Origin of the sequence: Stenotrophomonas sp. 1337 (assembly GCF_031455455.1) — a bacterium.
Classification (GTDB): Bacteria; Pseudomonadota; Gammaproteobacteria; order Xanthomonadales; family Xanthomonadaceae; genus Stenotrophomonas; species Stenotrophomonas indicatrix.
Map to the genome: position 1 here is coordinate 229,609 of NZ_JAVDSR010000002.1, position 54,951 is coordinate 284,559.

Sequence of the window (54,951 nt, forward strand, 5' to 3'; positions counted from 1 at the left end):
CCGGCATAGCCGCCGGCGCCCAGCACCGCCAGCACGGCGAGCGGCAGCAGCCAGCGCATGGGGCGATGGGGCGATGGAGCGGGCGGCAGAGTGTCGTTCATCGGGCTTCCTTGTCGGCGGCAATGCCGGAACAGATCCGGCAGGCAGCGTTGTGCACAGCATCACTGTTGCCGACGACACCGGCAAGCCGCTGCCGGGCGCCTGTTCAGGTCGCTGCCGGGCCGGTGAGCGCAGTGTGTGCAGCGGCCATCAACTGAACGCTGGTAGGGCCCTCGCTGCGCACCACCCGGGTCAGCCCCAGGGCCTGCGCCTGCGCGCCCAGCCGGTCGCTGGCCACCAGCGCGATCGCGTTCGCCCGCAGCCGCTGCTGCCAGTGCGCAGGCAGCTGCTGCCAGAAACGCTGCAATGCCTCGCCACTGCTGATGGCCAGCAGCCAAGGCGTCGGAGAACGGGCCAAACGCGCCAGCATGCGCCGTGACAAGCGCAGTGGCAGCCGTCGGTAGACATCAGCGCGGGTGATCTGCGCGCCCGCGGCCTGCAACTCAGCGGCAATCAGGCCCCGGCCTCCCGGTGCGGTCACCAGCCCGATCTGCATGCCCCGCACATCGCCCAGCACCGGCATCGCCAGCAGGCCCTCGCTGTCCATCCGCTGGGGCGCATGGACGTCAGCGACGCCATGGGCCAGCAGGGCACGCGCGGTGCCTTCGCCCACCGTCAGCCACGGGCTGCGCTGCGCCGTCGCCAGCGGTAGCAGGCTGGCCGCTGCGGCCACGGCTGCCGGGCTGGTGAACACCACCCGATCGCTGGTCAGCGCCCGTTGCAGTTGCTGGCGCGCGGCGCTGCCCTGCACACGCTGCAGCCGCCAGGGCGAAAGCGCGACGGTACGGCCTCCCAGCCCTGCTGCGGCATGGCGCAGCGCCGCCTGCTGGCCCTGCGGGCGCAGCGAGATCAGGGTCCAGCCAGTGGGTATCGTATGGTTGGCCATTACCGTCATTATGCGGGCCCTTCGTTGTCGTGGTTGCTGCTGATGGCTGTTGATGCCCTGACCTCTTCGCTGGCTGCCCTGCAGGACGTGCTGGACTGCATGCCGGCGGTCCGCGCGATGCAGATCCGCCTGGATGGCTATGCCGACGGCGTGCTGCGCATCACCGCGCCGCTGGTGGCCAACGTCAATGACAAGGGCAATGCGTTCGGTGGCAGCCTGGCCTCGGTGCTGACCCTGTCCGGCTGGGCGCTGGTCAGCCTGCGCCTGCGCCTGGCCGGCCACGACGCCGAGGTCTACGTGGCCGACAGCAACCTGCGCTACCTGGCACCGGTCTATGAAGACCTGCATGCCCATGCCGAAGCGGCCGGAAGCGGCGCCTGGGAGACCTTCCTGGCCACCTTCCGCCAGCGCGGCAAGGCCCGCATCAGCATTGTCGCCACCCAGCCCGGTGCCGACGGCAAGGCCGCGGCCGAATTCAGCGGTCGCTTCGTTGCCTTCGCCAAAGGGTAGGATGGCAGGCTGACGCCCTGCGGAACCCACCGATGCGCCGCCTCATCCAGATCCTCCTGTGTTCCCTGCTGCTGCTCAGCGCCGCCGCCGGCGCTGCCGCCGACGACCTCAGCCGCAAGCAGCGCAAGCTGCTGGAAGAGACCCAGATCGCCTACGGTGCCACCATCCGCTGGGGCAGCATGGACGACGCCATTGCCTATCTGGACCCGCAGCTGCGCAAGTCCAAGCCGCCGACCGAGTTCGAACTCAACCGCTATGCGCAGCTGCGCGTGTCGTCCTACCGCGAGCGCAGCAGCGCATCGCTGGACGGCGGCCAGGTCGAGCGCCGGGTCGAAATCGGGGTGATCAACCAGAACACCCAGGCCGAGCGCACCGTGGTGGTGACCGAGCGCTGGCGCTGGGATCCGGAAGCCAAGCGCTGGTGGCAAAGCGCGGGCCTGCCGGACCTCTGGCAGGGGCAGTGACGGGTCGCGTCCGGCTTGTGCGACAATCGGCGCCCGCTTAATCGACCCGTGACCTGAGTGAATTACGAAGAGTTGCTGGCCTTCGCAGGCCGAAACCCGATGCTGTCCGCGGCCCTGGTCGGCCTGACCGTGGCCCTCATCGTCACCGAAATCCGCCGCCTGTTCCGGGGCTTCAAGGGCATCAAGCCCGCCGAACTGACCCAGCTGATCAACGCGGGCGGCACGGTGGTGGTTGATCTGTCGCCCAGCGCTGATTTCGAAAAGGGCCACATCGCCGGCAGCCGCAGTGCCCAGGCCAGCGCGTTCGGCCCCGAGCACAAGCTGGTGGCCAACGCCAAGCAGGCCCCGGTGGTACTGGTGTGCCGCAGCGGCAACGCGTCCGAGACCGCCGCCAAGGCGCTGAAGAAGGCCGGCTTCGAGAAGGTCTTCGTGCTCGACGGCGGCATCCCCGCGTGGCAGCAGGCAGAACTGCCGCTGGTCAAGGGCCGCAACTGATAGCAGGCGGTGGCGGATGTGGCCTTGTTTGCGCCCTCCGCCGCCCCCATCGCAGTAATTCGACCATCGTTTTCATTGCATTCACTGGAGTTACTGGAAATGTCCGAAGAGACCACCAACGGCGCTGTCGCGCCGGTCGATGCCGCCACCGGCCCCGCGTTCACCGTCGAGAAGATCTACGTCAAGGACGTTTCCTTCGAGTCGCCGAATGCCCCGTCGATCTTCAACGACCAGGTGCAGCCGGAACTGCAGCTCAACCTGAACCAGCAGGTCCAGCGTCTGGGCGAGAATGCCTTTGAAGTCGTGCTGGCCGTGACCCTGACCTGCCAGGCCGGCGAGCGCACCGCGTACGTGGCCGAAGTGAAGCAGGCTGGCGTGTTCGGCCTGGTCGGCCTGGACCCGCAGTCGATCGACGTGCTGCTCGGCACCCAGTGCCCGAACATCCTGTTCCCGTACGTGCGCCAGCTGGTCAGCGACCTGATCCAGGCCGGCGGCTTCCCGCCGTTCTTCCTGCAGCCGATCAACTTCGAAGGCCTGTACGCAGAAACCCTGCGCCAGCGCCAGGAGCAGGGCGACGCACCGTCGCTGGCTGACTCCGAGCCGGCCGGCAACGCCTGATCCCGGCCGCGACGTCACGGATGAGCACTACCGCTGACAAGATTGCCGTACTCGGCGCCGGTTCCTGGGGAACCGCGCTGGCGACGCTGCTCGCCCGCCACGGTCGCCAGACCGTGCTGTGGGGGCGCGATGCCGCCGTGGTCGAGGCCATCGACCAGCGCCACGAGAATCCGCGTTACCTGCCGGGCATTCCGTTGCCGGAATCGCTGCGCGCCACCACCGACCTCGCGTCGGCGGTGGAAGGTGCCGCCTGGATCCTGGTGGTGACCCCGTCGCATGCATTCGGTGAAACCGTGCGCGCGCTGGCGCCGCTGCGTCCGGCCGGTGCCGGTGTGGCTTGGGCCACCAAGGGCTTCGAGCCCGGCTCTGGCCGCTTCCTGCATGAAGTAGCGCGCGAAGTGCTGGGCGAGGACGTGCCGCTGGCCGTTGTCACCGGGCCGTCGTTCGCCAAGGAAGTCACCCTGGGCCTGCCGACCGCGATCACCGTGCACGGCGACGTGCCCGAGTTCGCGCAGACGGTGGCCGAGGCGATGCACGGTCCGGCGTTCCGCGCCTACACCGGCGACGACATGGTCGGTGCCGAGCTGGGCGGTGCGATGAAGAACGTGTTGGCCGTGGCCACCGGCGTGGCCGATGGCATGCAGCTGGGCCTGAATGCCCGTGCCGGCCTGATCACCCGTGGCCTCAACGAGATGCTGCGCCTGGCGGCAGCGATCGGCGCCAAGCCGGAAACGCTGATGGGCCTGGCGGGGCTGGGCGACCTGGTGCTGACCTGCACCGGCGACCTGTCGCGCAACCGCCGCCTGGGCCTGGCCCTGGGCCGCGGGCAGACGCTGCAGGACGCCATCCGCGAAATCGGCCAGGTGGTCGAGTCGGTGCAGACCGCCGACGAAGTGATGCGACAGGCGCGCCGTCATGGCATCGACCTGCCCATCTCCGACCGCGTGCGCGCCGTGCTGCATGGCGAGCAGACCCCGGAAGAAGGATTGCGTGCGCTGTTGGCACGCGAACAGAAACCGGAATATCCGGACACGCTGTTCAAGTGAATCGAAAAACCCCGGCCCAGCGCCGGGGTTTTTTTGCGCGTGCGCGAAAGCCATCCACGCATGGCGTGGATCTACTGTGGAACCTGTAGCGCCCATCACCGCGACCGCGGCGGCGCGTTGGTGTTGTCCATGTCCGAAAAAATCATCCATGGCCCACCCGCCACGCGCTTCAACGTCAGCGTGAACTTCCCGGTATCGCCTGCGTTGTTGCCGTAGGTGTAGGCACCAATGATGTAACCGGTGGATTCCTCTGCGGCATAGGCCAGCGCACGCAGCCGCAACGGGCTGCTTCCCTGGCCGGCATACGCCGCCTCGATCGCCGCGCGCCCGCGCACGGGCGGCTGGTTGCTCTGCAGGATGAAACCATCCTCGGTAAACAACCTCGCCAACGCCTTCGCATCACCGGTGCGCCACGCCTGTTCGTAATCGCGCAGCACGCGATCCAGCGTGGCGGGCAGGGGGACATCGGCAAGACGTGCGGCGGGCGAGGATGCGGTGGGCTCCTGCGCAACAACAGGCCCGGCCAGCAACAGGCCACTGATGAGAAACACGGCAAGTCTTGAATGGCACATACGTCTGCATCCTGGCGGTGATGGAAGGCGTGATTGCCAGAGTATCCACCTTGGCTGGCGGGTAGAATCACGCGGTCGCCGGCTGGGCGAATGGACACAGGACAGGGAATGACGTCTCGAATGATGGGAATGGCAGGGCTGGTCGCGTTGCTGGCTGCGTGCACGCAGGCAGCGACACCGGAAGCAGGCACCGCAGCTGCACCCGCCGCTACTGCTGCGCCGACGGAAGCCCCCGCCGCCACGACCACGGTGGTCGAGCACGCACCTTCCGTCGAAGACGGCGTGGACCCGTCGGTGTGGGACAACGAAGGCGAGCCGGAAGGTGAGACCCCCGGCGCCGAACTCACCTGCGCGGACAATCCGCTGGCGACTTATTTCTTCACCCTGGTCGGCGGCAACACCGTGGACGACTGCGGCCGCAAGGACCCGAAGGTGCTGGCCGCGTTCGACGCCCTGATGAAGAACACTGCGGCGGCCGAATCGCCCGACAAGAACGTCCCCTCGCTGCGCGAACGCCTGCTGAGCGGTCCCAGCGGTCCTGGCGAACTGATGGTGCTGCAGGGCGAGCCGTGGTGGCTTTACACCGCCTGTCAGGCACACCAGTGCTCGACCACCGCGCTGGCGATGCTGTATTCGCCGACGCACTCGAAGATGGTCGGCCGCCTTACCGCCCGCTGCAACGTGTGGTGGCTGGGCGAGCCGAACGCGGAGCAGCGCGCCCTCATCGAGCGCGAGCGGCCGGTGGACGAGGCGATGTTGAAGGAAGAAGGCGATTCCTGCGAATGACCGGCGGTAACGCCGGAAGATTCTCCGGCGTTACGCCTCAGGCCGCATCCGCGCGCTGACCTGCGCGGTCAGCGCCAGGCACGCCATCATCAAACCCTCCATCACCCGATCGCCCACGTATTCGTCGTCCGGTCCGTTCTGGCGGACGCGCTCGGCCGCCAGCAGCATTTCCAGCGCGATGCGCAGGCCCGCCAGTGCGCAGTCCGCATCGGCCAGCGCCATGCGGCGGCCGGGCATCTGATGACGCTCCGGCCACGGCTGGCCGTCGGCGGCTGCGCCTTTTCCAATCCGCGTCAGCGTGGCGATGAAAGCTCTGGGATCGATCGCAGATGCTTGTTCTGATGACGCATCGCCAGCTGCGCGATAGGGATGGGGGCGGGGGAATTCCGGTGCAGTCATGGCTGGGGCTCCGTGCAGGACAGACGGTAGCCGCCACACAATGGTGGCGGGCGGAGACGTGGCTCGAAAACCGGGACAATGAACCGGCAGGCACAAGGCCTCCACGCTCCGCCCGCCGCAGCCGGCAGACGGATTGCCGACCGACGCCACGCGAGGTGGCGTCGGCCGGCAAGCGCAATCACTTCATTGTCGATACGGGTTTTCGAGGCCCGGCCACCCCAGATGAGGCGGCTCGTCATCTGTACCTGTGCCGACGCTCAGTGCCAATCAGAAGAGTTGCATTCAACGCTTGATGCAAGACGCTTTCGGCATTCTCCCACGCTGTTAAGCCGCACCAGACGCCGATGGCGCAAGGGCCCTCAGCGATAGAGGAATATGCGACATGGGTCGTGATTGCCGGCGTAGTTGGCTGACACCTCAGCGAGGCAATAGCGACAGAACTCCGCGATGCGGCGATACAGCGTGGGGCTAGTCGAGCTCTATGAGAAAGCGCGTGGCCATGGCAGATGGCACCACAGACGCCCCGACCCGCTTCAGTTCAACCAGCCCATAGCCTTCCATCATCCGAAGGGTACGAGAAAGGCTTGGAACCTTGCGCCCGCAGTGCTCGGACAGTTCGGTGAGCGACCTGGGTTGAAGTTCGCGCAGCAGTCGCAACAGCCGGCGGTTCTCATCGCTCAATACTGCGGCCAGGGAAGACAGGGTGGAGAAGGCTATCGCCCCCTCCGTAACCTGCGGTGGTGCCGATCTGTCCTTTCGTTCTCCACCGATGACACAACGTCGGAAGGTACTTTGGACTGGCGAACGGCACGTATCGGAATCTGTCATCGGTGCGGGATTGCATTGGGACCGATAGATCATGTCTGGCCGAGCACGCGTTGGATTGAACAAACGGCGCATGGATGGCGCAACCGAAGTCTGTGTCAGCTTCCGGCCAGCCGCAGAAGCACGAGGCTCACGATCACGCTTGCCTCACCCGTTCGGGGCAGGCGGGGACCCGAGCCTGCCGGCAGACTGGCGACCTTATCCTTGGAAGGACAACGCAATGAGTACCTCCAACCGCAAGACGGCCAGCTTCGGCGTACCGTGGGAATCGGCCTATGGGTATGTACAGGCCGTGCGCGTGAACAATTCGATCTTCGTGTCGGGCCAGCTCTCGCACACGCCGGAGGGACAGCTGGTGGCGCCGGCCGCTCTGGGCGCTGATGGAAAGCCTGTCAACTTCGACACCATGGAAGCGCAGATGAAGCGCACCTACGAGAACGCGCAGGTGTTGTTGGCCGAGCTGGGTGGATCGTTGGCGGATGTGGTTGAGGAAACCCTGTTTGTCATTGATGTGCCTGCGGCGTTCGCCGCCAGCAGCAAGGTCAGGCCTGCCGTCTATGGCCAGCCTGTTCCCCAGGTGGCCAGCAACCTCATCGGGGTTTCCGCGCTCGCCTTCCCCGAACAGTTGATCGAGATCGCGTTCCGCGCTGAAGTGCAGCCGTAGCCGGACCCTGAAGCGAAGGAGCACCGCGCGCTGACATGGAAAGCCCGCGGGCGCATTCACGCCCGCAGGCCTTCCTCACGTTGGCTCCGCAACTTACATGCCCAGGTCGGACAGCCCCGGGTGATCATCCGGGCGGCGCCCCAGTGGCCAGTGGAACTTGCGTTCGCTGTCCTTGATGGGCATGTCGTTGATGCACGAGAAGCGGCGCTCCATCAGACCATCCGCGCCGAACTCCCAGTTCTCGTTTCCATAGGAGCGGAACCAGTTTCCAGAGTCGTCGCGCCATTCATAGGCGTAGCGCACGGCGATGCGGTTGCCGGTGAATGCCCACAATTCCTTGATCAGGCGGTACTCAAGCTCCTTCTTCCACTTTCGGGCAAGGAACTGCCGGGCTTCCTCGCGGCCGTTGGTGAACTCGGCGCGGTTTCGCCACTGGGTGTCGAGCGAATAGGCAAGCGCCACTTTGTCGGCATCGCGGGAATTCCAGCCATCTTCTGCCAAGCGAACCTTCTGGATCGCCGATTCGAGAGTGAACGGGGGAAGGGGGGGACGGGGTGCTTCTGCGGACACGGTGGGGCCTCCAGTGGAAATGGATGAACGGGGTACTGCGGCGGGATTTCGGTTACTGCGGCGTTAGCGCGTGGCTTGCTTCAACAACAACTGCGCAACGTCCCTTGCGGTGTCTGCGGCGTCGTAGTCACCCATCACGCGCGATACGGTGATGGCGCCTTCCATCAGAAGCAGCAGCTGCTGCGCCAGAACGGCCGGCTGCGCGATGTTCAGTTGCCCGGTGAGCTCCAGCGTGTAATCGAGCAGTTTCTGCTTGTGATGCTTGGCGATCCTGCGGATCGGGTCGTGCGAATCGCCGACCTCACCTGCCGTGTTGATGAAGGCACAGCCGCGATAGCCCTCGGACTTGAACCAACCTTTGAGCACCGTGAACATGCCCAGGATGCGCGCTTCCGGGCTGCCGGCCTTGTCGCATTCCTGCCTGAACCAGTTGAGCCAGCGCACGTCCCGCGCGTTCAATGCGGCTGCGGCAACCTGGTCCTTGTTTTCAAAGTGTCGGTAAATGCTCTTGCGCGCAACGCCAGAGGTCTTCACCAGCAGATCCATGCCGGTCGCATGTATCCCGTTCTGGTAAATCAGCGCCTCCGCCGTGTCCAGGATCTTCAGTCGGGTGTCGGTCGTTGTCTTATCCATGGCGCCAAGGTAGAACGATCGTTCTACCTTGTCAACCAGCGATTACACATCAGCTCGGCGGCACAGTTGCCGAAGGCGACCTGCCAGGTAATCCGGACATTTCCACAACCTGTAGCGCCCGGCCGGGTTGACCAATATCTGACTCGGATGGCATGCACACGCCAGCTTCCGCTTCCGGCCAGAAGCGGACAGCATCAACGCTTGAGGAATTTAGGTGAAGCGGCTGTTATTGCGTGCCACCAGGAAAGAGCGGGCGCTCGGCAACCACCTGCTTCATCACCAGGGTGGAGGTGAGTCTCTGCACACCGGGCAGCGACGACAGCTCGGCATCGTAAAGACGCTGAAACGCTGATAGGTCTTTGACCAGTACCTGCAGCAGATAATCGGGATCGCCGAAGAGTCGCTGAGCCTGGACGACTTGATGCAACGCCACAACAGCTTTTTCGAATGCCTCCACCGCTCGCTTGTCGCCCTCCTTGAGAGTGACGAAGACGATGGTTGAGAACCCGAGTCCGAGTGCCGCAGGATCCAGCTCGGCTCGATAGCCTCGGATGACCCCGCTCTGCTCCAACGCCCGAAGACGACGGTGGCAAGGGGAAAGACTCAGGCCGACCCTCGCGGCCAGATCGGTAACTGAAATTCGGCCGTCTCGCTGCAGCTCGGCAAGAATCTTTCGGTCATATGCGTCCATGGGGAATATTTTGCCCCTGCCGGGCGATGGGCCGCAACAATCAGGCGCCAATTTCAGCCTTCATGGGAATACCATCCCTGAACCAGTGTGCTCCCCGAGAATCCGCCTTGCCCACAAGCCGGAACATCGGACTGGCGCGGCATGCTGACCAGTGCGGCAGTGCCTATGCCCCCCTTCCCACGTACTGAAATCCCCATGAGCGAACAGATCTCCCCCTACGGCACTTCACCATCGGCTGCATCGACTCACCAGCCGAGAGTCCGCATCCACCATCTCAAGCAGATGAAGGAGCGAGGAGAGCGATGGGCAATGCTTACCACCTACGACATGTACACCGCAGCAGTCTTCGAAGAGGCCGGAATTCCGGTTCTACTGATAGGAGATTCGGCCGCCAACAACGTATTTGGCTACGAGACTTCGCTGCCCGTAACGGTTGATGAGCTTTTGCCCCTGGTACGCGCCGTGTCCCGCACAGCAAAACGGTCCTTGGTGCTGGCCGACCTCCCTTTCGACTCGTATCAGGGCTCTACAGAGCAATGCTTCCATACCGCCGTGCGTTTCATGAAGGAGGGCGGCGCACACGCGGTCAAACTGGAAGGTGGTTCGGAAATGGTGCCTCAGGTGACGAAGCTCACCAGCAGCGGCATCCCCGTCATGGCGCATATCGGATTCACCCCCCAAGCCGAACACCAGCTCGGCGGATATCGCGTACAGGGCAGGGGGGAAGCGGCAGATGCACTGGTTGAACTTGCCCAGGAAATGGAGCAAGCAGGAGCGTTCGCATTACTGCTGGAGATGATTCCAGGAGAAGTGGCTCAACGCATCACGTCATCGGTAAAAATCCCGACCGTCGGTATCGGCGCCGGAAGTGAGTGCGACGCGCAGGTACTTGTATGGCAGGACATGGCTGGACTGCGCACTGGGAAGCTTCCCCGCTTTGTGAAGCAGTACGCTGACATGCGCACGGTGCTGCTTGAAGCGGCCAGTGCATACATGGACGATGTCCGCAGTGGTCAATTCCCAGGTCCAGAGCACACGTTCTAGTTCATCGGTAGGCCGGAATACAGAGGGCACAGGCACATCACATGCGGCTCGTCGCTGCGTGTACCCCGCTCCATGGAGCAGTGTCGTGGATGTCCGCTTTCGGCCAAAAGCGCGCATGCGAGCAATTAAGTGACTAGTATCCGCAGTGCGTCACACGTTGATGGTTCATGGAAGCTTGGTTAAGCTCCGCAGATGAACACTGCAACTGCCCCAGCTGGTCCCGGCCGTGGGCCGGCCACTCACGATATCCGCAACCAGATTGTTGTTGCGGCTACTGAACACTTCAGTCACTACGGGTACGAGAAAACCACCGTTTCTGACTTGGCCAAGGCGATCGGCTTTTCAAAGGCGTACGTCTATAAATTCTTCGAATCGAAGCAGGCCATTGGCGAGGCGATCTGCTCCAACTGTCTGGCACAACTTGAACAGGAAATCGGTCAGGCGCTCGAGGGTGTAGAGCAGCCTGCAGAGCGGATGAGGAAGCTTTTCAAGGCATCAACCGAGGCTCACCAGCGGCTCCTCTCCCAGGACCGGAAGCTCTATGAGATCGCGCAGTCGGCTGCCGCAGAGCATTGGCCTTCCGTGCTGGCATACGAAGACAGACTGCGCGCTCTGCTTCAGCAGCTTCTGCTGCAAGGTCGGGATTCAGGTGATTTTGAGCGCAAGACGCCTCTTGATGAAACGACCGACGCCATCTATCTCGTGCTGCGCCCTTACCTGAACCCTCTCCTATTGCCGCATAGTCTTGACCACAACGATCAGGCCCCCACGCTGCTTTGCAGCCTCGTTCTGCGGAGCTTGTCTCCCTGAAGAGGCCGCCCAGTGACTATTGACTAGTTTGGTCACCCGTAGCAAAGTTCCGTCCAGGTCGGATCGACGGAACTCCCATGCGGCAGATTGTTAAAAATTCATTATTCATTGCACTTGCCGTTGCCCTGGTCGGCTGCGGTACTGAAGCGCCGCCAGACCCTAGAACAAAGGCGCCCTTGGTCCGCACGGCGACTGTGGGGGGGGACGGCGCTGCGTCTCGCACATTCACAGGAACGGTAGCGGCGCGGGTCCAGAGCGATCTCGGATTCCGCGTTTCAGGGAAGGTATCGCAGCGCTTGGTGGATGCTGGACAGAAGGTCCGGCGCGGGCAGGTCCTGATGCGAATCGACCCGGCCGACCTTCAGCTGTCGGCGCAGGCACAGCAGCAGGCCGTCGTAGCCGCACAAGCCCAAGCCCGGCAGGCTATTGCCGATGAGGCGAGGTATCGCACCCTGCTCGGTACGGGCGCCATCTCGGCCTCGTCATACGACCAGAGCAAGGCCGCAGCTGATGCAGCACGCGCCCAGCTCAGTGCCGCCAAAGCCCAAGCGCAGGTGGCAAGCAATGCCAATCGCTACGCAGAGTTGCTAGCCGATGCTGACGGAGTCGTCATGGAGACGCTGGCCGAGCCGGGCCAGGTAGTTAGCGCCGGCCAACCCGTCGTCCGACTGGCCAGAGCAGGAGAGCGCGAAGCCATCGTGCAGCTCCCCGAGACACTGCGCCCCGCCTTGGGCACGGTCGGGCAGGCCACACTCTACGGGGATCGCGGAAGTCCAGTACCTGCCAGACTTAGGCAGCTCTCTGACGCGGCTGACCCGCTGACACGCACCTATGAGGCCCGCTACGTCCTGGACGGCTCGCTGGCAGAGGCTCCTCTGGGCGCCACGGTGACGGTGGAAATCGCAGTTAACGCCTCAGCGACTGCTCCACTTCTGGTGCCGATTGGCGCCCTGTTTGATCCCGGGAAAGGGAACGGGGTCTGGGTACTGGAGGGCAAGCCCGTCAAGGCCGTCTGGCGCCCCGTTCAAGTGGTGGGACTCTCGGATGACATGGCGCAGGTCAAGGGCGATCTGCAATCCGGGCAGAAGGTCATCTCGCTTGGCGCTCATCTCATAAGGAATGGCCAGGTGGTCACGCCCTTGGATGAGGGCAAGGACGCACGCAATGGAGCTCAGCCATGAGCGAAGGCCGCTTCAATCTTTCCTCACTGGCAGTTCGCGAGCGCCCCATAACCGTCTTTCTACTGTTCCTGATCACGGTGGCGGGGGTCCTGGCCTTCTTCCAGCTTGGCCGTGCCGAGGATCCCCCGTTCACGATCAAGCAGATGACCGTCGTCACTGCGTGGCCAGGGGCAACGGCGCAGGAAATGCAGGACCTGGTAGCCGAGCCGCTGGAGAAGCGTTTGCAGGAACTGCGTTGGTACGACCGTTCCGAAACCTACACGCGGCCAGGATTGGCCTTCACGATGCTGTCCCTGCGCGATGCGACGCCGCCCTCGCAGGTGCAGGAGGAGTTTTACCAAGCGCGTAAGAAGCTAGGAGACGAGGCAGCGAGACTACCGGCAGGTGTTATCGGGCCGATTCTCAATGACGAATATGCAGACGTGACGTTCGCGCTTTTCGCACTGAAAGCCAAAGGCGAGCCACAGCGGCTTCTGGTACGCGATGCAGAGGTGCTGCGACAGCAGCTGCTGCACGTGCCTGGTGTCAAGAAGGTCAACATCATTGGCGAGCAGCCCGAGCGCATCTTCGTATCCTTCTCGCATGATCGGTTGGCTACCGTAGGCGTCACCCCCCAGGACATATTCACGGCCCTCAACAGCCAGAACCTGCTGACGCCTGCCGGTTCGATCGACACCCGCGGACCGCAGGTCTTCGTTCGGGTGGACGGCGCCTTCGATAGCCTGGAGAAGATCCGTCAGACGCCGATCGTAGCGCGGGGGCACACTCTGAAGCTATCCGATGTCGCCACAGTTGAGCGCGGCTATGAAGACCCCGCGACGTTCTTCGTTCGCAACAACGGGGAACCTGCGCTGCTGCTGGGCGTCGTCATGCGTGACGACTGGAACGGACTGGATCTTGGCAAGGCACTGGAGTCCGAGGTTGGCAAGATCAACGACCAATTGCCTCTTGGCATCTCGCTCACCAAAGTAACCGATCAGGCCGTGAACATCAGTTCGGCGGTCGACGAGTTCATGGTCAAGTTCTTTGTCGCGCTGCTTGTTGTGATGCTGGTCTGCTTCATCAGCATGGGCTGGCGCGTCGGCATCGTCGTCGCAGCGGCCGTGCCCCTGACGCTTGCAGCAGTCTTCGTCATCATGGCCGCCACGGGCAAGAACTTTGACCGCATCACGCTAGGCTCGCTCATCCTGGCCCTGGGGCTGCTTGTGGACGACGCCATCATCGCCATTGAGATGATGGTCGTGAAGATGGAGGAGGGTTACAGTCGTGTGGCCGCCTCGGCCTACGCGTGGAGCCACACTGCTGCCCCGATGCTGTCCGGCACGTTGGTCACCGCCATCGGGTTCATGCCCAACGGTTTCGCCCGATCCACCGCAGGCGAATACACCGGCAACATGTTCTGGATTGTTGGCATAGCGCTCATCGTGTCCTGGGTGGTGGCCGTGGTGTTCACGCCCTATCTTGGCGTGAAGCTGCTGCCCGACATCAAGACCGTGGAGGGCGGGCATCAGGCCATCTACAACACTCGCAACTACAACCGCTTCCGCGCATTTCTGACGCGCGTAATCGCGCGCAAATGGCTGGTCGCCGGCGCGGTGGTCGGCCTGTTCGCGCTGGCCGTCATCGGCATGGGCGTGGTCAAGAAGCAGTTCTTTCCTACCTCGGATCGGCCCGAAGTACTGGTCGAGGTGCAGATGCCTTATGGCACCTCCATCCAGCAGACCAGTGCCGCAACGTCGAAAGTCGAGGCCTGGCTGGCAAAGCAGGAAGAGGCGCGCATTGTCACCGCCTACATCGGTCAGGGGGCTCCACGCTTCTTCCTGGCGATGGCGCCGGAACTGCCGGACCCGTCGTTTGCCAAAATCGTGGTGCTCGCTGGTGATGACAAGGAGCGCGAAGTTCTGAAGTTCCGGTTGCGCGAAGCAATCGCCAGCGGTCTGGTACCCGAAGCGCAGGTACGGGTCACCCAGATCGTGTTTGGTCCGCCATCCCCGTTCCCGGTCGCCTACCGGGTCATGGGGCCGGACCCGGACAGGTTGCGCGAGCTCGCTGATCAAGTGGGCCTGATCATGCGCAGCAACCCGATGATGCGCACGGTAAATACGGACTGGGGTCCGCGCACCCCGACATTGCACTTTGCGCTGAATCAGGATCGCCTCAATGCCGTGGGCCTGACCTCAAACTCGGTGGCCTCGCAACTACAGTTTCTGCTCAGTGGTGCACCGCTCACCGACGTGCGCGAGGACATTCGCTCCGTGCAGGTGGTAGGCCGCGCAGCGGGCGATGCGCGCCTGGATCCCGAGAAGATTGCAGACTTCACGTTGGTCGGCAGTGCCGGTCAACGCGTCCCACTCTCGCAGGTGGGAACCGTAGAAGTACGCATGGAGGATCCTATCCTGCGTCGACGTGATCGCACACCCACCATCACGGTCCGCGGCGACATTGCCGAGGGCCTCCAGCCGCCTGATGTCTCGACGGCAGTCCTGAAGGATTTGCAGCCGCTGATCGAGCGGCTCCCGGCCGGCTACCGCATCGAACAGGCCGGTGCGATCGAGGAGTCCGGCAAAGCTACGACGGCGATGCTCCCACTGTTTCCCATCATGATCGCCCTTACGCTACTCATCATCATTCTTCAGGTGCGATCAATCGCCGCAATGATCATGGTGTTCGCCACCAGTCCGCTAGGCCTCATCGGCGTGGTGCCTACGCTGCTCCTCTTCCAGCAGCCCTTTGGCATCAACGCGCTAGTTGGATTGATCGCGCTGTCGGGCATTCTGATGCGCAACACCCTGATCCTCATCGGGCAGATCCATCAGAACGAGCAGGAAGGGCTGGGTGCATTTGATGCGGTCGTCGAGGCGACTGTGCAGCGGGCGCGCCCAGTCATCCTGACGGCGCTGGCTGCGATTCTGGCCTTCATTCCCCTGACGCATTCGGTGTTCTGGGGAACGCTGGCGTACACGTTGATCGGCGGAACATTGGCAGGAACCGTCCTCACGCTGGTCTTCCTGCCAGCGATGTACGCGATCTGGTTCAAGATCAAGCCGTCCCTACCCGATGCAGTCGAGCCGGCACTCGGGCCTGCGCACTGAGGAGTACTCCATCACATGAACGCGCATCCAATCCAGAAGGCAGCCATGGAAAAGAAGATTGTTCTGGTCACCGGCGTCTCTTCCGGAATCGGGCAAGCCAGCGCAAGGGCGCTGGCCCACGCAGGTTGTGTGGTATATGGCAGCGTTCGCCAGCTTGAACATGCGCAGCCGATCAAGGGCGTGACGCTGGTGCAGCTTGATGTCTGCGAGAAGGCAAGCATTGATCGTGCAGTGGCCACCATCATTGCGAGGGAGGGGCGCATTGACGCTCTGGTGAACAACGCGGGTCACAACCTGATCGGTGCAGTGGAGGAGACCGAAGTAGTTGAAGTCGAGTCGTTGTTCGACACGAATGTCCTAGGCGTGATCAGGGCCATTCGGGCCGTACTGCCCTCCATGCGAGCGCAGCGCGCCGGTCGGATCATCAACGTGAGTTCCGTGCTCGGATTTCTCCCTGGGCCTTACATGGGCGTTTATGCGGCCAGCAAGCATGCCTTGGAAGGGCTGTCGGAGAGCCTGGATCACGAGGTTCGTCAGTTTGGGATACGGGTCACTCTGGTGCAGCCCTCCTTTACCAACACTGGATTCAAGATGAATACACAGCGAGCCAGTACATCCATCGCCGACTACGACTTCGAGCGCGAACTCGCACTGGATGCGATCGCTCGCGCATCCGATGAGGGCACGGACGCAGCGCTCGTGGCCGGTACCATCGTCGAGGCGGCTCTCGGCAAGTGGAAAATGCGTCGCACACCCGCGGGCCAGGCGTCGCTGTTGGCGAAGTTGCGGCGCTTCATGCCTGCCGCGCCAGTGGATGCCAGCCTGCGAAGGGCCTTTGGGCTGACCAAGGCCAAGGCGCATAGCGGGCGCTCCTGAGATGAATGGATCTGCGAAGCGTTGGGAGCGCGCGCGCGCGCATACCCGGGCGTGCATTCTTGAAGCCGCCGCCGAAGCGTTCCAGTCCTCCGGCTACGACGATACGTGCATGCAGCAGATCGCGGATCTCGCGGGGTACACCAAGGCGACTGTTTATGCACACTATCGCGACAAGGCGCACCTCTTCACGGCCGTCATGAATCTTCACGCGTCGAGCCTTCCCGAGCCCGTCGTACGTGCTCATCCTGGAGCGGACCTTAAAGAGGAGTTGGACTATGTCTCTCTGGAGATCCAGAAGCTGGCTCAGCTGGATGTGTGTCGACGCTTCTGCGGGGCGCTCCGCCATTCCGTAACTGGAACAACCCCTTACGCCGAACTCTGGAGCGCTTACCTTGCCCCCTTTAGGGCATACATTTGCTCGGCATTGGTTCGCAACGGAGTGGAGAGGGCAGAAGAGCACGCCAGTCTGTACCTTCAGTTGCTGCTGCAGGCAAATTCCCTGCAGGTGGCGCCGCAGCCGGCGATCAATGCCGGCGCAATGCTGAGCGTGTTTCATCGGGCCTTTCAGCAGTAAAGTTCACCTGGATAGATCATCGCAACCGGGTTGCATCCTCTGGCACGTTTTGCGTGCATCGTTGGACGGTATGAGCCAGAGCACCTGCTGCCCTTCCACTGCCAACACGGAGCTATCAGTATGAATGACGTCATTATTATCGGCGGCAGCTTTGCCGGCCTCGCAGCCGCACTTCAGCTTGGCCGCGCCCGTCGGAAAGTCACCGTTCTCGATACCGACCTGCCGCGCAATCGATTCGCCGGCCATTCGCATGGACTGCTTGGTCACGATCACAAGCCGCCACTGGATATTCTGGCGGAGTCACGGTTGCAGCTGGCCCGTTATCCGGCGATCAGCCTGGTCAAGGCACGTGCCGAAGGCATTCTCGGCACGATCGATGACTTCTCAGTCCTGACGGCGGATGGCATCCGTCTTGACGCCCGCCGCTTGATCCTAAGCTATGGTGTGGTTGACCAAGTCCCCGATGTTCCAGGTTTTGCAGAATGCTGGGGCAAATCCGTCGTCCCTTGCCCCTACTGTGACGGTTTTGAGGTTGCGGGACAACATTGGGGACTCGTCTGGTCCGGTCCGCAGTCGCACAATCAGGCCAGGCTGTTCCTCGACTGGACCGACAGATTGACGGTCATCGCTGATGGTCACCACATTCCGTCCGACATTCGGGTCGACCTTGAGCATCGAAACATATCCGTCGTCGATGGCCGGATGGTCGAGATCGCACATCATGGAGGTCATATCACTACCGTCAATCTTGATACGGGCAGCAAGGTGGCCGTCGACATCCTGTTTGCGCATCCGCGGAATAGACCTTCGGCAAATCTGCACGAGTCACTGGGCCTCACCACGGTCGAGACGCCCGCCGGCATCACCCTTAAGGTTGACGAGCGCGGCCAGACCAGCAGGCCCGGTGTCTACGCCGCGGGCGATCTCACCACGCCCTTCTTGCCCTCGGTAACCCAGGCAACGTCGCAGGGCGCAATGGCGGGAATCTTTGCCCAGCAGTCGATGCTGGCCTGAGAACATTGATTGGAGATAAGCGCGTGTGCCGCCAGAATTCAACTGTCTGGTACAACCGTTCCACCCTCGATAAGAACCGGAATCCCGTACTTCGTCCGATGTCTGCTTACGGCCAGAATCGGACATCGTCCGGTCACCTCATCGCCTACAGAAGCATTCCCCCCGAGGCCTCAATGCGCTGGCCGGTGATCCAACGACTGCTTCCCGCCAGCAGGTTTGCCACGGCCATGCCGATGTCGTCGGGGCGACCCGTACGTCCCATCGCCGTGTGCTGTGCCACGTAGTGGTTCACGGCGGCATCGTCGCGCACTGCACCGCCGAAGAAGTCGGTCTCGGTGGCGCCAGGGGCTACGGCGTTGACCGCGATGCCCCTCGGTCCCAGCTCGAGCGCGAGATAGCGGGTGGCGGTTTCCAGTGCGCTCTTCATTGCTGCGTACACCAGGCTGCCCGCAGCCACGTGGCGGGTCAGGCTGGTGGAGATGTTGATGATGGCGCCGCCATCGGCCAGCTGCGGCGCCAGCAACTGGGTCAGCAGCAGTGGCGCTTTGAAATGCACGCGGTACAGCAGGTCGATGTCATCGCCGCGGATCTCACCGAACGCCGATGGTGCGTGCAGCCCTGCATTGTTCACCAGCTGTTGGAAGTGCGATGCACCCCAGCGCTGCAATTGTGCCCGCACAGCCGATGCGAAGGTCTCCAGTGATCCAATCGCATCCAGATCCAGCGGCAGCATCGCGGCGCGTACGCCATAGGCTTCGATCTGGCGCAGGGTTTCGGCGGCCTGAACCTGCTGATGCTGGTAGGTAATCATCACGTCGCTACCCTGCCTGGCCAAGTGGAGGGCAATGCTGCGGCCAATGCCGCGGCTGCCGCCGGTAACCAGGGCGATGGTGCGCGGGGTGTGTACGCTGTTCATGGTGGCTTTGTCTCGTGAAACGGAGCGTGACATGCTGCGCCGAGGGTGCCGTCCGCACTTGCCCAATTGCACACGATCCTTGCCCGATTTCCCTGCTACCTGTGATCGCCAAGCCCCGCTGCGTGCATTAGCGCTGCAGGCGCAGGCGGTGCTGCGCGCACGCAGCCTGGACGCGGAGCCGCTGCTGGAACTTCTGCCCGGCGCTTGGCTGGCGCGTACAGGATCAACGCGCGCTCCGGCCCCGGCTCTGTACCGTCCCGCGGTGGCGGCGGTGCTACAGGGGGCCAAACAGGTATGGGTGGGCGATGCGGTGCTGGAATATCGCGCCGGCGATGCACTACTCACCCGTCAGCCCGTTCCCGCTCGCGGGATGGTGGCCCGGGGCAACCACCAGACGCATTTTCTGGGGCTGGTGGTGGAGTTGGACACCGTCTTGTTGCGACAGTTGCTGAGCCAGTTGGGCAACCCACCTACAGGCCAAGCGCCTCATCCTGCGCCATTCAGTGTGGTAGCGCTGGATTCACCCGTACTGAGCTGTCTGCTGCGTCTGCTGGAGCTGGCCCTCGACACGCCCGACGCCCAGCGGCTGCTGTGGCCTGCCCTGCAGCGTGAGCTGCTGTTTCGTCTGTTGCAGGGTGAAGCAGGGCCAGCACTGCTGGCGATGGCCCAGCCATCTCCCTTGGCACGGCGGATGGCGGGCGCGATTCGCACCCTGCAACGCAGCTTCCGGCAACCGCTTGATGCGGCCGCGCTGGCCAGCCGTGCAGGCATGGGCAGCGCGCTGTTCTATCGGCATTTCCGTGCGGCAACGGGCCTGTCACCGCTGCAGTACCAGAAGCAGCTGCGCCTGATCGAGGCACGTCGCCTGCTGCAGCGGGGCGGCACCAGCATCTCCGCCACCGCGTTCGCCGTGGGCTACGAGAGCCCTTCTCAGTTCAGCCGCGAGTTCAGTCGGCTGTTCGGCCACGCACCGCGCGAGGCTCTCCCGCCGATCGCTCGATGAGTATCAGCCTTGCTCGGCCACTTGGCGCTGCAGCATCGCGATTCCGGCTTCCAGCGTAACCGCCGGCCGATAGCGAAGCTCGCTGCGTGCACGGCTGTCATCCAGTGTGACCTCCACCGCTGAAGATGCGAACTCCTGGCGGGTCATTGGCGCACGCAGAGGCAGCCGCAGTCTGCGGAACAGGTCATCCAGTCCGATGAAAACACGCAGCAGCGCACGCGGCACCTGTTTTTCAGGCGGTTGTACGCCATAAGCCAGCAACTGAGCGCCAATCAGACGGCGGAACGGCACGGGCGCACCATCGCAGATGTGGTAGACACGGCCGCCCGCACCGCGCGTCAAGGCGCAGCAGACCGCTTCAGCCAGGTTGTCCACGTGGGTGGACGAGGTGAGGTAGTGCCCGCCGTCGATCCAGGCGAAGCGGCCGCTGCGTACGGCCTGCAGCAAGTAGGGCATAGCGGTCGTGTTGTCGCGGCCCCAGACAAATCTTGGTCGCAGCACCTTCACTGCGAAATGCGGTGTGGACAGCGTGATCGCCACCCGTTCTGCTTCAGCCTTGCTCGCGCCGTAGATGCCTGCTGCGCGCGCCGGATACTGATGGTCCTCGCGCGCCTGATGCAAAGGCGCACCGGTGGTCAGTGCCGATTCGCTGCTCAGCACGATCGCCACCGACACACCCGCAGTACGGGCGGCCGTCAGCACGTTGCGGGTGCCTTCCACGTTGGTCTGCCACTGGCTGGGTGAAGCATTTCGGTGGTCGGTGTCGGCGGCCGCGTGGATCAGCGCGGCGCAGCCCTCCATCGCCGCAGCGATGTCGGGGTCCAGCAGATCGCCGTGTACCGGCTGGGCGCCCAGCGCCTGTACCACCGCCGCCGCCTGGGGGCTGCGCACCAGCGCACGCACGTGGTGACCGTCTGCACACAGGCGGCGAATCAGATTGCGGCCCACGTAGCCGCTTCCTCCGGTCAGGAAGAGGGTGGAAGAACTCATCAGGGTTACCTCGGGGGAGAGAACGGGTTCAGCGCGGCGGCGTCTCGATCAACGCGCCAATGTCCTGCAGCAGCTGCTGCCGCTGCGCGGCCGGCCACTGCACGTAGTCCAGCGACTCCAGCAGCTTCATACCCTCCAGCGCGAGGTATGCCAGCAACGCGCTGCGTGGGTGCGTGGCCTGCTGCTGGATCTCGGCCAGGATCTGCGCCTGGTTGTGCTGGATGGGTGCGCGCAGCTGTGGATCCTGGGCCATGGCCGCGCACAGCGCCAAGGCCACCGGCTGGAATGCCTCGGGAAAGGGCTGGGCCGCTGCGGCAATACGACCGCGCAGCAGCGCATCCTGGTTGAACCCCTTGGCCGCCTCGCGGTTGAAGGCGTTGTCGCGGGCCACCGCACGTTCGACCACGGCCTGGATGAGACCGGCCTTGGACTGGAAGTCGTAGACCACCGAGGCCTTGCTGACCCCGGCTTCGGCGGCCACCGCATCCAACGTCAGGCGCGCCGCCCCCACCTGGGCGACAACGCGCTCGGCAGCATCAAGGAGCTGCTGCGGATCAATACTTTTGCGACGGCCCATCACCGGGTCCCATATTTAACCATCCGGTCGATTATAAATGTGGATGCGCTGGTGTAAAGCCCTCTGGGTGGCCTACAGCGCGTCATGGAGCGCGCCCAGCTGGCGCAGGATCTGCGTGGCCGCCGACAGCTTGGCCTCGGAGTACTGCGCCACGCCTGCTGCATCCACTGCTGGATGTTCGCTTCGCGCTGCCGGTGGCGCGCTCGACCGGCAGCCGTCAGCTTCACCCGCACCTTGCGCCGGTCGTCGGTTGCCTCCTGCTTGTCCACGTAGCCAGCACCTACAAGACCTTTCAGCAGCTGGGTCACGGCCGCAGTGGAAGTTTCGTTGCCCTCTGTCTTCAACCTGACGTGCGATGCAGCATCAGCAGGAAGAGCAAGCTCCGCGTGAGCGTGGGCAACTGCTGCAGCAGGCGATGATTTCGGGGAACGCCTACTTCGACGAGAGCGGCTCGACGGATATCGAGCGGCGCCGCAAGACGGCGCTGTTGTATCGGGCAACGCTGGAAATCAAGCTCTGAACGGTCATCGACGATCGGCGCGACCACGAGACCAAGGAGATGGCCTGACCTGCGCAATGTCTGCATTCGGACAGATCGGTCGTTCACCTCCCGCAGGGGGCCCCGGTGTCCGCCACGACCAAGCCTGAAAAGGCCGCAATCACCCTCGCATCAACCTACACAGCGGTTCCATGGGATGATGCGGTGCCCACCGGACGAGCGACCATGCAGAAGCTGACGGACCCCAATCTGCTGGACGACATCGCCGAGATTGGTCGAATCCAGGCCGTGCCGCGAATCCTGGAGACCGTCGCCCACATCACGGGCTCACGATTCACGGCTATTGCCCGCGTGACCCAGACAACCTGGACCGCGTGCGCCACCTTCGACACCCTGGGGTTCGGGCTGGTTCCCGGTGGCCAACTGGTGCTTGAGACCACCATCTGTGACGAGATCAGGCAGTCGGCGACGTCAGTTGTATTTGCGCATGCAAGCGAGCACCCGATTTACTCCCAGCATCACACGCCACGGATCTACGGACTTGAGAGCTACGCGTCCGTTCCCATCCATCGGCCAGACGGCAGCTTCTTCGGCACGCTCTGCGCGATTGATTCGGCACCGGCCAACTTCGACGTAGCCCACGTCCAACGCTCCATGGAACTGCTGGCCGACCTGGTAGGAAGTTACCTCGACAAGGAAGATCGCCTTGTGCGAGCGGAATCTGCGCTCTCCGACGCGCATCGTGTCGCCGACCTGCGCGACCAGTTCATTGCCGTGCTGGGTCATGACCTGCGCAGTCCGCTGCAGGCCATCAGCATCGCCGCAGATTCGCTGGCATGTGAGGCGGGCACTGAGCGCCAGCAACGGATGCTCGCGCACATCACCTCCGGCGTTGCCAGAATGGACGGACTGATCAACGACGTGCTTGATTTCGCCAGGGGACGTCTGGGCGGCGGCATTCCCATCGCGCTGCAGCTGACAAGCACGCTGGAAGAAGACCTGAAACGGGTTGTGGAAGAGGTGGCAATCGTCACTGGTCGCCAGGACATCAAGGTCCACATAAAGATAGACGACGACGTGGTCTGCGACCCGAGCAGATTGGCACAGCTCCTGGCCAACCTGCTCACCAATGCAGCGGTACACGGAGAGCGCTCGTCCCCGATTACGCTGACCGTCCACTCCGAGCCGGAAATGCTCACGCTCGACGTACACAACGAGGGACACATTCCATCAGCGAGGTTGGACGCGATTTTCAGCCCATTCTCACGTGAAAAGAGTGAGCGTCCGCGGCCGGGTCTCGGCCTCGGCATCTACATTGCGTCGGAGATCGCGCGGTCCCATGGCGGCACGTTGGAGGTGGAGTCCAGTGCGGCCGCCGGCACCTTGTTCACGTTCAAGATGCGCAGGCTGGAGCTTCCGTAGCGGTCTGCCGCGGCCACGTCCGCAGCCTTCAACCGGGTTTCATTTGCGGGCGTGTCGCGCGTCTTTTTCATCTACGTCCTTCGCAGCCGCGCGACTCTGCGCGAACTCCGGGAACGTATCTTCGATCGAGTCCTTGTCCGGCAGCACGTAGAACACGCCGCCTTTCTCGAACGTGGGATGCACGATCTTCTCGTAGAACCCGGGCGAGACATTGATGCAGCCGTGGGTGACACGGTTGTCGTCCGGTGTGGCCGATGCCAGTCGTTCACTGCGCTTCTCTTTCGGGGTGCCCGGGGGAAGCGGGTGCATTGAAACGGCGGAATCGTAGTCCACCCACAGCACGCGTCCGGCATCCTCGGACGGGCCATAGGCGCCAATGAAACGACCCGCCGGGGTGGTGCGGTCGTGGCCGGGAATCGCGCTCAGTGCGAGCTTGGCGACGCCGGGTGCCGAGTGATCGCCGATGGCCGAACCAAACAGCGCTGGCGCTGCGCCGCGCAGCTTGCCGTCACCGCCGAAGACCAGGACCTGCGCAGCCGCCTTGTCCATGATCGCGAACGGATAGCCCTGGTTGTCCTTGCTGGCCACGACCCAGCCGGCCAGTTCAATCACCGTATCGGACACTTCCTGGCCCTGCGGAAGTTCATCGGCGGCGGTCGCCGTTTCCGTGGGTGCGTCCTTGGCTTCCTTGGCGTTCCTGGCGCTGGCTGCGCCGGTTCCTGCCAGTGCCAGCGCGATGGCCAGCGTGGCCGATACGGCCCGGCGTGCAGGGAGTGAGTACGTACGAATGGGACGGCTCCTTCGGATGACGACCGAGAGGCTGAAAGACACCAGTGGCCGGTGAAGGCCACTGGTGTCTGGTTCAAGCGTTCATCAAAGTGGGTGGAGAGCGGTTACCCGCGCGGCTTGCGGCCGGGGACCCTTTCGAGCTGCTGCACGCGGCCTTCGATCTGATCCAGACGCTGGTTGGCCTGCTGTGCAGACTGGTTGGCGGATTCGGCGCTCTGCGCCGCGCCCTGCACCTTCACGTCGAGCTGGTCGAGACGCGAGTTGATCGTTGCAAATTCGTCTTTGTAGGTGGCGCAAGCACCGAGGCTTACGGTAGCAACGATGGCTACGGTGACGGCACGTGCCGCGTTGATTTGCTGCTTGGTCAGGAACATTCCACTCCCTCCTTCGTCTGGGGAGTCTGGAATATAGCGGCGTTTGTTCCCGCCGCTGCGAAGTGCTTTCAGCTGCAGTTGGAAGACGTGGATGGCCTGTGAAGGTCGGGCAATCAGCAATCCTTAACAAGCGGGAACAAGCGAGCTCTGCTGCATCGGTTGATGTCCTTGTGCCACTTCAATCTCTCCAATTCATCAGCCTGAAGCCGACTCGCGTTGTTCCTCTCAATGGGCGCAGATGAGCATGGCGCACAACATCGACGCGCGCACCGCGCTTCCGTGAGCGAAGTCCTCTCGTGCGATCCATGACCGAAGCAGCTTGGCAGGTCGGAGTGCATCCAGCGAGCTGCTACGCGGCGCATCGAGAGTTCCCTGAACAGGAACCTCATTCATGTACTGGTCAGTTCAATATTCAGGGCCGATTTCATCAACAAACGGATAATTCACACCTGTCGAACGCCTCTCCTCCCTCCCCTCCCGAGGGGCGTTCGACGAAACCAAAATAATGAAAGGTGTATCCCGATGATCAAGAATTCGCTGCTTGCCCTGGGTCTGTTGGCCGCGCTGCCGTTCGCCGCATCGGCTGCCGATGGTCTGTCGTACAACTACGTTGAAGGCGGCTACGTGAACACCGATGCCAAGGGCGGCGACGCTGATGGCTGGGGCGTGAAGGGCTCGGTCGCCGTGCATCCGAACTTCCACATCTTCGGTGATTACAGCAAGCAGGAAACCGACACCTTCAAGAACGATGTCGACCAGTGGCGCATCGGTGCCGGCTACAACTACGGCATCGCACCGAACACCGACCTGGTGGCTCGTGTTGCATACCAGAAGTTCGACATGAAGCACGGCCTGGACTTCAACGGCTACTCCACTGAAGTGGGCGTGCGCACCGCGTTCAACCCGTACCTGGAAGGCTATGCGCTGGCCGGTTACGAGGATTACAGCAAGAAGCACGGCATCAACCCGGACGGCGAGTTCTACGGCCGTGTCGGCGCCACCGCCAAGTTCAACCAGAACTGGGGCCTGAGTGGCGAAGTGAAGCTGGCCAAGGCCGGCGACCGCGAGTGGTTCGTGGGCCCGCGCTTCAGCTGGTAACAAACGCCTGTCGTTAGTGCGTGTAACTGGCGTGTGATCTCTCTCCCACACGCCAGCGAAGCCCGGCCTCGTGCCGGGCTTCTCTTTTTCCGGCATCGCTTTGCCACAATGGGGCATGGGCGATCCCTCCACTCCCGCTGGCACCGGCTCGGTCTACCAGGAACACCTGGCGCCTGCGCCGCTGCGTGGCCAGTTCGGCCAGCTCTGGCAGAGCCAGTTGCCTGCTGATGCCAGTGGCAGCATCACCGTGCTGCCCGATGGATGCGTGGACATTCTCTGGCGTGACGGTGCGCTGTTCGTGGTGGGGCCGGACCGTACCGCCGCACACCCGCAACTGGCCCCCGGTGCACAGGTGCTGGGCGCGCGGTTCCGGCCTGGACAGGCATCGTCTGCGCTCGGCATCGACTTGTCCGGCATCGTCGGCCAAGCCGTGCCCCTGATCGAATTCAATGCCCGCTGGGCGACGCAGGCTGCGGCCTGGATCGGTGACGCCGCGCCCGACCAGCGCCTGCAGCGCGTGGCTGACAGCCTGCAGCGGAACATGCCGGCCGCCGTGCTGGACGAGCACACACGCCGCGCGCATGCGCTGTTCGCGCACGCTGCCAGAGGCGATGCCAGCATCGACGCACTCGCCGCACATCTGGCGATGAGCCCGCGCACCCTGCGTCGCTTCAGCCAGACGCAGTTCGGTTACGGAGCAAAGTCGCTGGAGCGGATCCTGCGTCTGCAGCGGTTCCTGCGCTGCAGCCAGACCCAACCCGCGCACAGTCTGGCGATGCTGGCCGTGGAGGCGGGCTATGCCGACCAGGCCCACCTCAGCCGCGACGCCCGCGAGCTTGCCGGCCTGACGGCCAGTGCGCTGCGCCAGCAGTGGGGACGTTGATGGCCGTTTCGTTCAAGACCCGGGCCCGACCCTGACCGATGCTGGGCGCTCCAACCACGGAGCCGCACCATGAGCCACGCAGACACCACCTCTGCCGAACGCCGCATCGACAACATCGAATTCAACGTCGCCGACATCGCCCGCAGCAAGCAGTTCTATGGGCAGGTCTTCGGCTGGTCCTTCACCGACTACGGCCCGGCCTATGCCGAGTTCGATGACGGCCGCCTCAAAGGTGGATTTGTCGCCGACGAGGCAGTGACGCCCTCAGGAGGCGCGCTGGTCATCGTGTACTGCGTGGACCTTGCCGACGCGCAGCAGCGCATCCTCGCAGCGGGCGGCGAGATCGTGCAGGCCGTGTTTGCCTTTCCCGGCGGCCGTCGCTTCCATTTCCGCGATCTGGACGGCTACGTGCTGGCGGTGTGGAGCGACGCCAGCTGATCCGTCTGCCTCTACAATCCGCCAATGGAAACGCACATCGACGCCTATGTAAGGCAGGCCGACGGCAACTGCATCAAGGTGGTGCTGTTCAATGGCCGCTCGCGGGCCTCGCTGCAGGCGCTGGGCTTCACCGCTGGCGAGGGAGACACCCTCACCCTGCCGGTCCCCGACGATGCAGCCAAGGCCGCCGTCTTCCTCCGCCTGCGTGATCTCGGCGTTGCCTTCTCGGCGGGCAGGGAGTGGTGTCCGGCCGATGTGTTCGAGCATCTCCGCGATGGCGGTGTGCTGGAGGGACCCTACCTCCGGGTTGCGTGGCGCACGCCGCGGCAGTTCACCGTGACCACGGCGTAGCCACAGCATGAACGTGATCGAGATCGATGGAGCGAATCTGCTGCGCGATGTTGAGGATGGCTGGCAGCTGCAGGCGTCGGTGGTCTCGCAGGACCGCACGCGGTTGGCCTGCATCCTTCGTGTCGGGCAGCGCCTTCGCGTCGAGCGGTTCCTGCGCGGACACATGCGGCCGCAGTGGCAGGGGGAGTGGTGGGTGCAGCAGCCACAGCACTCGATCACCGACAGCGGGCAGCAGGCACAGGTCCTTGCCGACGAGTGGCTGGCGCCCGTCGGCTGACCACCGCGAACTGAGAACCGCTCCGTCGCCGGCAAGGTCGTTCCGCTATGATCGCCCGCACATTGCCGCAGGCGATGTGCCCGCCTCAAGCCAGCAGGAACCATCGTGAACGCCCAGCCCGCACCCATCACCGCCCTCAACCACACGCTCGACAACGAGCCGCAGCAGATCACCGCGCCGCTGACCCATTCGGCCGCGTTCCTGGTGCTGACGGTGAAGGACGATGCGGCGTCGCTGGCGAAAGTGCGCGAGGTGCTGGCCAGCACCGATGACCTGATCAAGAACACCGCCATCCGCGAGATCGAGCGCACCTTCACCTGCAACGTGGCCATCGGCCACCGCGTGTGGGCGCCGCTGGTGGGCAGTACGCCGCCGCGCGAGTTGAAGCCGTTCCAGGAAGTGAAGGGTGCGACCCACACGGCGGTCTCCACGCCGGGCGACCTGCTGTACCACATCCGTGCACGCACGATGGACCTGATCGTGGCCTTCGAGCGCAACCTGATGATGGCCTTCGGCGATGCGGTGGACGCGGTGGATGACGTGGCCGGTTTCCGCTACTTCGACGGCCGCGACCTGCTCGATTTCGTCGACGGCACGGCCAACCCCGAAGGCCTGTCACTGCCGGAGGCGACCATCGTCGGCGACGAGGATCCCGACCATGCCGGTGGCAGCTACGTGGTGGTGCAGAAGTACCTGCACAACCTCGATGCCTGGCGCGCGCAGAAGACCGAAGCGCAGGAAGCGATCATCGGCCGCACCAAGCACGACAACATCGAGCTGGACGACGCATCCGCCGACGCGCAGAAGTCGCACAAGACGCTGTGCACCATCGAGGATGCCGACGGCGAGCACGAGATCCTGCGCGACAACATGCCCTTCGCCAATCCGGGGCGCGGCGAGTACGGCACCTACTTCATCGGCTACACGCGCCGGCTGTGGGTGATCGAGAAGATGCTGGAGCGGATGTTCATCGGCAATCCGGCGCCGCTGCACGACCGCATCCTCGATTTCTCCACCGCGACCACCGGCGTCACCTTCTTTGCGCCCTCGCGCAAGGTGCTGGCCGACCTGGGCGACTGATCACGCCGGGTGGGGCAGCCAGGTAGATCCACGCCATGCGTGGATGGATCAACCGGTTGCCCGGAACAGCCACGCATGGCGTGGCTCTACTGCGCCGCCATCTGCCTGTCATCTACGGCGCCGACCATGACGCGTTGGGATGGACGTGGAGACGTGGGTGATGGCTTCTGCAGGAAACAAGCGCACCTCGCGCCGTGGCTGGCGCCCGTTGGCATGGTTGCTGGGCCTGTTGGCGCTGGGGAGCGCCAGCGTGTCCGCACAGGACGCGCCTGCGCATTGGATGGCCTATGCCGCCTCCGTCAGCGGCGAGTTGCAGCAGCGTCTGCAGCAGGAGCAGGATCCGCACGCGCAGCGCCTGCTGGCCTGGCTGCAGGAGCATCCCGATGCGCCGGCGCCGTTGGTGGTGAGCGTGTGGATCGCCGGCGATGGCGCTATCTCGAAACTGGAATTCGACAGCCTGGGTGATGCACGGGTCGATGCCGATCTGCGTGCGGCGCTGCAGTCCACGCCGTTGCCGGCGGCGCCGCCGAAGGACATGCGACAGCCACTGCGATTGGGGCTGACCCTTACCCAGTAGATCCACGCCATGCGTGGATGCCGGGCATCGGTAGACGCCAACCTTGGTTGGCGCTCACCTGCCGACCAAGGTCGGCATCTACCGAACGCAGCCACGCATGGCGTGGCTCTACTGCGCAGGTACTGCCTGCGGCTCGCGCGCGGCGGCGCGCCACGCCCGTAGCCCGAACAATGCCAGGCCCAGGAAGAACACGTACAACGCAGCAGTCACGTGCAGCGATTTGAACAGATAGGCGCCCACGTAGACCACGTCCACCACGATCCACACCCACCAGCAGGCGGTGTGCCGGCGGGCCTGCCACCATTGCCCGACCAGGCTCAGTGCGGTCAGCATCGCGTCCAGCCACGGCAACGCTGCATCGGTGAAGGTGTGCATGCCGGCGCCAAGCGCCACGCCGCCACACAGGCCGATGGCCAGGTCGCGCAGCAGCTTGCCGCGCGCCAGCGGCACGATGCGGATGCTGCCTTCATCGGCGGCGTGCTGGCGCCAGTTGATCCAGCCGTAGACCAGGAAACCACCAAAGGCGACCTGCAGCAGCGTGTCCGAGTACAGCTTGGCTTCGGCGAACACCGCGCCGTACAGCGCGACCGACAGCAGGCCGACCGGCCACGCGGCCAGCCGTCGCTTTGCCATCAGCCACACCCCGAGGATGCTGAAGAGCGCGGCAGTCCACTCGAGCGCGACGCCGCTCACAGCGCGAACGTCACCGACAGGCGCGCCTGCCGCGGCGCACCCGGGAACAGGTAGTAGTCACCGCCGCTGCTGCCGGTGTCGCGCCAGTAGAAGCGGTTGAACAGGTTGTCCACCGACAGGTTCCAGCTGACCGCACGGTCGTGCAGGCGGTGCTGGAAGCGCAGGCCGGCGTCGAACACCGAGTAGTCCGGTGCGCGCACACCGCCGTCGGCGCGGGCCACGTTGGAGGAGGCATAGCGCCAGCCACCCGTCACATCCAGGCCTTCAACGAACGGCAGCGCGTAGGCCAGGTGCACGCTGGCGCGCACCTTGGGCACGTTCACCAGCTGATGGCCTTCATAGGCTGGGGTGCCGGTGTCGCGTGCGCGCGCCTGCAGCACGCTGGCGCTGGCGACGATCTGCAGCGCGTCGGTCAGCTGGCCGTTGGCGGTCAGTTCCAGGCCGGTATGGGTCTGCTGGCCTTCTTCGGCGAAGGTGTAGCCGACGTCGCTGCCGTCGGGCTTTGCGTACTGGTAGGGCTGGGAGGTGCGGAACACGGCCGCGCCCAGGGTGAGGGCGTCCACCGGCACGTACTTCACGCCCACTTCCAGCTGCCGCGACTGCATCGACGGCAGGAAGGTATCGGCGTTGGACGTCCAGAACGGTGCTTCCTGGCCCAGCGAAATGCCGCGCACGTAGCTGGCGTAGGCGTTGAGCTGGTCGGTGGCCTTCCACACCAGCGCCGTCTGCGGCAGGAAGCGCGACAGGCGGCTGTGGCGCTGCGGCGTGCCGCGCTTGTCGTAGGCGCGCTCGTCCAGGCGCACGAAGCGGCCGCCGGCCAGCCACTGCCAGTCATCGCCGAAGCTCATCCGGTCCAGCGCGAAGAACGCGGTCTGCCGGCTGTCCAGGCGCCGTGCCGATGCACCCGGCATCTTCGGTGAGGGCTCGAACACCGGCACCTGCACGTCGTGGATGTTGCTGGTGCCGACGTACTCGTTGACGCTCGGGCGCTTGTCGATGGTGCGGCGGAAGTAGTCGGCGCCGATGCTCAGCTGGTGGCCGACGCTGCCGGTCTCGAAACTGCCGCGCAGTTCGGCACGGGCCTGCTGGTTGCGGCGGGTGTCATCCGGGCTGCGGTAGTCGTAGATGTCGTAGTCGCCGTTGGGGGCGAAGTAGTTGCCCGGCACGCTGCCGTCTGCGCACCCTGCGGTGTAGTAGCAGCCGTAGGCGAAGGCGACGTTGTCATCGATCACCGAGCGGCTGTGGCCGACCGAGACGCGCGACTGCCACGCATCGTTGAAGTCATAGGTGTGCAGCGCGGTGATGTTGGTGCTGGCAATGTCCACCGGCCGCTGCCACGGCTGGTAGCCGAGCAGGCGTTCGCGGTCGACGCCGCGCGGCAGGTCGCGCGCGCCCAGCAGCTGGAAGCCGGACACCGAGCGCTGCGCGCTGGTCTGGTAGTTGGCATCCACTTCCAGCTTGCCGTGTTCGCCGATCAGCCAGTCGGTGGCCAGCGAATAGAAGTTGCGGCGACCGTCGGCATGCTCGACGTAGGAATCACTGGCATCCCAGGCCGCGTTCAGACGCACGCCGAAGCGCGGGGTCAGCCAGTGGCCGACATCCACGGCGGCATAGCGCGAGCCTTCCGAATCGGTGCCCAGGGTGACCGTGCGCACTTCCGCCGGGCGCTTGCCCACGTAGTTGATGATGCCGCCGGGTGCCATCACGCCAGCCGCCAGGCCGGCTTCGCCCTTGAGGATCTGCACTTCCTGGATGTTCTCCAGCGCCAGGCGCTGCTCGCCGGCGATGGACATGCCGTTGAAGCGGTAGCCGGTGGCCGCATCCAGCGCGAAGCCGCGGATGGCGATGTTCTGGTAGTAGCCCACCGGCGCATAGGCATCGCCCAGCGAGGCATCATTGCTGGCCAGCTCGGACAGCGAACGCACCTGGCGGCGGTCGAGGTAGTCGCGCTCCAGCACGTTCACCGAGGCGGGGGTGTCCTTCCACGAGCCGCCGCCGAAGGCGTTGACGCGCGAGGTGTCGGCCTTCGGTTTGCCGGCCTGCACGCGCACCGCCGCCAGTTCGGTGGGCGAGGAGGGCGCATCAGCAGCGTCGGTGCCTGCCTCGCTGGCGTACAGCGGCAGGGCGGCGCACAGGGCGAGGGCGAGCAGGGTGGGGCGCAGGCAGCGGTTCATTCGATTCGTCTTCAGACAACAAGGGAGACGAAGCGACGGCGCGCAGGTGCACCGGCCCATGACGGGGGTGTGGCTGCGGCTCAAAGCTCCCTACGCCGGTGCAAACCGGATCAGGTTCCAAGGGACTCTCTCAGCCTGGCAGATCCAGGCACCCCCGCTTCAGGTGACCATTTCACTACAAATGGTACGGATTTGCGAGCTACCGCCCTTCAGCCGGGGTCAGATCCCTTTCCAGCGGAAAGGGATCTGACCCCGGCCGAGCGCATCATCGACGCATGGCGTCGATCTACTGAGTACCCCGCGTGTTTGGTGGCTCGCGGCTCACGCGGCGGCGTGCAGGGCCGCCAGCAGGGCCTGGCCGGGGGCCGTGGCGAACCACGCCGGATGCCCGAGCATGAACGGCTGCCAGGCCACATCGGCGTTCGCGGTCGATCCGGTGACGCCCTCGAAATACTCCACTTCGGACAGAGCGAAGTCGAAATGCACCATCGGCAGCAGGTCGGCCAGCAGGTGCACGCGCGTGGGCGACAGCGGCAGTTCCTGCCGATAGCCGTCCAGCAGGGCCAGGGCGATGTCGATGCGAACAGCATCGGTGCCGCGCTCCAGCTGCAGCCAGGCCACCGCGTTGCGTTCGATCGCGGTGGCCAGGTCGAACAGCGCGCTGGTGGGCGAGGCCAGGCCGAAATCGAGCACCGTGGCAATCGTGCCGTCGTCGTTCCACAGCAGGTTGGAGACGTGCCAGTCGTTGTGCGCCCACAGCCGCGGTTCGTCCTGCAGGCGCGCGGCCAGGCCGTGGTGCCACGGCAGCACATCGCGGCGCAGCTGTTCTTCCCAGGGAATGCGCGCCAGGTAGCGGGCCAACCCGGGGCGGTTGCCGAGGTCGGCCTTCAGCGCGGCGATCGGGTCATCGGCGCGGATCAGGTCGTCGCGTGCCACCAGCAGATGGGTACTGCGCTGCGGGGCGTGGTAGCTGGCGGCCGCGCGGTGCAGCGTGGCCAGCACGCGCCCTGCCTCGTGGGCCTGGGCAATGTCGGTCAGTGGTGACCATGACGGCAGTTCGCGATACAGGTCCTTGCCGGCGCCCACCGCATGCAGTTCGTAAGTCCACTGGCCGTGTTCGAGTGCGGTGCGGCCGTCGTTGCTGGCCAGCACCTGCACCACCGGCATGCCGGCAGTTGCCAGATGCGCGATGAAACGGTGTTCTTCTTCCAGGCTTCCAGCGCTGCGCACACTGTGGTGGTGGCGCTTGATGAAGACCGGACCGCCGGTGCCGTCGACGATGGCCGCGGCCGACAACGGACGCGGGCTGTGCCAGCGCAGCGTGCTGTCCGCGCCCAGCTGCGGAAAGTGGCCACGCAGCCAGGTGATCTCCTGCGCGTCGATCGCCGGCCAGTCGGCGAAGACCTCGTCGTTGTTGAGGCCCTGCACGCGATGGGGGGAAGAAGTCATGCCACGGCCGCTGGTGAGTAATGGAACATCCAAGGCTGCGCATTCAACGCCATGGACGCCACAGACGCAAACGGGCGGGTCATCGACCCGCCCGTCAGGGACGCCACGTGCGGCCTGTGGCCGGCGCGCTTACCAGCCGCGATGGCGGCCGCGGTCGTGGTAGTAGCGGTTGTCATGGCGCTCGCGCTGCCAGCGACGGTCATCGCGGCGGTCGTAGCCATAGCCGCGGTTGTAGCCACGGTCATAACGGCGATCGTAGCGACGGTCATAGCGCCCGTCGTAGCGTCGATCATGGCGGTCGGAGGTAGTCAGGTTGCCGATGGCGCCGCCGGCAACCGCGCCGCCGACGGTGGCAGCCGGGTCGCCGTTGGAGATCAGGTGACCCGCCACGCCGCCGACGACGGCACCGACCACGGTGCGCTTGTCCTTCCTCGACATCGCGCTGGCATCACTGACCACGGCCACGCCGGCAAGAAGTGCCAGGGCCATCGCCAGACCACGGAAGCTGAGTGCGGAAGTGCTGAGCATGTTGGGTTCTCCTGTGAGGTGCATGCCACGGTGGGCAGGGAGGGCGCTGGGCGCCCCGGCTGCCGTAGGGACCACGCTGGTGCCCGGACATTGCCGGAACATTGCGCGCGATCCCCGTGCGGCTTGCGCATTCATCTAGCGTCAGGCGGCATGAAGCGAGGCTGAAAGCGCGGCGGCCGCTCAGCTGCCAGAAAGGAAAAGGGCCGCAGTACGCGGCCCTTCCCCTGGCTTCCCCTCCTGGCCGGGCTCAGTGGCCCATGGCGCGCTGGGCCTGCTTCACCTGCTCCTGCTGGGCGTCCTGCTGCTGCAGGACATTCGGTGCCCCGTGCACCGCACCACTGCTGAGTGCCATGCTCTGCTCGCTGGCCGCACGGGTGTCCACCGCCGCGCGGCAGGCAGCCGGGTCACCGGCGGTGCCCTGTACGGCAAACATGCGCTCGCCGTTGGTGCTGGGCACCACCGAATCGATGCGCTGCATGCCGCTGGCCTGCGCTTCCTTGGTCAGTGCAGCGGCGGCGGCCTCCAGTGCATGGCGGTCCTTGAAGGTGCCTGCCGGCAGGCCTTCCATGCCCTTCACGGCCTGGTTGTACATCGGGTTCTGCGGATGGCGCTCGTCATTGAGCAGCGGGCGCTCGCGCGCGTCCTTGATCGCATCCAGCGTCTTCGGGCCGATGATGCCGTCCACTGCCAGACCGTTGTCCTTCTGCAGCTGGCGCACGGCAGCCTCGGTGTTGCGACCGAACTTCCCATCCTCGACCAGCGGCTTGCCGTCGGCACCCACATACCCCAGGTGGCCCAGCTGTTCCTGCGCCCTGCGCACATCCTCGCCGTGCGCACCCTGCTTATGTACTTCGTTGCTGGCCTGCGGCTTTTCCTGCGGGGACGGCTTCGGCTCGGCGGCGCCCTTGGCCTGCGCCTGCTCATGCGCCTGGCTGCGGTTTTCCAGAAGGTCGCGTGCCTGGTGCAGCGGATCGGAGGCGAACAGCTTCCAGTTGGGGTGGTCCTTTACCTGCTTGAGGTAATCCTCCACCGGCATGGTATGCACGCCCAGCTTGCCGGTGGACTGGCTGATCAGCAGCTTGTCGGTGTTCGGGTCTCGCACCACCATCACGATGTGGTCGATGCCGTTCCAGTGCTCGTGCTTGGTCTTGGCCGTATCGAGGCCGATCACCATGCCTTCCTTCAGCGCACCCGGCTTGAGGATGTCGTCGCGCTTGAGCAGCACGCCGGAGTCCTTGTAGGCGTCATGCACGATACCGCCGGAGCCGGCGAAGCCCAGCTTGATCTTGTCGGCGTCGGCGAACACCGCATGGCCGGCCTTCTGGTTGATCTCATCCTGGGTCTTGTTGAGCATCGTGCCGACCCAGCCGGAGCAGTCGATGTAGCCTTGCTCGACGTTCTTGCCGGTGACACCCTTGCCACGGTAGTACTGGCTGGATTCGATGTTGATCGCGTACTTGACGTTGTCGTACTTCACGCCGGCGTTGTAGGCCGCATCCAGCGAAATGCCGGGTGCATCGGGCTTGGCGGCAGCAGCCGTGGCGGTGGCGCCGATGGCTGCGGCACCGGCGGCGACGGCGGCCTGCGCGGCGGGGGTCACGGTCTGCGTCGGCGCGGCCTGCACCGGCGCCGGACGCGCCTGGGCCTCGGTGATCGGCGCGATGTTCTTTTCCGGGATGCTGATCGCGTCGTACTTGCGGTCGTAGTACTGGGCGAAGGTGCTGGCCAGGTCGCGATCATTCATCGTGCGCATCTCGGCGCGCGTATGCCCGGTCAGCGCTTCTACGTCACCGCCGATCTGGCCCATGATGCGCGGGCGCATGTCGATCGGATCGCCGTGGCCGTCGCGCACCACGCCGAACGTGCCGGTGGCGATCGCGGTCTGGATCGAACCGTAGCCGGCCGCACCCTGCTGGTGTGCCAGATACAGGTCAAGGCCGCTCGGCTTGTCATCACCGGACAGGTAGGGATGGCCGGTGCGGTCATGGCGCTTTTCCATGTCCACCAGGTTGCGCTTGAACATCTCCGCTGCCGCTTCGGTGTTGCGGGTCGGGTCGTACTCGTGGCCGGTCAGGCCGTACTGCCTGGCCGACGACGGCAGGAACTGGAACAGGCCCTTGGCATCGGTCTTGTCGTTGTGCGCGCGCTCGTTGAAGCGGCCACCGGTCTCGATGTGGGCAAAGCGCAGGAAGTCCTCGCTGGCGATGCCCTTGCGCTGTGCAACCTGCTCGATGATGTCGAGAACTTCCTTTTTGCTGTAGTCACGTTGTGCCATGACACTTCCTCTGGGGTTGATGGAGCGGCCTTTGCCGCGATACGCCAACCGGACTCATCCGTGAGTCTTCAACATGTCGGTCAACAGGTGCTGCGGGGTGGTGCGTCTTACTTTTCGACGTAGGCCTTGCGGGCGGCGTCGTAGTGGTACTGGCGCGCGTCGGCCGCACCCAGCGCACGGGTCTGGCCCGGGCCGGAAATGGTGGTGCCGGTGGCGGTGACGGTGATGGTGGGCAGGTCGCTGCCGGCGACGGCGCTGAAGGCCAGTGCGCCCCGGTTGCTGACGCACGGCATCACCTGGCCCTCGTCGCAGGCGGCTGAATTGTCTTCGCCGGTGATTACCGTGCCCGCGCTGGCCCAGACCTGGCCGTCTTCGGACTTCTCGTAGTCCGGGTTGAATACCAGCACGGTGTAGCTTTCGATGCTGGTACCGGTAGCGAAGGTGCTGGTCGGCACCGCCAGCACCAGCTTGCCGGCCGGAGTGCGGTATTCCAGCGGCTTGCGCTTGCTGTCGATGTCCGGCGCGGTGCCATAGGCGCCGACGGTACCGATCCACGGTTCGGCGCCCTTGAACACCCAGGGACGATCCGGCTTGTCGCCGGTCAGGGTGAAGGTGGCCTCGGTCAGGGTGACCTGGCTGTCCGGACCGGCTTCGTCTTCGCCGGGCTTGCCGTACTTCTGCGGTGTGTTCCAGGCAAAGCCGGTGTAATAGCGGGTGCCGGCCAGTTCGAAGGCATGGCCGAACCAGAAGGTGGCGACACTGCCATTGGCTACTTCATACGAAACGGCGCCATCGCCGTCGACGTCGTAGATGAAATACAGCACGCTGCCGGCATCGGGGGGCGTGGCGGTGGCCGTGGTGGCGGGTGTGGCGGAGCTCTGCATCGGGGCAACATCCTGTCGTGGCGCGGTGGCGCCCTGTGGTGACGCGGTCGAAGGCGAGGGGGTGCAGGCACTGGCAAGCAGCGCAACGAGCAGGCCGGCGAACGTCGCACACAGGCGTGGGCGGACACGGGCCAAGCGGGATTCCGGAAGGATCTTCATGCACCTCTCCATGGTTTGCGGGCGTCGGGCAGGAAGGCCAACGCAGAACACGCCCCGCCCTCGATGAGGGGGAACGTCGTGATGAGCCGGTCGATTCCTTCGACCTCGCATAGGAAAACCCATCGGCGCGGATGATGGCACAGATGCGACGGCTATCACAGGGGGCAGGGAGGAGCCCCCCGCCAGAGAACTGCGAACGGTGTCTCAGATCCTGCCGTCGCGCAGGTAGTCGAACAGCTCCGCGTCGCCCTTCAGCCCGAGCTTGAGCATGGCGTCACCCTTCTGGCGGCTGATGGTGCTGACGCTCTTGTGCAGCTGCAGCGAGATTTCCTTGACCGTCATGCCGGTGCCCAGCAGCCGCAGCACCTCCACTTCGCGCGGCGACAACGGCTTGCCATCGCCCTCGCGCATCCGCCAGCTGCCGGCTTCCTCCACCCGCTCGCGCAGGCTGCGGCTGATGTAGGACTGGCCGCGATAGACCGCCTGGATCGCCTGCGGCAGTTCATCCATCGACGAACTCTTGTCGACCAGGCCGAGCACGCCGCTGTCGAGCACCATGCGCAGGATCGCCAGGTTGTTGGAGACGCTGAGCATGAGCACCGGCAGGTCGGGATGGCGGCGGCGGATCATGCCGATCATGGCGAAGCCATCGGCCTGCGGGCTGCCAGGCATCGAGTAGTCGGTGACCAGCAGGTCGCAGGGCTGGGTCGTCAGCAGGGTCATCAGCGCCTGGGCGTTGTCGGCCTCGCCAACGACGCGGCCAACGCCGCTGGATTCGATGACGGCGCGGGTACCGATGCGGACCACGGGGTGATCGTCTGCGATGATGATGCGCAAGGTCATGCTCTAGTATGGCCACCGGCACGCCGGACCGCGACCGTCGCGGTCCCTGGCAGGACTTCCAGGAGATCGTTGCAGATGCGCAGCTGGGCGGCTCGTGGACTGATCCTGTTGACGACCCTGCTGGCGCTGCCGGCGCTGGCCCAGCCTGCGTCCACGCCGGGGCCGTTGCCGCTCAGCCCCCTGCAGCGCGAGTACCTGGCCGCACATCCTGTTGTCGTTGTTGGACAGTATGACAGTGGCTGGCCTCCTTTTGAGTCGATCCAGGACGGGAAGCAGGTGGGCCTGGGCCCGGACTACCTGACGCTTTCAGCCCGGCAGCTTGGCCTGAAGGTGGAGACGCGCCGTTTTGCGGACTGGCCTTCCGTGCTGGATGCGGCATGTCGTGGCGAAATCGACGTGGTGATGAACATCGCGCTCAGCGCCGAGCGTACCCGTTGCATGGTCTATACCGCCGCCTATGCCGAAGCACCGCTGGCCATGGTCGGACGTCCTCAGGACCTGCGTGCTTCGGAGGCACCTGATCTGGATGGCCTGCGCGTTGTGGTCGAGCAGGACTTCATGACCGGACCGCAGGTGCGTGCGCGGTTCCCAAGGGCACGACAACTTGTCGCAGACAACACGCTGACGGCCTTGCGTATGGTCAGAGACGACAAAGCCGACATTTTCATCGGCAATGCCTACGTGGCGACGGAACTGATCGCCGCCAACGGGTTGAAGGGTGTGGCGTTGCTGCGGCCCAGCGATCTGCCCCCGGAGCAGTTGCATTTCGGTGTGCCCAACAGCAAACAGCCGTTGTCCGAAGCACTGGACCTGGCGCTTGCCGCCGTCAGCGAAGCGCAGCGTGACGCCCTCGCGCAGCGCTGGCTGCCACCGCCGCAGTGGTCGGCGTCGGCGCAGCTGGCATTGAGCCAGGCCGAGAAACGCGTGCTGCAGCAACCCTTGAAGATCGGCTTTGCGCCCAACGCCGCGCCGCTGTCGTTCGCCGACAGGAATGGCAAGCCCAGTGGCCTTACCAACGAATACCTGCAGCGCCTGCTGCAGGCCGGCGCCAATCTACAGGTCGAAAACAGCCATGACTGGTACGAGGTGCGCGAGAAGGCGCGCCGCGGGGAACTGCAGGCGGTGATCGGCATTCCTGCCGATTCGAACTATCTCGGGCCGGAATGGGTGTTCAGCCAGCCCTTCATCACCGTTCCCAATGTGATTGTCACCCGCACTGACAGTCCGTCGATGCTGGGTTTGTCGGACCTGGACGGCAAGCGCGTGCTGTTGTCCGATCCCGAGCGCATCCGTGGCTACGTGCAGCATCAGGCACCGTCGGTGAGGATCGTCGCCGCGCGCAGCGCCGAGCAGGCCCTGCAACGCCTGGCAGATGGCGAGGCTGATGCCTACGTGGGCAACCTGGCGCTGGTCGACCAGCTGCTGCGCAACCGCTTCCCGGGCCGCCTGCAACTGGCCGCGCCAGCCGGGTTCAACGACCAGCTGGCGCTGGCGGTGGAGCGTCGCCATGCGGCATTGGCCACCACCTTCGACCGCCTGCTGCTGCAGATGGGGCCGCGCCGGCGCGAGGCCCTGCGCGGCGATTGGTTGTCGGTGGAATACCGCGATGGAGTGGACTGGCGCACCCTGCTGCGCTGGGGCCTTCCCCTGCTGCTGGTGCTGACCACTGCTGTGGCAATGCATGGGCTGGGGCACTGGCGGTTGCGCCGCGAAGTGGCTGGCCGTCGCGAGCTGGAACAGCGCCTGGCCGAGGTGACCGACAACCTGCCTGCCATCGTCTACCAGGCCCGCCGCGAAGCAGACGGCACCCTGAGCTTCCCTTTCATTGCCGGCGATGTGCAGTCGATGTTCGGCATCAGCCGGCAGCAGGCGGAGTCGGACGGGCAGGCGCTGCTGGCATGCATCGATGCCGACGACCGCGAAAAGGTGCTGCGTGCGATGGAGCTGGCGGCGCGCAATTTCGCCCCGCTGTCCTTCGAGTTCCGTATCCACCGCGACGGAAGCGCGCCCTGCTGGGTGCGCAGCCAGGCGCACCCGTATTCAACCGAAGCGGGTGCGGTGACCTGGAGTGGTTACTGGGTGGACGTGAGCCAGGCGCGCGCGCAGGCCGACGCGCTGGCCGCGGCGAAGGTCGAAGCCGAGCAGGCTGCGGCAGCCAAATCGCGCTTCCTGGCCACTATGAGCCATGAAATCCGCACACCGATGAGCGGTGTGCTGGGCATGCTGGAAGTGCTGGCGCATTCGCCGCTGGACGCCGAACAGCAACGCATCCTCGGCGTGATCGAAGACTCGGCGCAGATGCTGCGGCAGATCCTGGACGACATCCTCGACTATTCGCGGATGGAAGCGGGCGCGCTGCGCCTGGAGCCGGTGCCGCTGCCGGTGCGGCCACTGCTGGAGGGGGTGCATCGACTGTTGTTGCCGCAGGCCACGGCGCGTGGCCTGGACCTGCAGCTGGACATCGACGAACAGCTGGCACAGGCCCATGAGGTGGACGGCGTGCGCCTTCGCCAGATCGTGTTCAACCTGCTCAGCAATGCCATCAAGTTCACCGTGAAGGGCTCGGTGCGGCTGCAGCTGGAAGTGTTGGGGCCTACTGCCGAGGATGGCAGCCAGCCGCTGCGCCTGAGCGTCACCGACACCGGCATCGGCATCGCGCCGGAGCAGCTGCCGACCCTGTTTGAACCCTTCACCCAGGCCGGCGCGTACATCCAGCGCGACCATGGGGGCACCGGGCTGGGCCTGAGCATCTGCCGGCGCCTGGTGCAGAAGATGGACGGCGAACTGAAGCTGGAAAGCACGCTGGGCGAAGGAACGCGGGTTGACGTGCTGCTGTCGCTGGTGGAAGCGCGCAGCGAGGATGTGATCGCGCTGCAGGCCGAGCACCAGCAGATCGCCCTGCTGCCGCCAGATCTGCGCCAGGCACGGGTGATGATCATTGAAGACCATCCCACCAACCAGGCGATGATGGCCTGGCGCCTGCAGCAGCTGGGCGTGCCGCATGTGCTGGTTGATGACGGGCAGCAGGCATTGGACCGGCTGGCGGAGGAATCCTTCGATCTGGTCATCACCGACTGCCGCATGCCGGTGCTGGATGGATTTGGTTTCACCCGCCTGCTGCGCGAGCGCGAGGGGCGCAACGGCCAGCCGCGCATGCCGGTGCTGGCGCTGACCGCCAGCGTGCTTGACGATGACGCACGCCGCTGCCGCGAAGCCGGCATGGACGACGTGCTGGCCAAGCCGTTGTCGCTGGCGACGCTGCGGCAGGCACTGCTGCGCTGGTTGCCGCGCGCCGAGGGTGCTGAAGATGACCAGGCCGCGGTGGACAGCGACGATGAGCCCGAGGGCGACGAGGGGCTACCCGACCTGGCGACCCTGCAACGGCGCTTCGGTTCGCGCGAGATCGCCCGGCAGCTGCACGACAGCCTGGTCAAGGCCAGCAACGAGGACATCGCGGCCCTGCAGCGCGCGCTGCACGAAGGCGATCGGGTGACGGCCGCGCTGCACCTGCATCGGCAGGCCGGTGCGCTGGGGGCGGTGGGTGCACGCGGCCTGGCCGATCGCGCCAACGCGCTGGTGGAACGGTTGCAGGCCGCGGGCGATGCAGAGGTCGCATCGGCGGTTGCCGACGCCGGGCAGTTCGTGGCGCATCTGCAGCACCAGCTGCAGCGCCTGGCTCACTGAGCCGCGTGCTCCTGCAGGTAAGCGATCACCAGCGCGCGACGCTCGGCGCTCGGGAAGGCGTTGTACATGCGCGTGCCGGGTACCAGATGGGTGGGCGACTGCAGGAAGGCGTCCAGGGTCTGCGCACTCCAGACGAAGTCGGCGCGGCGCATGCCCTGCGAGTATCCGTAGTCGGGCAGGCTGCCCGCACGGCGGCCGATCACCCCATGCAGGTTGGGACCGAAGCGGTGGATGCCGCCGGCATTGACGGTATGGCAGCCCGCGCACAGTTCGAACGCGCGCTGCATCGCCTGCTGGCGCGCTTGTTCGGGCGTGCTGGGCGCAGCGGGCGGGCGCTGGCACGCACTGGCGACCAGGATCGTGGCAACAGCGGGAAGCAGACGAAGGGCACGCATGGGCGAGCAGGATAACGGGCGCACGCGCCGTGGGGCTGCGACCGGCCGTCGCAGCCCCATTGCCGGTCACATGCCGGAGTAGTTCGGTCCGCCGCCGCCCTGCGGGGTCACCCAGACGATGTTCTGGGTCGGATCCTTGATGTCGCAGGTCTTGCAGTGCACGCAGTTCTGCGCGTTGATCTGCAGCCGCGCATCGTTGCCGTCGCCGACGAATTCGTACACGCCCGCCGGGCAGTAGCGCGCTTCCGGACCGGCGTACTCGGCCAGGTTCACCTTCACCGGGATGCTCGCATCCTTCAGCGTCAGGTGGCTGGGCTGGTTCTCGTCGTGGTTGGTGCTGCTGAGGAACACCGAGCTGAGGCGGTCGAAGGTCAGCACGCCATCGGGCTTGGGATAGGCAATGCGCGTGTGCTTGGATGCCGGCTCCAGGCAGGCGTGGTCCGGGATGCTGTGGCGCAGGGTCCACGGCGGGTTGCGTACGCCCAGCTTCGGCAGCAGCCACTGCTCGATGCCGGTCATCAGCGTGGCCACGGTCTGGCCCTTCTTGAACCACTGCTTGAAGTTCTTGGACAGCTTCAGTTCGTCGTGCAGCCAGCTGGTTTCAAAGGCGGCCGGGTAGGCGCTGAGCTCATCGTGCTGGCGATCGGCCACCAGCGCATCGAAGGCGGCATCGGCGCACAGCATGCCGGTCTTGATCGCAGCGTGGCTGCCCTTGATGCGGCTGACGTTGAGGTAGCCGGCTTCGCAGCCGACCAGCGCGCCGCCCGGGAACACGGTCTTGGGCAGCGACATCAGGCCGCCCGCAGTGATCGCACGCGCGCCGTAGCCGATGCGGGTGCCGCCTTCCAGATGCCTGCGGATCGACGGATGGGTCTTGAAGCGCTGGAATTCCTCGAACGGGCTCAGCCAGGGGTTCTTGTAGTCCAGGCCGACCACGTAGCCGATGGCGACCTTGCCGCCGTCGGCGTGGTACAGGAAGGCACCGCCGTAGGTGTCGGTATCCAGCGGCCAGCCGGCGGCGTGCACCACCAGGCCCGGCTCATGCTTGGCCGGGTCGATCTGCCACAGTTCCTTGATGCCGATGCCGTAGGCCTGCGGATCCTTGCCTTCGTCCAGCTTGAAACGGCTGATCAGCTGGCGGCCGAGGTGGCCGCGCGCGCCTTCGGCGAACACCGTGTACTTCGCATGCAGGGCCATGCCGCGCTCGAAGGCCGGACCGATCGTGCCGTCCTTTTCGATGCCCATGTCGCCGGTAGCCACGCCGATCACCGCGCCGTCATCGCCGTACAGCACTTCGGCGGCGGCGAAGCCGGGGAAGATCGCCACTTCCAGCGCCTCGGCCTGCTGCGCCAGCCAGCGGGTGACTTCGCCCAGGCTGATGATGTAGTTGCCTTCGTTGTGGAAGCACTCGGGCAACAGCGCGTGCGGGGTGGTGCGCGCGCCGGTCTCGCTGAGGAACAGGAACTCGTCGCGGGTGACCTTCTGCTTCAGCGGTGCGCCGCGCTCGGCCCAGTCCGGGAACAGTTCGGTCAGCGCGCGCGGGTCCATCACCGCGCCGGACAGCACGTGCGCGCCGGGTTCGGAGCCCTTTTCCAGCACGCATACCGACAGTTCGCGGCCGGCGTCGATCGCACGTTGGCGCAGGCGGATCGCGGTGGCCAGGCCGGCCGGGCCGGCACCGACGATCACCACATCGAATTCCATGACTTCACGCGGGGGCAGGGCGTTGGCTTCAGCACTCATCGATTGCATGACTCGTGGGTAGTGCCGGCATCGGGGCCACCGGCGGTTGCCTGGGAATCGCGCGTGCAGCCACGGGCGAAACGGTTGTTTGAATGTGTCAGGGTACCGGGACGGGCGTGATCGAGCTAGATCGCCGATGTTCACATCGCAATTGCTGCAATGCAGCGTAATGCGCGTGGTCTGGCAGGTGCCAACCTTGGTTGGCGTGAGCGGAAACACCAGCGCCGACCAAGGTCGGCCTCTACCCGCACACCAACGCCGCCCGGATGGCCGACAATGGCGGCAGTCCCGACTGCGTGTGAGTGCCATGGCTTTGGATCCGTACGACCTGTTCGATGTCCGTTCCCTGCTCAGCGAGGAAGAGCGCGCGGTACAGGAGAGCGTGGCCCGCTTCACCAACGAGCGCGTGCTGCCGATCATCGGTGATGCCTTCGACCAGGCACGGTTCCCGTCGGAACTGGTGCCGGAGATCGCCGCGCTTGGGCTGCTCGGCGCCACGCTGCCGGCCGAGTACGGCGGCGGCGACCTTGGCGCGGTCAGTTACGGGCTGATCTGTCAGGAGCTGGAGCGGGGTGATTCGGGCCTGCGCAGCTTCGTGTCGGTGCAGAGCTCGCTGTGCATGTACCCGATCTTTGCTTACGGCAGCGAAGAACAGCGCCGGCAATGGTTGCCGGCGATGGCGTGCGGCGAATTGATCGGCTGCTTCGGCCTGACCGAGGCACATGGTGGTTCCGACCCGGCCAGCATGAAGACCCGCGCGGTGCGCGATGGCAGCGACTGGCGCATCAACGGCAGCAAGATATGGATCACCAGCGGGCCGGTGGCCGACCTGGCCATCGTCTGGGCACAGACCGAAGACGGCATCCAGGGCTTCGTGCTGGAGAAGGGCATGCCCGGCTTCACCACCCAGGAAATCAAGCACAAGATGAGCCTGCGCGCGTCGCTGACCGGCGCGCTGTTCTTCGACGACGTACGCGTGCCCGACAGCCACCGCCTGCCGAACGTGAAGGGGCTGAAGGGGCCGCTGGGCTGCCTGACCCAGGCGCGTTTCGGCATCAGCTGGGGCCCGATCGGCTCGGCCATCGCCTGCCTGGATGAAGCGCTGGGGTATGCCAAGGAGCGCGTGCTGTTCGGCCGTCCGCTGGCGGCCACGCAGAGCGCGCAGATCAAGCTGGCCGACATGGCCCGGCGCATCACCATGGCGCAGCTGCTGGCGTTGCAGCTGGGCCGCCTGAAGGAAGCCGGGCAGGTGCAACCGCAGCAGGTCAGCCTGGCCAAGTGGAACAACTGCCGCATGGCGATCGACATCGCCCGCGAATGCCGCGACCTGCTGGGCGGCGCCGGCATCACCACCGAGCACGTGGCGATCCGCCATGCGCTGAACCTGGAATCGGTGATCACCTATGAAGGCACCGAGACCGTGCACCAGCTGGTGATCGGCCGCGAGCTGACCGGCATCAACGCGTTCTGAGTGCACCGGTAGTGCCGGCCGCTGGCCGGCGTTGCCGAGTAGGGTGGGCGGCAAAGGACGCCTATCCGGAGATGCAAGCTGAATGAAGAACAATCCCTCTGTAAGGCTGCTGTGCCTCCCGCTGCTCTTCCAAGCCTCCGTGCTGCAGATGGCGCGGGGAGGCAACAGGGATGATGGGGCATGGGCAGGCAGCTATTCGCAGGCGAGCGATCTGTGTACCGAACCGGGCAGCGGGCGTAGTTGCCGCGATGGATTCAGGGACAGCCTGTCGATTGTCGAAGAATCACTGGGCTACAGGGTTGAGCTGCACAGTACCCAGGCGATGCAGCACGTCTGCTCCTTTGTGCTGCACATGAAGCCAGAGGGCGGAAAGCTGATTCATCAGTCCGAACTAGGCACAGTGGCTATCGAGCAACATGCAGGTGCGCTGAGAGTCTCATCCGGCGGGATCGACCCGACGGCAACGGGTTTGGCATTGTGCGGCACGCATGCTGATATTGATGGTCTGGAGTTTTCTTCTGTGGGCAATCGCACGCGTTCCAGGTAACGCCATGGCGCCCGCAACTGATTGATCCAGGCGGAAGACATCCACGCATGGCGTGGATCTACTGCGCGGCTGTTGGGTCCGCCTTGAAGCGAGCCGAGCACCGCAGGTCCGGCGGGGGCGGAGAGGCGCGGGTGTCTGAGCGCAGCGAGTTCCGCGCCGTCCCCCGGCGGGCCGAGGAGCGCAGGGTACCGGTGCGCAGCACCGGCTCGCGGATGGCGGCGCGTTTCTTTTGGTTACTTTTCTTTCCGCGCGGAAAGAAAAGTAACGCCCATGAACGCATGCGCCCGCCACAGCAATTAGGCGGAAGAGAGACGCGTGGCGTTACGCCCCGCCGGCAAACCCATGCTGGCGCCACGCCTCGTACATCACCACCGCAACGGTGTTGGACAGGTTGAGGCTACGGTTGTCCGGCCGCATCGGCAGGCGCAGCCGGCGACCATCGGGCAGGGCATCAAGCACGTCCTGCGGCAGGCCACGACTTTCCGGGCCGAACAGGAAGGCATCACCGTCGTCGAACGCCACGCTGTCATAGCGGACGCTGGCACGCGTACTCAGGGCGAACAACCGCTTCGGTGCGATCCGCGCCAGCGCAGTGTCCAGGTCCGGATGCACCTGCAGGCGCGAGTACTCGTGGTAGTCCAGGCCGGCGCGCTTGAGCTGCTTGTCTTCCAGTGCGAAGCCGAGCGGCTCGACCAGGTGCAGCTGCGCGCCGGTGTTGGCGCAGAGCCGGATCACATTGCCGGTGTTGGGCGGGATTTCCGGTTGGAACAGGATCACGTGGAACTGGGGCGCGGCATTCATCGGCGCAGTGTACCTGCGACGGCGGCCGCCTTTACGACGCACGCCCCGCGCGGGGCAGGGCGGACGTCGCTTACGGGCGCAGCAGGACCTGGGCGGTTTCGGCAGCGAAGGCCTGCAGCTGGGCGGCGCTCGGACGCACCTGCAGGGCCGGCAGGTTGACGATCACCTGGTTGGCGACGCTGGTGGCGGCCGCTGCCAGGGTGGCGGCGTAGCGCTGGGCTTCCTGCTCGGCAGCCAGGGCGACACGCTGCTCCAGGCTCGGGCGCACTTCAACCGAGGCCAGGGTGGTGATCGGCAGCGCGGCGGCGACCGGGCTGGCGATGAAGCCGTCGCGCTCGGCCAGCTGGTCGACGCTGGGGCGCACTTCGACAGTGGCCAGGGTCGGGATGCCGCTGGCCTGTTCCCAGGCCTGCTGGACCAGCTGGTCGGCGGCCGGGCGGACCTGCACGGTGGACAGGGTCTTGATGGATTCGGAGGCCTGCACCGACGAAACAACCGCGGTGCCGGCGATCAGGGCGATGGCGATGGCAATGGTCTTGGCGTTCATGACGGGGCCTGTTTAGTGTTGGTGAGCAGTGGTGTGGTAGTAAGGTAGAACACCAGTTCTGGGGATGCAAGCGGAATTTTCGATTTCCTGCTTTTGTTCAGTCTTCAGTCAGCTTTCGTCTGAAGCCCTTCCTGGCGCAGGAAGTACAAAGCAATCCCCGTGCCAACTTTTAGTCGTTGATTCATAAGGGTTTTATGGCTCGCCGAAAGTGTCCGCAGGGCGGACACCTGTCCATTCGGGTGGCTGCGGACACTGTCCGGACGTGAATCACCGCCGTTCGTGACCCGCGAACGGCCAATCACGAAGGCCGATGGGGCCGATCACCCCCAGTGACTGGTGGCCGATACCGGTGGCCGCACGCCCGCGCTAGGATCGGGATTCACCTTCGTGACCAAGGACCCGGATATGTCGCTCACCCTGCGCCCGCGCGCCGCGCTGCTCGCTGTTGCTCTCAGTACTGCCCTCGGCACGCTCGCGCCGACCTACGCGCTGGCGGCCAAGCCGGCCGCGACCAGCAAGGTCGATATCCCGTTCGAGCAGTTCACCCTGCCCAACGGCCTGCGCGTGGTGGTGCATACCGATCGCAAGGCACCGATCGTTGCGGTCAACATCTGGTACCACGTCGGCAGCAAGGACGAGCCCGCCGGTCGCACCGGCTTCGCGCATCTGTTTGAACACCTGATGTTCCAGAGCAGCGAGAACCACGACGGCGAGTACTTCGAACCCTTCAAGCAGGTGGGTGCGACCGGCCAGAACGGCACCACCAATACCGACCGCACCAACTATTTCGAGAACGTGCCGACCACCGCGCTGGACATGGCGCTGTGGATGGAATCGGACCGCATGGGCCATCTGGTGGGCGCGATCGACCAGGCTGCGCTCGACGAACAGCGTGGCGTGGTGCAGAACGAGAAGCGCCAGGGCGAGAACCAGCCCTATGGCCAGGTGTGGGAACAGCTCAACCGCGCGCTGTATCCGGTGGGCCACCCGTACCACCACAGCGTGATCGGCTCGATGAACGATCTCAACGCCGCCTCGCTGGACGACGTCAAGACCTGGTTCCGCACCTGGTACGGCCCGAACAACGCGGTACTGGTGCTGGCCGGTGACATCGACCTGGCCACCGCCAAGGAAAAGGCCGCCAAGTACTTCGGCAGCATCCCGGCCGGCCCGACCATGGCGCAGCCGAAAGTGGACGTGGCCAAGCGGCCGGCCGACACCCGCGAGGTGATGACCGACAAGGTGCCGCAGGCACGCATCTACCGCGCCTGGAACGTGGCGCAGGTCGGCACCACCGACGTCGACCAGCTGCAGCTGCTGGCCTATGTGCTCGGCGGCGCCAAGTCCTCGCGCCTGAGCCAGCGCCTGCAGCACCAGGACAAGCTGGTGGACAACATCAGCGCCGGCGCTTACGCCTCGCAGCTGGGTTCCAACTTCATGGTGATGGCCACGGTGAAGCAGGGCCAGGATCCGGCCAAGGTCGAAAAGATCATCGATGAGGAAATCGAGCGCCTGCTCAAGGAGGGCCCGACCGCCGAAGAACTGGCACGCGCCAAGACCGGCTCGCGCGCGGCGTTCATCCGTGGCATCGAGCGCATCGGCGGCTTCGGTGGCAAGGCCGATGCGCTGGCCGAGTGCACGGTCTACACCGGCGACCCGGGCTGCTTCCGCACCTCGCTGGCCAACATCGACAAGGCCACCGCTGCCGACCTCAAGCGCTTGGGCGCGCAGTGGCTGGACAAGGGCAGCCACACCCTGGTGGTCGAGCCGGGTGAACGCGTGGCGCTGAAGGAAGACCCCTCGCAGGCGCCGAAGCCGTTCAACGTGCCGGCGGTCGACAGCAGGTACAGCACCCTGCCCGAGCAGGTGGACCGCAAGGCCGGCGTGCCGCAGACCCGCGAATTCCCGCAGCTGAAGTTCCCGGCCCTGCAGCGCGCCACGCTGAAGAACGGCACCCAGGTGGTGCTGGCCGAGCGCCACGAGATTCCGGTGGTGCAGTTCAGCTACCAGTTCCCGGGTGGCTTCACCGCCGACCAGGGCCGCAAGCCGGGCACCGCCAACTTCACCATGAGCCTGATGACCGAAGGCGCCGGCAAGCTCGGCTCGCTGGCCTTCGCCGATGCAGCCGATGCGCTGGGTGCGGATCTCGATGCGTCCGCAGGCCTGGATTCGGTGGATGTGGAACTGTCCGCGCTGAAGGAGAACCTGGTGCCGTCGCTGGCGTTGTATGCCAGCCTGCTGCGCGAGCCGCGCTTCGAGCAGAGCGAGATCGACCGGGTCAAGGCAACCTGGATCGCCGGCATCCAGCAGGAGAAGGTCAACCCGGGTGCGGTAGCGATGCGCGTGCTGCCGCCGCTGCTGTACGGCAAGGGCCACCCGTACGCGATCCCGTTCACCGGCAGCGGTGACGAAGTGGCGATCAGCAGCCTGGGCCGCGAGGACCTGGTCGACTTCCACCGCGACTGGCTACGCCCGCAGGACGGCACCCTGATCGTGGTGGGCGATACCACCCTGGCCGAGATCGTGCCGCTGCTGGACAAGCAGCTGGGCGACTGGAGGGCCACCGGTGATGCGCCGACGATCAAGGCCACCACCGCCGTTGCGCTGCCGAAGAGCCCGCGCGTGTTCCTGATCGACCAGCCGGGCGCGGTGCAGGCCAACCTGTTCGCCGGCCAGGTCGTGCCGCCGTCCAGCGATGCCAGCTCGACCCGCTTCGACATCGCCAACGGCGTGATCGGTGGTGACTTCACTTCGCGCCTGAACATGAACCTGCGCGAAGACAAGCACTGGTCCTACGGTGCCCGCACCAGCGCCAGCAACACCGTGGGCCAGCGCCCGTGGATGGCGATGGCACCGGTGCAGATCGACAAGACCGGCCCGGCCATGGCGGAAATGCGCAAGGAGATCGCCGAGTTCGCCAACGGCAGCAAGCCGGCGACCGACGCGGAAGTGGCGCGCATCCGCAACATCCAGACGCTGAGCCTGCCCGGCGCCTACGAGACCGCCAGCGCGGTGGCCTCGACCATCGGCACGATCGTGCAGTTCAAGCGTCCGGACGACTACGTGCTGCGCCGCAAGGCCGAGATCGAAGCGATGACCCCGGCACAGGTGCAGCAGGCGGCAGCGGAGATCAAGCCGCAGGCGCTGACCTGGGTGGTGGTGGGTGACCTCAAGCAGACCGAAGCGGCCGTGCGCGCCTTGAACCTGGGCGAAGTGACCGTGATCGACGCCGAAGGCAACCCGGTCAAGAAGTAAGGGATGTGCCTGCCCGCTCCGGCGGGCAGGCACCTGCGGGTAGTGCCGGGCCGTGCCCGGTGAGCGCGCAGCGCGGCATCTGGACGCCTTCGAAGAACCGCCGGGCATGGCCCGGCGCTACCGCAGCCCTCTCCGGCTATCCCTGATTCAGACGGTTCAGGCACACTCCTGACATTCCCTTCCAGGATCCTGCCCATGCGCGTTCTGCTGCTGTCGTCCCTGTTGCTCACCGTCACCGCCTGCACCTGGGTGCCGATCGAACCGGCCGGCAAGGCGACCCGCGTGCTGCCGGCAGGCCCGGTACCGGCCGGCTGCATCTCCAAGGGCGAAGTAGTGGTGACCGTGAAGAGCAAGGTCGGCTTCTACAACCGCAACCCGCTGCGGGTGCAGGAAGAGCTGGAAACCCTGGCCCGCAACGAGGCCCCGACCACCGGCGCCAACGCCGTGCAGGCCGCTGCGGCCCCTGCCGATGGCAGCCAGCGCTTCGCCGCCTTCCAGTGCCCGCCGCGCTGAATCCTTCACCATACGGCCAAGGCTGAATTCGTAAAGATGCGGTGAAGGCCCGGGGGGTTATAGAATAGCGCCCCCTTTGCCTGAGCCTTGGCGCTAACCTCGATGCTCTTCAAGAATGTCTCGATTGCCGGCCTGGCTCACGTTGATGCGCCGCACACGCTGACGACCAAGGAAATCAACGAACGCCTGCAGCCGACGCTGGATCGCCTTGGTATCCGTACCGACGTCCTCGGCGACATCGCCGGCATCCACGCGCGCCGCCTGTGGGACAACGGTGTCCTGGCGTCCGATGCGGCCACCATGGCTGGCCGCAAGGCGCTGGAAGACGCAGGCATCGATGCGACGCAGGTGGGCCTGTTGATCAACACCTCGGTCAGCCGTGACTACCTGGAGCCGTCCACCGCTTCCATCGTGTCCGGCAACCTCGGTGTCAGCGACGAGTGCATGACCTTCGACGTCGCCAATGCCTGCCTGGCCTTCATCAACGGCATGGACATCGCTGCGCGCATGCTTGAGCGCGGTGAGATCGACTATGCGCTGGTGGTCGATGGCGAGACCGCCAACCTGGTGTACGAAAAGACCCTGGAGCGGATGACCGCGCCGGACGTCACCGCTGACGACTTCCGCAACGAGCTGGCGGCGCTGACCACCGGTTCCGGTGCAGCCGCGATGGTGATGGCCCGTTCGGAGCTGGTGCCCGACGCGCCGCGCTACAAGGGTGGCGTGACCCGCTCGGCCACCGAGTGGAACCAGCTGTGCCTGGGCAACCTGGACCGCATGGTCACCGACACCCGCATGCTGCTGATCGAGGGCATCAAGCTGGCCCAGAAGACCTTCACCGCCGCCAAGATCGCACTGGGCTGGGCCGTGGAAGAGCTGGACCAGTTCGTCATCCACCAGGTCAGCCAGCCGCACACCGCGGCGTTCATCAAGAATTTCGGCATCGACCCGAAGAAGGTCATGACCATCTTCGGCGAGCACGGCAACATCGGTCCGGCCTCGGTGCCGATCGTGCTGAGCAAGCTCAAGCAGCTGGGCAAGCTGAAGAAGGGCGACCGCATCGCACTTCTGGGCATCGGCTCGGGCCTGAACTGCTCGATGGCCGAAGTGGTCTGGTAAAAAAGTCACCGCTGACCTGCTGCGCGCCGTCCGCACCTGCCAGCCAATCGCTCGCGACGGACAGCGATGAGTTTTCCAAGTGTCCAAGGGCCGGTTCTACCGGCCCTTTCTACAGGTGCGATCCGATGTCCCAGCTTCCCGGTTACCCCGCCCACCCGCAGCGTTTCGAGGTCCGCCCCGGCCTGTCGATGAACTATCTCGACGAAGGCCCGCGCGATGGCGAAGTGGTGGTGATGGTGCACGGCAACCCGTCGTGGAGCTATTACTGGCGCACGCTGGTGGCCGGCCTGTCGGACAGGTACCGCTGCATCGTGCCGGACCATATCGGCATGGGCCTGTCGGACAAGCCTGACGACAGCCGCTACGAGTACACGCTGCAGTCGCGGGTGGATGATCTGGATGCGCTGCTGAAGCATCTGGGCATCACCGGCCCGGTGACGCTGGCCGTGCACGACTGGGGCGGCATGATCGGTTTCGGCTGGGCGCTGTCGCACCACGACCAGGTCAAGCGCTTGGTGGTGCTCAACACCGCCGCGTTCCCGATGCCGGCGGCCAAGAAGATGCCGTGGCAGATCGCGCTGGGCCGGCACTGGAAGATCGGCGAGTGGATCATCCGCACCTTCAATGCGTTCTCCTCCGGTGCCTCGTGGCTGGGCGTGGAGCGGAAGATGCCCGCCGATGTGCGCCGCGCCTACGTGTCGCCGTACAACAGCTACGCCAACCGCATCAGCACCATCCGCTTCATGCAGGACATTCCGCTGTCGCCGGCCGACAAGGCGTGGTCACTGCTGGAGCGCGCCGGCAAGGCGCTGCCGTCGTTCGCCGATCGTCCGGCCTTCCTCGGCTGGGGCCTGCGTGATTTCGTGTTCGACCACCACTTCCTGAAGGGCTTCCAGGCGGCGTTGCCGAAGGCGCAGGTGCATGCCTTCGAGGATGCCGGCCACTACGTGCTGGAAGACAAGCATGAAGTGCTGGTGCCGGAGATCCGGGCGTTCCTGGACGCGAACCCGATCTGAAGAGTGTGCCGACCAACGGTCGGCACCCACCGGGAGAGTGAACGGGTGGGTGCCGACCGTTGGTCGGCACGCCTGGGGAAGGGATGGGTGGGTGCCGACCGTTGGTCGGCACGCCCGTCACGCGGCAATCGGCGCCTGTGGCGAGGGGCTGTTGCCGTTGTCGTCCGGGTGGTCGTCGTCGTTGTCCGCGCCGTCACGCCAGCGCCAGTCGGCCAGGGTCAGCGGATCCAGCCCATAGGCGATGCGGGCCTTGTCGCACTGCGGGCTGGCCTTGCCGTATTCCCACGATGCATCCACCTCGCGGCACACGCTGGGGCGGTTGGGGTGGATCGTGCAGCGGGAATAGACGCCGATCTGCGCGTCCAGCGCCACGCAGCGCACCGGCTTGGAATGGGTGCCGCGCATGCACAGGCGGTGCGGGTCGAGCACCTCGGTGAGCTGGTGCGGCACGCCGCCGGGGGTGACCTCGTCCGATTCCATCCAGTGGAAGGCCACGCGGTACTGGGTGCAGCAGGCGCCGCAGGTCATGCAGGGATGTTGCATGGGCAAGCCGCCTCGGGCGGCATCGGGAAAGGGACGAGGATGCGGATTTTCCACGCTGGCGGCCGCCGCGCAAGAAATTCCGTAAGCGGCGACAATGAACGGATGAACCGATCCTGCAACATCGCCGCGCGGCTGCCCGAGCTGGCGCGTGAACGCCCCGACCAGATCGCCATCCGCTGCCCCGGCCGCCGCGGCGCCGGCAACGGCATGGCGGCCTACGACGTGACCCTGGATTACCGCCAGCTGGACGCCCGCAGCGATGCGATGGCGGCCGGCCTGGCCGGTTACGGTATCGGCCGCGGGGTGCGCACGGTGGTGATGGTGCGGCCGTCGCCGGAGTTCTTCCTGTTGATGTTCGCCCTGTTCAAGCTGGGCGCGGTGCCGGTGCTGGTCGATCCGGGCATCGACAAGCGCGCGCTGAAGCAGTGCCTGGACGAGGCACAGCCGCAGGCCTTCATCGGCATCCCGCTGGCCCACGTGGCGCGGCTGGCGCTGCGCTGGGCGCCTTCGGCGACCCGTCTGGTCACGGTCGGTCGCCGCCTGGGCTGGGGCGGTACCACGCTGGCCGCGCTGGAGCGTGCCGGCGCCAACAGCGGCCCGATGCTGGCCGACACCGATGGCGAGGACACGGCGGCGATCCTGTTCACCAGCGGCTCCACCGGCGTGCCCAAGGGCGTGGTCTACCGCCACCGCCACTTCGTCGGCCAGATCGAGCTGCTGGGCAGCGCCTTCGGCATGGAGGCGGGCGGGGTGGACCTGCCGACCTTCCCGCCGTTTGCGCTGTTCGATCCGGCACTGGGCCTGACCTCGGTGATTCCGGACATGGACCCGACCCGGCCGGCCCAGGCCGACCCGGCGCGCCTGCATGACGCCATCCAGCGTTTCGGCGTGACCCAGCTGTTTGGCTCGCCTGCGTTGATGCGGGTGCTGGCGCGGCACGGGCGGCCGTTGCCGACGGTGACCCGGGTGACCTCGGCCGGTGCGCCGGTGCCGCCGGACGTGGTTGCCACCATCCGCAGCCTGCTGCCGGCCGATGCCCAGTTCTGGACGCCGTATGGCGCCACCGAGTGCCTGCCGGTGGCGGTGGTCGAGGGGCGCGAGCTGGAGCGTACGCGCGCGGCCACCGAGGGCGGTGCCGGCACCTGCGTCGGCAGCGTGGTCGCACCGAACGAGGTGCGCATCATCGCCA

General features: G+C 65.3%; 57 protein-coding genes and 1 riboswitch (2 of these 58 cut by a window edge). Of the genes, 32 read left to right on the forward strand and 25 right to left on the reverse strand.

Going from position 1 to position 54,951, the window contains the following annotated elements; translation table 11 throughout:
• Together J2X70_RS04910 and J2X70_RS04915 are read right to left on the reverse strand one after the other, a co-directional pair.
• Positions 1-101, reverse strand: partial view of a uroporphyrinogen-III C-methyltransferase gene (locus tag J2X70_RS04910; RefSeq protein WP_301869471.1) — the beginning only. 880 nt of this gene lie to the left of the window's left edge; only the first 101 of its 981 coding nucleotides appear in the window; the start codon lies at positions 99-101; the stop codon falls past the left edge of the window.
• 104 nt (positions 102-205) lie between these two features.
• A complete protein-coding gene (locus tag J2X70_RS04915; protein WP_309909225.1) occupies positions 206-994 on the reverse strand; it encodes a uroporphyrinogen-III synthase in 789 nt (262 codons plus the stop codon).
• Positions 995-1,027: 33 nt separating this feature from the next.
• Between J2X70_RS04915 and J2X70_RS04920 the strand changes: the two genes are divergently transcribed.
• From J2X70_RS04920 to J2X70_RS04940, 5 genes are all read left to right on the forward strand, one after another.
• A complete protein-coding gene (locus tag J2X70_RS04920) occupies positions 1,028-1,495 on the forward strand; it encodes a YiiD C-terminal domain-containing protein (RefSeq protein ID WP_032951885.1) in 468 nt (155 codons plus the stop codon).
• A gap of 32 nt (positions 1,496-1,527) precedes the next feature.
• Entirely contained in the window at positions 1,528-1,959 is a 432-nt protein-coding gene (locus tag J2X70_RS04925) for a hypothetical protein (protein ID WP_032978037.1), read from the forward strand.
• A 57-nt stretch (positions 1,960-2,016) separates the two neighbouring features.
• Positions 2,017-2,454 (forward strand): rhodanese-like domain-containing protein, encoded by a 438-nt coding sequence (locus J2X70_RS04930; RefSeq protein ID WP_025875933.1) that lies wholly within the window; start codon positions 2,017-2,019, stop codon positions 2,452-2,454.
• A gap of 99 nt (positions 2,455-2,553) precedes the next feature.
• Entirely contained in the window at positions 2,554-3,072 is a 519-nt protein-coding gene (secB, locus tag J2X70_RS04935; protein ID WP_025875931.1) for a protein-export chaperone SecB, read from the forward strand.
• A 20-nt stretch (positions 3,073-3,092) separates the two neighbouring features.
• On the forward strand, positions 3,093-4,118 hold the full coding sequence (locus J2X70_RS04940; RefSeq protein ID WP_025875929.1) for an NAD(P)H-dependent glycerol-3-phosphate dehydrogenase: 1,026 nt from the start codon (positions 3,093-3,095) through the stop codon (positions 4,116-4,118).
• A 95-nt stretch (positions 4,119-4,213) separates the two neighbouring features.
• Here the strand turns inward: J2X70_RS04940 and J2X70_RS04945 are convergent, their stop codons facing one another.
• Positions 4,214-4,690, reverse strand: a complete 477-nt coding sequence (locus J2X70_RS04945; RefSeq protein WP_309909230.1) for a nuclear transport factor 2 family protein — start codon at positions 4,688-4,690, stop codon at positions 4,214-4,216.
• A gap of 108 nt (positions 4,691-4,798) precedes the next feature.
• Between J2X70_RS04945 and J2X70_RS04950 the strand changes: the two genes are divergently transcribed.
• A complete protein-coding gene (locus J2X70_RS04950) occupies positions 4,799-5,476 on the forward strand; it encodes a hypothetical protein (protein ID WP_309909232.1) in 678 nt (225 codons plus the stop codon).
• A 30-nt stretch (positions 5,477-5,506) separates the two neighbouring features.
• Here the strand turns inward: J2X70_RS04950 and J2X70_RS04955 are convergent, their stop codons facing one another.
• Positions 5,507-5,875: a hypothetical protein gene (locus J2X70_RS04955; RefSeq protein ID WP_033832719.1), complete on the reverse strand. Its 369-nt coding sequence runs from the start codon at positions 5,873-5,875 to the stop codon at positions 5,507-5,509.
• A 468-nt stretch (positions 5,876-6,343) separates the two neighbouring features.
• Positions 6,344-6,556, reverse strand: a complete 213-nt coding sequence (locus J2X70_RS04960; RefSeq protein WP_199776064.1) for a helix-turn-helix domain-containing protein — start codon at positions 6,554-6,556, stop codon at positions 6,344-6,346.
• A gap of 364 nt (positions 6,557-6,920) precedes the next feature.
• On the opposite strand from J2X70_RS04960, the gene J2X70_RS04965 reads away from it, so the two are divergent.
• Entirely contained in the window at positions 6,921-7,364 is a 444-nt protein-coding gene (locus J2X70_RS04965) for a Rid family hydrolase (RefSeq protein WP_309909236.1), read from the forward strand.
• Between the two features lie 93 nt (positions 7,365-7,457).
• Here J2X70_RS04965 and J2X70_RS04970 read toward each other — a convergent pair whose 3' ends face one another.
• The 3 genes from J2X70_RS04970 to J2X70_RS04980 form a co-directional block, all read right to left on the reverse strand.
• Positions 7,458-7,934, reverse strand: coding sequence for a nuclear transport factor 2 family protein (locus J2X70_RS04970; protein WP_025875918.1), 477 nt, complete (start codon positions 7,932-7,934; stop codon positions 7,458-7,460).
• Between the two features lie 63 nt (positions 7,935-7,997).
• Positions 7,998-8,567, reverse strand: coding sequence for a TetR/AcrR family transcriptional regulator (locus J2X70_RS04975; protein ID WP_032978050.1), 570 nt, complete (start codon positions 8,565-8,567; stop codon positions 7,998-8,000).
• A gap of 226 nt (positions 8,568-8,793) precedes the next feature.
• Entirely contained in the window at positions 8,794-9,258 is a 465-nt protein-coding gene (locus tag J2X70_RS04980) for an Lrp/AsnC family transcriptional regulator (RefSeq protein WP_079221085.1), read from the reverse strand.
• A gap of 195 nt (positions 9,259-9,453) precedes the next feature.
• On the opposite strand from J2X70_RS04980, the gene panB reads away from it, so the two are divergent.
• The 7 genes from panB to J2X70_RS05015 all read left to right on the forward strand — a co-directional run bounded on the left by panB (position 9,454) and on the right by J2X70_RS05015 (position 17,849).
• Positions 9,454-10,302, forward strand: a complete 849-nt coding sequence (gene panB, locus J2X70_RS04985; RefSeq protein ID WP_309909240.1) for a 3-methyl-2-oxobutanoate hydroxymethyltransferase — start codon at positions 9,454-9,456, stop codon at positions 10,300-10,302.
• 192 nt (positions 10,303-10,494) lie between these two features.
• A complete protein-coding gene (locus J2X70_RS04990; RefSeq protein WP_218788333.1) occupies positions 10,495-11,112 on the forward strand; it encodes a TetR/AcrR family transcriptional regulator in 618 nt (205 codons plus the stop codon).
• A gap of 77 nt (positions 11,113-11,189) precedes the next feature.
• Positions 11,190-12,293 carry an efflux RND transporter periplasmic adaptor subunit gene (locus tag J2X70_RS04995; protein WP_100437154.1) on the forward strand — a complete coding sequence of 368 codons (1,104 nt, stop codon included), beginning with the start codon at positions 11,190-11,192 and terminating at the stop codon, positions 12,291-12,293.
• Positions 12,290-15,385 (forward strand): efflux RND transporter permease subunit, encoded by a 3,096-nt coding sequence (locus tag J2X70_RS05000; RefSeq protein ID WP_279207897.1) that lies wholly within the window; start codon positions 12,290-12,292, stop codon positions 15,383-15,385. Before J2X70_RS04995 ends, J2X70_RS05000 begins: the two co-directional genes overlap by 4 nt.
• Positions 15,386-15,430: 45 nt before the next feature.
• Entirely contained in the window at positions 15,431-16,261 is an 831-nt protein-coding gene (locus tag J2X70_RS05005) for an oxidoreductase (protein ID WP_100437152.1), read from the forward strand.
• A gap of 1 nt (position 16,262) precedes the next feature.
• Positions 16,263-16,835 carry a TetR/AcrR family transcriptional regulator gene (locus J2X70_RS05010; RefSeq protein WP_100437151.1) on the forward strand — a complete coding sequence of 191 codons (573 nt, stop codon included), beginning with the start codon at positions 16,263-16,265 and terminating at the stop codon, positions 16,833-16,835.
• Positions 16,836-16,955: 120 nt separating this feature from the next.
• The gene (locus J2X70_RS05015) at positions 16,956-17,849 is read left to right on the forward strand and encodes an NAD(P)/FAD-dependent oxidoreductase (protein WP_100437150.1); all 894 of its coding nucleotides are present in this window, start codon (positions 16,956-16,958) and stop codon (positions 17,847-17,849) included.
• A gap of 145 nt (positions 17,850-17,994) precedes the next feature.
• Here J2X70_RS05015 and J2X70_RS05020 read toward each other — a convergent pair whose 3' ends face one another.
• Positions 17,995-18,765: an SDR family oxidoreductase gene (locus tag J2X70_RS05020; RefSeq protein WP_100437149.1), complete on the reverse strand. Its 771-nt coding sequence runs from the start codon at positions 18,763-18,765 to the stop codon at positions 17,995-17,997.
• On the opposite strand from J2X70_RS05020, the gene J2X70_RS05025 reads away from it, so the two are divergent.
• Entirely contained in the window at positions 18,749-19,768 is a 1,020-nt protein-coding gene (locus J2X70_RS05025; RefSeq protein WP_279207907.1) for an AraC family transcriptional regulator, read from the forward strand. The two genes, J2X70_RS05020 and J2X70_RS05025, sit on opposite strands and share 17 nt — an antisense overlap.
• Positions 19,769-19,771: 3 nt before the next feature.
• Here the strand turns inward: J2X70_RS05025 and J2X70_RS05030 are convergent, their stop codons facing one another.
• Both J2X70_RS05030 and J2X70_RS05035 read right to left on the reverse strand, forming a co-directional pair.
• On the reverse strand, positions 19,772-20,758 hold the full coding sequence (locus J2X70_RS05030; RefSeq protein ID WP_140226076.1) for an NAD-dependent epimerase/dehydratase family protein: 987 nt from the start codon (positions 20,756-20,758) through the stop codon (positions 19,772-19,774).
• A gap of 28 nt (positions 20,759-20,786) precedes the next feature.
• Positions 20,787-21,335: a TetR/AcrR family transcriptional regulator gene (locus J2X70_RS05035; protein WP_025875904.1), complete on the reverse strand. Its 549-nt coding sequence runs from the start codon at positions 21,333-21,335 to the stop codon at positions 20,787-20,789.
• Between the two features lie 355 nt (positions 21,336-21,690).
• Between J2X70_RS05035 and J2X70_RS05040 the strand changes: the two genes are divergently transcribed.
• Positions 21,691-21,855 (forward strand): hypothetical protein, encoded by a 165-nt coding sequence (locus tag J2X70_RS05040; protein WP_309909251.1) that lies wholly within the window; start codon positions 21,691-21,693, stop codon positions 21,853-21,855.
• A gap of 204 nt (positions 21,856-22,059) precedes the next feature.
• A complete protein-coding gene (locus J2X70_RS05045; RefSeq protein ID WP_309909253.1) occupies positions 22,060-23,256 on the forward strand; it encodes an ATP-binding protein in 1,197 nt (398 codons plus the stop codon).
• 39 nt (positions 23,257-23,295) lie between these two features.
• Here J2X70_RS05045 and J2X70_RS05050 read toward each other — a convergent pair whose 3' ends face one another.
• Both J2X70_RS05050 and J2X70_RS05055 read right to left on the reverse strand, forming a co-directional pair.
• Positions 23,296-23,994 (reverse strand): hypothetical protein, encoded by a 699-nt coding sequence (locus tag J2X70_RS05050; RefSeq protein WP_099844692.1) that lies wholly within the window; start codon positions 23,992-23,994, stop codon positions 23,296-23,298.
• Between the two features lie 155 nt (positions 23,995-24,149).
• A complete protein-coding gene (locus J2X70_RS05055; RefSeq protein ID WP_025875897.1) occupies positions 24,150-24,419 on the reverse strand; it encodes a hypothetical protein in 270 nt (89 codons plus the stop codon).
• Positions 24,420-24,944: 525 nt separating this feature from the next.
• Between J2X70_RS05055 and J2X70_RS05060 the strand changes: the two genes are divergently transcribed.
• The 7 genes from J2X70_RS05060 to J2X70_RS05090 all read left to right on the forward strand — a co-directional run bounded on the left by J2X70_RS05060 (position 24,945) and on the right by J2X70_RS05090 (position 29,123).
• On the forward strand, positions 24,945-25,517 hold the full coding sequence (locus J2X70_RS05060; protein ID WP_025875896.1) for an Ax21 family protein: 573 nt from the start codon (positions 24,945-24,947) through the stop codon (positions 25,515-25,517).
• 115 nt (positions 25,518-25,632) lie between these two features.
• Complete coding sequence (locus J2X70_RS05065) at positions 25,633-26,400, forward strand: helix-turn-helix domain-containing protein (protein WP_218788358.1); 768 nt, start codon at positions 25,633-25,635, stop codon at positions 26,398-26,400.
• A 69-nt stretch (positions 26,401-26,469) separates the two neighbouring features.
• Positions 26,470-26,838 (forward strand): VOC family protein, encoded by a 369-nt coding sequence (locus J2X70_RS05070; RefSeq protein ID WP_309909255.1) that lies wholly within the window; start codon positions 26,470-26,472, stop codon positions 26,836-26,838.
• A gap of 24 nt (positions 26,839-26,862) precedes the next feature.
• On the forward strand, positions 26,863-27,189 hold the full coding sequence (locus J2X70_RS05075; protein WP_309909257.1) for a hypothetical protein: 327 nt from the start codon (positions 26,863-26,865) through the stop codon (positions 27,187-27,189).
• 7 nt (positions 27,190-27,196) lie between these two features.
• On the forward strand, positions 27,197-27,466 hold the full coding sequence (locus J2X70_RS05080) for a hypothetical protein (RefSeq protein ID WP_309909259.1): 270 nt from the start codon (positions 27,197-27,199) through the stop codon (positions 27,464-27,466).
• Positions 27,467-27,571: 105 nt separating this feature from the next.
• Positions 27,572-28,546, forward strand: coding sequence for a Dyp-type peroxidase (locus tag J2X70_RS05085; protein WP_301865168.1), 975 nt, complete (start codon positions 27,572-27,574; stop codon positions 28,544-28,546).
• Positions 28,547-28,706: 160 nt separating this feature from the next.
• Positions 28,707-29,123 carry a TonB C-terminal domain-containing protein gene (locus tag J2X70_RS05090; RefSeq protein WP_309909262.1) on the forward strand — a complete coding sequence of 139 codons (417 nt, stop codon included), beginning with the start codon at positions 28,707-28,709 and terminating at the stop codon, positions 29,121-29,123.
• Between the two features lie 108 nt (positions 29,124-29,231).
• Here J2X70_RS05090 and pnuC read toward each other — a convergent pair whose 3' ends face one another.
• From pnuC to J2X70_RS05125, 7 genes are all read right to left on the reverse strand, one after another.
• Complete coding sequence (gene pnuC, locus J2X70_RS05095) at positions 29,232-29,816, reverse strand: nicotinamide riboside transporter PnuC (RefSeq protein WP_025875884.1); 585 nt, start codon at positions 29,814-29,816, stop codon at positions 29,232-29,234.
• The gene (locus J2X70_RS05100) at positions 29,813-31,990 is read right to left on the reverse strand and encodes a TonB-dependent siderophore receptor (RefSeq protein ID WP_309909264.1); all 2,178 of its coding nucleotides are present in this window, start codon (positions 31,988-31,990) and stop codon (positions 29,813-29,815) included. The genes pnuC and J2X70_RS05100 overlap by 4 nt, the downstream gene beginning before the upstream one ends.
• 70 nt (positions 31,991-32,060) lie before the next feature.
• Positions 32,061-32,156: riboswitch (TPP riboswitch) on the reverse strand.
• A 155-nt stretch (positions 32,157-32,311) separates the two neighbouring features.
• On the reverse strand, positions 32,312-33,439 hold the full coding sequence (locus tag J2X70_RS05105) for a phosphotransferase (RefSeq protein ID WP_309909266.1): 1,128 nt from the start codon (positions 33,437-33,439) through the stop codon (positions 32,312-32,314).
• A gap of 129 nt (positions 33,440-33,568) precedes the next feature.
• Positions 33,569-33,967, reverse strand: coding sequence for a glycine zipper 2TM domain-containing protein (locus tag J2X70_RS05110; RefSeq protein ID WP_025875877.1), 399 nt, complete (start codon positions 33,965-33,967; stop codon positions 33,569-33,571).
• A gap of 247 nt (positions 33,968-34,214) precedes the next feature.
• Positions 34,215-36,242, reverse strand: a complete 2,028-nt coding sequence (locus J2X70_RS05115) for an XVIPCD domain-containing protein (RefSeq protein ID WP_309909271.1) — start codon at positions 36,240-36,242, stop codon at positions 34,215-34,217.
• Between the two features lie 107 nt (positions 36,243-36,349).
• The gene (locus tag J2X70_RS05120; protein WP_032978087.1) at positions 36,350-37,285 is read right to left on the reverse strand and encodes a hypothetical protein; all 936 of its coding nucleotides are present in this window, start codon (positions 37,283-37,285) and stop codon (positions 36,350-36,352) included.
• 204 nt (positions 37,286-37,489) lie between these two features.
• Complete coding sequence (locus tag J2X70_RS05125) at positions 37,490-38,128, reverse strand: response regulator transcription factor (protein ID WP_025875871.1); 639 nt, start codon at positions 38,126-38,128, stop codon at positions 37,490-37,492.
• A 75-nt stretch (positions 38,129-38,203) separates the two neighbouring features.
• Here J2X70_RS05125 and J2X70_RS05130 point away from each other — a divergent pair, with 75 nt between their 5' ends.
• A complete protein-coding gene (locus J2X70_RS05130) occupies positions 38,204-41,812 on the forward strand; it encodes a transporter substrate-binding domain-containing protein (protein ID WP_309909274.1) in 3,609 nt (1,202 codons plus the stop codon).
• Here J2X70_RS05130 and J2X70_RS05135 read toward each other — a convergent pair.
• Entirely contained in the window at positions 41,806-42,207 is a 402-nt protein-coding gene (locus J2X70_RS05135) for a c-type cytochrome (protein ID WP_309909276.1), read from the reverse strand. The genes J2X70_RS05130 and J2X70_RS05135 overlap by 7 nt on opposite strands.
• A gap of 66 nt (positions 42,208-42,273) precedes the next feature.
• Entirely contained in the window at positions 42,274-43,950 is a 1,677-nt protein-coding gene (locus tag J2X70_RS05140) for an electron transfer flavoprotein-ubiquinone oxidoreductase (RefSeq protein ID WP_309909278.1), read from the reverse strand.
• 307 nt (positions 43,951-44,257) lie between these two features.
• Here J2X70_RS05140 and J2X70_RS05145 point away from each other — a divergent pair, with 307 nt between their 5' ends.
• Positions 44,258-45,421 carry an acyl-CoA dehydrogenase family protein gene (locus tag J2X70_RS05145; protein ID WP_309909280.1) on the forward strand — a complete coding sequence of 388 codons (1,164 nt, stop codon included), beginning with the start codon at positions 44,258-44,260 and terminating at the stop codon, positions 45,419-45,421.
• A gap of 82 nt (positions 45,422-45,503) precedes the next feature.
• Positions 45,504-45,968 (forward strand): hypothetical protein, encoded by a 465-nt coding sequence (locus J2X70_RS05150; RefSeq protein WP_309909281.1) that lies wholly within the window; start codon positions 45,504-45,506, stop codon positions 45,966-45,968.
• Between the two features lie 321 nt (positions 45,969-46,289).
• Here J2X70_RS05150 and J2X70_RS05155 read toward each other — a convergent pair whose 3' ends face one another.
• Positions 46,290-46,769: a tRNA (cytidine(34)-2'-O)-methyltransferase gene (locus tag J2X70_RS05155; protein ID WP_032978095.1), complete on the reverse strand. Its 480-nt coding sequence runs from the start codon at positions 46,767-46,769 to the stop codon at positions 46,290-46,292.
• A 70-nt stretch (positions 46,770-46,839) separates the two neighbouring features.
• Entirely contained in the window at positions 46,840-47,316 is a 477-nt protein-coding gene (locus tag J2X70_RS05160; RefSeq protein ID WP_025875859.1) for a hypothetical protein, read from the reverse strand.
• A gap of 405 nt (positions 47,317-47,721) precedes the next feature.
• On the opposite strand from J2X70_RS05160, the gene J2X70_RS05165 reads away from it, so the two are divergent.
• The 4 genes from J2X70_RS05165 to J2X70_RS05180 all read left to right on the forward strand — a co-directional run bounded on the left by J2X70_RS05165 (position 47,722) and on the right by J2X70_RS05180 (position 53,219).
• Positions 47,722-50,571 carry a pitrilysin family protein gene (locus J2X70_RS05165; RefSeq protein ID WP_301865183.1) on the forward strand — a complete coding sequence of 950 codons (2,850 nt, stop codon included), beginning with the start codon at positions 47,722-47,724 and terminating at the stop codon, positions 50,569-50,571.
• Positions 50,572-50,766: 195 nt separating this feature from the next.
• Positions 50,767-51,084, forward strand: a complete 318-nt coding sequence (locus tag J2X70_RS05170) for a DUF4156 domain-containing protein (protein ID WP_025875855.1) — start codon at positions 50,767-50,769, stop codon at positions 51,082-51,084.
• Between the two features lie 102 nt (positions 51,085-51,186).
• Entirely contained in the window at positions 51,187-52,203 is a 1,017-nt protein-coding gene (locus J2X70_RS05175) for a 3-oxoacyl-ACP synthase III (RefSeq protein WP_025875853.1), read from the forward strand.
• Positions 52,204-52,328: 125 nt separating this feature from the next.
• The gene (locus J2X70_RS05180) at positions 52,329-53,219 is read left to right on the forward strand and encodes an alpha/beta fold hydrolase (RefSeq protein ID WP_033832736.1); all 891 of its coding nucleotides are present in this window, start codon (positions 52,329-52,331) and stop codon (positions 53,217-53,219) included.
• Between the two features lie 117 nt (positions 53,220-53,336).
• Here J2X70_RS05180 and J2X70_RS05185 read toward each other — a convergent pair whose 3' ends face one another.
• Entirely contained in the window at positions 53,337-53,762 is a 426-nt protein-coding gene (locus J2X70_RS05185) for a YkgJ family cysteine cluster protein (RefSeq protein ID WP_025875849.1), read from the reverse strand.
• 102 nt (positions 53,763-53,864) lie between these two features.
• Here J2X70_RS05185 and oleC point away from each other — a divergent pair, with 102 nt between their 5' ends.
• Positions 53,865-54,951: the 5' portion of an olefin beta-lactone synthetase gene (gene oleC, locus J2X70_RS05190; protein WP_080150330.1), read on the forward strand. 572 nt of this gene lie beyond the right edge of the window; the window shows 1,087 of its 1,659 coding nt (coding positions 1-1,087); the start codon lies at positions 53,865-53,867; the stop codon falls past the right edge of the window.

Bases quoted from the DNA above. Each gene is read 5' to 3' on its own strand.
- J2X70_RS04915 (WP_309909225.1), bottom strand. From the start codon at position 994: ATGACGGTAATGGCCAACCATACGATACCCACTGGCTGGACCCTGATC.
- J2X70_RS04920 (WP_032951885.1), top strand. From the start codon at position 1,028: ATGGCTGTTGATGCCCTGACCTCTTCGCTGGCTGCCCTGCAGGACGTG.
- J2X70_RS04925 (WP_032978037.1), top strand. From the start codon at position 1,528: ATGCGCCGCCTCATCCAGATCCTCCTGTGTTCCCTGCTGCTGCTCAGC.
- secB (WP_025875931.1), top strand. From the start codon at position 2,554: ATGTCCGAAGAGACCACCAACGGCGCTGTCGCGCCGGTCGATGCCGCC.
- J2X70_RS04940 (WP_025875929.1), top strand. From the start codon at position 3,093: ATGAGCACTACCGCTGACAAGATTGCCGTACTCGGCGCCGGTTCCTGG.
- J2X70_RS04945 (WP_309909230.1), bottom strand. From the start codon at position 4,690: ATGTGCCATTCAAGACTTGCCGTGTTTCTCATCAGTGGCCTGTTGCTG.
- J2X70_RS04950 (WP_309909232.1), top strand. From the start codon at position 4,799: ATGACGTCTCGAATGATGGGAATGGCAGGGCTGGTCGCGTTGCTGGCT.
- J2X70_RS04955 (WP_033832719.1), bottom strand. From the start codon at position 5,875: ATGACTGCACCGGAATTCCCCCGCCCCCATCCCTATCGCGCAGCTGGC.
- J2X70_RS04965 (WP_309909236.1), top strand. From the start codon at position 6,921: ATGAGTACCTCCAACCGCAAGACGGCCAGCTTCGGCGTACCGTGGGAA.
- J2X70_RS04975 (WP_032978050.1), bottom strand. From the start codon at position 8,567: ATGGATAAGACAACGACCGACACCCGACTGAAGATCCTGGACACGGCG.
- J2X70_RS04980 (WP_079221085.1), bottom strand. From the start codon at position 9,258: ATGGACGCATATGACCGAAAGATTCTTGCCGAGCTGCAGCGAGACGGC.
- panB (WP_309909240.1), top strand. From the start codon at position 9,454: ATGAGCGAACAGATCTCCCCCTACGGCACTTCACCATCGGCTGCATCG.
- J2X70_RS04990 (WP_218788333.1), top strand. From the start codon at position 10,495: ATGAACACTGCAACTGCCCCAGCTGGTCCCGGCCGTGGGCCGGCCACT.
- J2X70_RS04995 (WP_100437154.1), top strand. From the start codon at position 11,190: ATGCGGCAGATTGTTAAAAATTCATTATTCATTGCACTTGCCGTTGCC.
- J2X70_RS05000 (WP_279207897.1), top strand. From the start codon at position 12,290: ATGAGCGAAGGCCGCTTCAATCTTTCCTCACTGGCAGTTCGCGAGCGC.
- J2X70_RS05005 (WP_100437152.1), top strand. From the start codon at position 15,431: ATGGAAAAGAAGATTGTTCTGGTCACCGGCGTCTCTTCCGGAATCGGG.
- J2X70_RS05010 (WP_100437151.1), top strand. From the start codon at position 16,263: ATGAATGGATCTGCGAAGCGTTGGGAGCGCGCGCGCGCGCATACCCGG.
- J2X70_RS05015 (WP_100437150.1), top strand. From the start codon at position 16,956: ATGAATGACGTCATTATTATCGGCGGCAGCTTTGCCGGCCTCGCAGCC.
- J2X70_RS05020 (WP_100437149.1), bottom strand. From the start codon at position 18,765: ATGAACAGCGTACACACCCCGCGCACCATCGCCCTGGTTACCGGCGGC.
- J2X70_RS05030 (WP_140226076.1), bottom strand. From the start codon at position 20,758: ATGAGTTCTTCCACCCTCTTCCTGACCGGAGGAAGCGGCTACGTGGGC.
- J2X70_RS05035 (WP_025875904.1), bottom strand. From the start codon at position 21,335: ATGGGCCGTCGCAAAAGTATTGATCCGCAGCAGCTCCTTGATGCTGCC.
- J2X70_RS05040 (WP_309909251.1), top strand. From the start codon at position 21,691: ATGCAGCATCAGCAGGAAGAGCAAGCTCCGCGTGAGCGTGGGCAACTG.
- J2X70_RS05045 (WP_309909253.1), top strand. From the start codon at position 22,060: ATGCAGAAGCTGACGGACCCCAATCTGCTGGACGACATCGCCGAGATT.
- J2X70_RS05055 (WP_025875897.1), bottom strand. From the start codon at position 24,419: ATGTTCCTGACCAAGCAGCAAATCAACGCGGCACGTGCCGTCACCGTA.
- J2X70_RS05065 (WP_218788358.1), top strand. From the start codon at position 25,633: ATGGGCGATCCCTCCACTCCCGCTGGCACCGGCTCGGTCTACCAGGAA.
- J2X70_RS05070 (WP_309909255.1), top strand. From the start codon at position 26,470: ATGAGCCACGCAGACACCACCTCTGCCGAACGCCGCATCGACAACATC.
- J2X70_RS05075 (WP_309909257.1), top strand. From the start codon at position 26,863: ATGGAAACGCACATCGACGCCTATGTAAGGCAGGCCGACGGCAACTGC.
- J2X70_RS05080 (WP_309909259.1), top strand. From the start codon at position 27,197: ATGAACGTGATCGAGATCGATGGAGCGAATCTGCTGCGCGATGTTGAG.
- J2X70_RS05090 (WP_309909262.1), top strand. From the start codon at position 28,707: ATGGCTTCTGCAGGAAACAAGCGCACCTCGCGCCGTGGCTGGCGCCCG.
- J2X70_RS05100 (WP_309909264.1), bottom strand. From the start codon at position 31,990: ATGAACCGCTGCCTGCGCCCCACCCTGCTCGCCCTCGCCCTGTGCGCC.
- J2X70_RS05105 (WP_309909266.1), bottom strand. From the start codon at position 33,439: ATGACTTCTTCCCCCCATCGCGTGCAGGGCCTCAACAACGACGAGGTC.
- J2X70_RS05110 (WP_025875877.1), bottom strand. From the start codon at position 33,967: ATGCTCAGCACTTCCGCACTCAGCTTCCGTGGTCTGGCGATGGCCCTG.
- J2X70_RS05115 (WP_309909271.1), bottom strand. From the start codon at position 36,242: ATGGCACAACGTGACTACAGCAAAAAGGAAGTTCTCGACATCATCGAG.
- J2X70_RS05120 (WP_032978087.1), bottom strand. From the start codon at position 37,285: ATGAAGATCCTTCCGGAATCCCGCTTGGCCCGTGTCCGCCCACGCCTG.
- J2X70_RS05125 (WP_025875871.1), bottom strand. From the start codon at position 38,128: ATGACCTTGCGCATCATCATCGCAGACGATCACCCCGTGGTCCGCATC.
- J2X70_RS05130 (WP_309909274.1), top strand. From the start codon at position 38,204: ATGCGCAGCTGGGCGGCTCGTGGACTGATCCTGTTGACGACCCTGCTG.
- J2X70_RS05135 (WP_309909276.1), bottom strand. From the start codon at position 42,207: ATGCGTGCCCTTCGTCTGCTTCCCGCTGTTGCCACGATCCTGGTCGCC.
- J2X70_RS05140 (WP_309909278.1), bottom strand. From the start codon at position 43,950: ATGAGTGCTGAAGCCAACGCCCTGCCCCCGCGTGAAGTCATGGAATTC.
- J2X70_RS05145 (WP_309909280.1), top strand. From the start codon at position 44,258: ATGGCTTTGGATCCGTACGACCTGTTCGATGTCCGTTCCCTGCTCAGC.
- J2X70_RS05150 (WP_309909281.1), top strand. From the start codon at position 45,504: ATGAAGAACAATCCCTCTGTAAGGCTGCTGTGCCTCCCGCTGCTCTTC.
- J2X70_RS05155 (WP_032978095.1), bottom strand. From the start codon at position 46,769: ATGAATGCCGCGCCCCAGTTCCACGTGATCCTGTTCCAACCGGAAATC.
- J2X70_RS05160 (WP_025875859.1), bottom strand. From the start codon at position 47,316: ATGAACGCCAAGACCATTGCCATCGCCATCGCCCTGATCGCCGGCACC.
- J2X70_RS05165 (WP_301865183.1), top strand. From the start codon at position 47,722: ATGTCGCTCACCCTGCGCCCGCGCGCCGCGCTGCTCGCTGTTGCTCTC.
- J2X70_RS05170 (WP_025875855.1), top strand. From the start codon at position 50,767: ATGCGCGTTCTGCTGCTGTCGTCCCTGTTGCTCACCGTCACCGCCTGC.
- J2X70_RS05175 (WP_025875853.1), top strand. From the start codon at position 51,187: ATGCTCTTCAAGAATGTCTCGATTGCCGGCCTGGCTCACGTTGATGCG.
- J2X70_RS05180 (WP_033832736.1), top strand. From the start codon at position 52,329: ATGTCCCAGCTTCCCGGTTACCCCGCCCACCCGCAGCGTTTCGAGGTC.
- J2X70_RS05185 (WP_025875849.1), bottom strand. From the start codon at position 53,762: ATGCAACATCCCTGCATGACCTGCGGCGCCTGCTGCACCCAGTACCGC.